55 protein-coding genes and 1 riboswitch (1 of these 56 running past the window's edge) are annotated in these 54,839 nt (G+C 73.5%); of the genes, 28 read left to right on the forward strand and 27 right to left on the reverse strand.

What is annotated here, in order from left to right:
* Window positions 1-175: 175 nt before the first annotated feature.
* From ACZ6J5_RS34080 to ACZ6J5_RS34125, 10 genes are all read left to right on the forward strand, one after another.
* Entirely contained in the window at window positions 176-784 is a 609-nt protein-coding gene (locus ACZ6J5_RS34080; protein ID WP_362483405.1) for a CDP-alcohol phosphatidyltransferase family protein, read from the forward strand.
* 116 nt (window positions 785-900) lie between these two features.
* Window positions 901-3,396, forward strand: coding sequence for a sugar phosphate nucleotidyltransferase (locus tag ACZ6J5_RS34085; protein ID WP_469397813.1), 2,496 nt, complete (start codon window positions 901-903; stop codon window positions 3,394-3,396).
* 103 nt (window positions 3,397-3,499) lie between these two features.
* Window positions 3,500-4,441 carry a DUF881 domain-containing protein gene (locus ACZ6J5_RS34090; protein WP_469397883.1) on the forward strand — a complete coding sequence of 314 codons (942 nt, stop codon included), beginning with the start codon at window positions 3,500-3,502 and terminating at the stop codon, window positions 4,439-4,441.
* Window positions 4,438-4,770: a small basic family protein gene (locus ACZ6J5_RS34095; protein ID WP_015032176.1), complete on the forward strand. Its 333-nt coding sequence runs from the start codon at window positions 4,438-4,440 to the stop codon at window positions 4,768-4,770. Before ACZ6J5_RS34090 ends, ACZ6J5_RS34095 begins: the two co-directional genes overlap by 4 nt.
* Before the next feature lie 5 nt (window positions 4,771-4,775).
* A complete protein-coding gene (locus ACZ6J5_RS34100) occupies window positions 4,776-5,666 on the forward strand; it encodes a DUF881 domain-containing protein (protein ID WP_469397814.1) in 891 nt (296 codons plus the stop codon).
* Between the two features lie 60 nt (window positions 5,667-5,726).
* On the forward strand, window positions 5,727-6,671 hold the full coding sequence (locus ACZ6J5_RS34105; protein ID WP_469397815.1) for an FHA domain-containing protein: 945 nt from the start codon (window positions 5,727-5,729) through the stop codon (window positions 6,669-6,671).
* Between the two features lie 28 nt (window positions 6,672-6,699).
* Window positions 6,700-7,440, forward strand: coding sequence for a transcriptional regulator FtsR (gene ftsR / locus ACZ6J5_RS34110; protein WP_469397816.1), 741 nt, complete (start codon window positions 6,700-6,702; stop codon window positions 7,438-7,440).
* Window positions 7,441-7,493: 53 nt separating this feature from the next.
* Entirely contained in the window at window positions 7,494-7,967 is a 474-nt protein-coding gene (locus tag ACZ6J5_RS34115) for a bifunctional nuclease family protein (protein ID WP_362483415.1), read from the forward strand.
* A 182-nt stretch (window positions 7,968-8,149) separates the two neighbouring features.
* Complete coding sequence (locus ACZ6J5_RS34120; RefSeq protein WP_469397817.1) at window positions 8,150-8,761, forward strand: MerR family transcriptional regulator; 612 nt, start codon at window positions 8,150-8,152, stop codon at window positions 8,759-8,761.
* Window positions 8,762-8,825: 64 nt separating this feature from the next.
* The gene (locus ACZ6J5_RS34125) at window positions 8,826-10,220 is read left to right on the forward strand and encodes a DNA polymerase IV (protein ID WP_469397818.1); all 1,395 of its coding nucleotides are present in this window, start codon (window positions 8,826-8,828) and stop codon (window positions 10,218-10,220) included.
* 83 nt (window positions 10,221-10,303) lie between these two features.
* Here the strand turns inward: ACZ6J5_RS34125 and ACZ6J5_RS34130 are convergent, their stop codons facing one another.
* Window positions 10,304-10,678 carry a PRC-barrel domain-containing protein gene (locus tag ACZ6J5_RS34130; RefSeq protein ID WP_469397819.1) on the reverse strand — a complete coding sequence of 125 codons (375 nt, stop codon included), beginning with the start codon at window positions 10,676-10,678 and terminating at the stop codon, window positions 10,304-10,306.
* 113 nt (window positions 10,679-10,791) lie between these two features.
* Window positions 10,792-10,890, forward strand: a riboswitch (glycine riboswitch).
* A gap of 180 nt (window positions 10,891-11,070) precedes the next feature.
* On the opposite strand from ACZ6J5_RS34130, the gene gcvP reads away from it, so the two are divergent.
* Window positions 11,071-13,956 (forward strand): aminomethyl-transferring glycine dehydrogenase, encoded by a 2,886-nt coding sequence (gene gcvP, locus ACZ6J5_RS34135; protein WP_469397820.1) that lies wholly within the window; start codon window positions 11,071-11,073, stop codon window positions 13,954-13,956.
* Window positions 13,957-14,032: 76 nt separating this feature from the next.
* Here gcvP and ACZ6J5_RS34140 read toward each other — a convergent pair whose 3' ends face one another.
* Together ACZ6J5_RS34140 and ACZ6J5_RS34145 are read right to left on the reverse strand one after the other, a co-directional pair.
* A complete protein-coding gene (locus tag ACZ6J5_RS34140) occupies window positions 14,033-14,239 on the reverse strand; it encodes a DUF5999 family protein (RefSeq protein ID WP_362483423.1) in 207 nt (68 codons plus the stop codon).
* A gap of 306 nt (window positions 14,240-14,545) precedes the next feature.
* Window positions 14,546-15,145, reverse strand: a complete 600-nt coding sequence (locus tag ACZ6J5_RS34145; RefSeq protein WP_469397821.1) for a hypothetical protein — start codon at window positions 15,143-15,145, stop codon at window positions 14,546-14,548.
* 484 nt (window positions 15,146-15,629) lie between these two features.
* On the opposite strand from ACZ6J5_RS34145, the gene ACZ6J5_RS34150 reads away from it, so the two are divergent.
* Both ACZ6J5_RS34150 and ACZ6J5_RS34155 read left to right on the forward strand, forming a co-directional pair.
* A complete protein-coding gene (locus tag ACZ6J5_RS34150; RefSeq protein WP_469397822.1) occupies window positions 15,630-17,138 on the forward strand; it encodes a glutamate-cysteine ligase family protein in 1,509 nt (502 codons plus the stop codon).
* A 60-nt stretch (window positions 17,139-17,198) separates the two neighbouring features.
* Window positions 17,199-18,005 (forward strand): CPBP family intramembrane glutamic endopeptidase, encoded by an 807-nt coding sequence (locus tag ACZ6J5_RS34155; RefSeq protein WP_469397823.1) that lies wholly within the window; start codon window positions 17,199-17,201, stop codon window positions 18,003-18,005.
* Window positions 18,006-18,080: 75 nt separating this feature from the next.
* Here the strand turns inward: ACZ6J5_RS34155 and ACZ6J5_RS34160 are convergent, their stop codons facing one another.
* Together ACZ6J5_RS34160 and ACZ6J5_RS34165 are read right to left on the reverse strand one after the other, a co-directional pair.
* A complete protein-coding gene (locus ACZ6J5_RS34160; protein WP_469397824.1) occupies window positions 18,081-18,890 on the reverse strand; it encodes a PhzF family phenazine biosynthesis protein in 810 nt (269 codons plus the stop codon).
* A gap of 113 nt (window positions 18,891-19,003) precedes the next feature.
* Window positions 19,004-19,717: a class I SAM-dependent methyltransferase gene (locus ACZ6J5_RS34165; protein WP_469397825.1), complete on the reverse strand. Its 714-nt coding sequence runs from the start codon at window positions 19,715-19,717 to the stop codon at window positions 19,004-19,006.
* Window positions 19,718-19,908: 191 nt separating this feature from the next.
* On the opposite strand from ACZ6J5_RS34165, the gene ACZ6J5_RS34170 reads away from it, so the two are divergent.
* Window positions 19,909-20,514, forward strand: a complete 606-nt coding sequence (locus tag ACZ6J5_RS34170) for a PadR family transcriptional regulator (RefSeq protein ID WP_469397826.1) — start codon at window positions 19,909-19,911, stop codon at window positions 20,512-20,514.
* 73 nt (window positions 20,515-20,587) lie between these two features.
* Here ACZ6J5_RS34170 and ACZ6J5_RS34175 read toward each other — a convergent pair whose 3' ends face one another.
* Window positions 20,588-21,016, reverse strand: coding sequence for a type II toxin-antitoxin system Rv0910 family toxin (locus ACZ6J5_RS34175; protein ID WP_469397827.1), 429 nt, complete (start codon window positions 21,014-21,016; stop codon window positions 20,588-20,590).
* 69 nt (window positions 21,017-21,085) lie between these two features.
* Window positions 21,086-21,298 (reverse strand): hypothetical protein, encoded by a 213-nt coding sequence (locus ACZ6J5_RS34180; RefSeq protein WP_469397828.1) that lies wholly within the window; start codon window positions 21,296-21,298, stop codon window positions 21,086-21,088.
* Between the two features lie 271 nt (window positions 21,299-21,569).
* Between ACZ6J5_RS34180 and ACZ6J5_RS34185 the strand changes: the two genes are divergently transcribed.
* The 3 genes from ACZ6J5_RS34185 to ACZ6J5_RS34195 all read left to right on the forward strand — a co-directional run bounded on the left by ACZ6J5_RS34185 (window position 21,570) and on the right by ACZ6J5_RS34195 (window position 24,446).
* Window positions 21,570-22,103, forward strand: coding sequence for a hypothetical protein (locus ACZ6J5_RS34185; protein ID WP_469397884.1), 534 nt, complete (start codon window positions 21,570-21,572; stop codon window positions 22,101-22,103).
* A gap of 41 nt (window positions 22,104-22,144) precedes the next feature.
* The gene (locus ACZ6J5_RS34190) at window positions 22,145-23,182 is read left to right on the forward strand and encodes an EamA family transporter (protein ID WP_469397829.1); all 1,038 of its coding nucleotides are present in this window, start codon (window positions 22,145-22,147) and stop codon (window positions 23,180-23,182) included.
* A gap of 208 nt (window positions 23,183-23,390) precedes the next feature.
* Entirely contained in the window at window positions 23,391-24,446 is a 1,056-nt protein-coding gene (locus ACZ6J5_RS34195; protein WP_469397830.1) for a DMT family transporter, read from the forward strand.
* On the opposite strand, the gene ACZ6J5_RS34200 is transcribed toward ACZ6J5_RS34195, so the two are convergent.
* A complete protein-coding gene (locus ACZ6J5_RS34200) occupies window positions 24,420-25,067 on the reverse strand; it encodes an FMN-binding negative transcriptional regulator (protein WP_469397831.1) in 648 nt (215 codons plus the stop codon). The genes ACZ6J5_RS34195 and ACZ6J5_RS34200 overlap by 27 nt on opposite strands.
* 10 nt (window positions 25,068-25,077) lie before the next feature.
* Window positions 25,078-25,767, reverse strand: a complete 690-nt coding sequence (locus ACZ6J5_RS34205) for a pyridoxamine 5'-phosphate oxidase family protein (RefSeq protein WP_469397832.1) — start codon at window positions 25,765-25,767, stop codon at window positions 25,078-25,080.
* A 35-nt stretch (window positions 25,768-25,802) separates the two neighbouring features.
* Between ACZ6J5_RS34205 and ACZ6J5_RS34210 the strand changes: the two genes are divergently transcribed.
* Entirely contained in the window at window positions 25,803-27,134 is a 1,332-nt protein-coding gene (locus ACZ6J5_RS34210) for an aminotransferase class I/II-fold pyridoxal phosphate-dependent enzyme (protein ID WP_469397833.1), read from the forward strand.
* A gap of 95 nt (window positions 27,135-27,229) precedes the next feature.
* Here the strand turns inward: ACZ6J5_RS34210 and ACZ6J5_RS34215 are convergent, their stop codons facing one another.
* On the reverse strand, window positions 27,230-28,300 hold the full coding sequence (locus ACZ6J5_RS34215) for a DMT family transporter (protein WP_469397834.1): 1,071 nt from the start codon (window positions 28,298-28,300) through the stop codon (window positions 27,230-27,232).
* 74 nt (window positions 28,301-28,374) lie between these two features.
* On the opposite strand from ACZ6J5_RS34215, the gene ACZ6J5_RS34220 reads away from it, so the two are divergent.
* Window positions 28,375-29,271: a LysR family transcriptional regulator gene (locus ACZ6J5_RS34220; protein ID WP_469397835.1), complete on the forward strand. Its 897-nt coding sequence runs from the start codon at window positions 28,375-28,377 to the stop codon at window positions 29,269-29,271.
* Window positions 29,272-29,329: 58 nt separating this feature from the next.
* Here ACZ6J5_RS34220 and ACZ6J5_RS34225 read toward each other — a convergent pair whose 3' ends face one another.
* A complete protein-coding gene (locus ACZ6J5_RS34225) occupies window positions 29,330-29,791 on the reverse strand; it encodes a pyridoxamine 5'-phosphate oxidase family protein (RefSeq protein ID WP_469397836.1) in 462 nt (153 codons plus the stop codon).
* Between the two features lie 115 nt (window positions 29,792-29,906).
* Between ACZ6J5_RS34225 and ACZ6J5_RS34230 the strand changes: the two genes are divergently transcribed.
* Window positions 29,907-30,587, forward strand: a complete 681-nt coding sequence (locus ACZ6J5_RS34230; protein ID WP_469397837.1) for a cysteine hydrolase family protein — start codon at window positions 29,907-29,909, stop codon at window positions 30,585-30,587.
* Here ACZ6J5_RS34230 and ACZ6J5_RS34235 read toward each other — a convergent pair.
* From ACZ6J5_RS34235 to ACZ6J5_RS34245, 3 genes are all read right to left on the reverse strand, one after another.
* Window positions 30,574-31,074, reverse strand: a complete 501-nt coding sequence (locus ACZ6J5_RS34235) for a Rieske (2Fe-2S) protein (protein ID WP_469397838.1) — start codon at window positions 31,072-31,074, stop codon at window positions 30,574-30,576. The two genes, ACZ6J5_RS34230 and ACZ6J5_RS34235, sit on opposite strands and share 14 nt — an antisense overlap.
* A gap of 146 nt (window positions 31,075-31,220) precedes the next feature.
* Entirely contained in the window at window positions 31,221-31,892 is a 672-nt protein-coding gene (locus ACZ6J5_RS34240; RefSeq protein ID WP_469397885.1) for an adenosylcobinamide amidohydrolase, read from the reverse strand.
* Window positions 31,893-31,906: 14 nt separating this feature from the next.
* Window positions 31,907-33,616, reverse strand: a complete 1,710-nt coding sequence (locus ACZ6J5_RS34245) for an FAD-dependent oxidoreductase (RefSeq protein WP_469397839.1) — start codon at window positions 33,614-33,616, stop codon at window positions 31,907-31,909.
* A gap of 156 nt (window positions 33,617-33,772) precedes the next feature.
* On the opposite strand from ACZ6J5_RS34245, the gene ACZ6J5_RS34250 reads away from it, so the two are divergent.
* Both ACZ6J5_RS34250 and ACZ6J5_RS34255 read left to right on the forward strand, forming a co-directional pair.
* Window positions 33,773-34,555, forward strand: a complete 783-nt coding sequence (locus ACZ6J5_RS34250; protein WP_469397840.1) for an SDR family NAD(P)-dependent oxidoreductase — start codon at window positions 33,773-33,775, stop codon at window positions 34,553-34,555.
* Window positions 34,552-35,484 (forward strand): alpha/beta hydrolase, encoded by a 933-nt coding sequence (locus tag ACZ6J5_RS34255; protein WP_469397841.1) that lies wholly within the window; start codon window positions 34,552-34,554, stop codon window positions 35,482-35,484. Before ACZ6J5_RS34250 ends, ACZ6J5_RS34255 begins: the two co-directional genes overlap by 4 nt.
* A 75-nt stretch (window positions 35,485-35,559) precedes the next feature.
* Here ACZ6J5_RS34255 and ACZ6J5_RS34260 read toward each other — a convergent pair whose 3' ends face one another.
* The 12 genes from ACZ6J5_RS34260 to ACZ6J5_RS34315 all read right to left on the reverse strand — a co-directional run bounded on the left by ACZ6J5_RS34260 (window position 35,560) and on the right by ACZ6J5_RS34315 (window position 48,287).
* Window positions 35,560-36,537 carry an LLM class flavin-dependent oxidoreductase gene (locus ACZ6J5_RS34260; RefSeq protein ID WP_469397842.1) on the reverse strand — a complete coding sequence of 326 codons (978 nt, stop codon included), beginning with the start codon at window positions 36,535-36,537 and terminating at the stop codon, window positions 35,560-35,562.
* Window positions 36,534-37,577, reverse strand: a complete 1,044-nt coding sequence (locus ACZ6J5_RS34265; RefSeq protein ID WP_469397843.1) for an LLM class flavin-dependent oxidoreductase — start codon at window positions 37,575-37,577, stop codon at window positions 36,534-36,536. Before ACZ6J5_RS34265 ends, ACZ6J5_RS34260 begins: the two co-directional genes overlap by 4 nt.
* Before the next feature lie 114 nt (window positions 37,578-37,691).
* Window positions 37,692-39,275 (reverse strand): MFS transporter, encoded by a 1,584-nt coding sequence (locus ACZ6J5_RS34270; protein ID WP_469397844.1) that lies wholly within the window; start codon window positions 39,273-39,275, stop codon window positions 37,692-37,694.
* Between the two features lie 166 nt (window positions 39,276-39,441).
* Window positions 39,442-40,080 (reverse strand): TetR/AcrR family transcriptional regulator, encoded by a 639-nt coding sequence (locus ACZ6J5_RS34275; protein ID WP_469397845.1) that lies wholly within the window; start codon window positions 40,078-40,080, stop codon window positions 39,442-39,444.
* A 252-nt stretch (window positions 40,081-40,332) separates the two neighbouring features.
* Window positions 40,333-41,718 carry an LLM class flavin-dependent oxidoreductase gene (locus ACZ6J5_RS34280; protein WP_469397846.1) on the reverse strand — a complete coding sequence of 462 codons (1,386 nt, stop codon included), beginning with the start codon at window positions 41,716-41,718 and terminating at the stop codon, window positions 40,333-40,335.
* 5 nt (window positions 41,719-41,723) lie between these two features.
* Window positions 41,724-42,857: an LLM class flavin-dependent oxidoreductase gene (locus tag ACZ6J5_RS34285; RefSeq protein WP_469397847.1), complete on the reverse strand. Its 1,134-nt coding sequence runs from the start codon at window positions 42,855-42,857 to the stop codon at window positions 41,724-41,726.
* Between the two features lie 73 nt (window positions 42,858-42,930).
* Window positions 42,931-43,416 carry a flavin reductase family protein gene (locus ACZ6J5_RS34290; RefSeq protein ID WP_469397848.1) on the reverse strand — a complete coding sequence of 162 codons (486 nt, stop codon included), beginning with the start codon at window positions 43,414-43,416 and terminating at the stop codon, window positions 42,931-42,933.
* A gap of 26 nt (window positions 43,417-43,442) precedes the next feature.
* Entirely contained in the window at window positions 43,443-44,615 is a 1,173-nt protein-coding gene (locus ACZ6J5_RS34295) for a Rieske 2Fe-2S domain-containing protein (protein WP_469397849.1), read from the reverse strand.
* A 64-nt stretch (window positions 44,616-44,679) separates the two neighbouring features.
* Window positions 44,680-45,723: an LLM class flavin-dependent oxidoreductase gene (locus ACZ6J5_RS34300; RefSeq protein WP_469397850.1), complete on the reverse strand. Its 1,044-nt coding sequence runs from the start codon at window positions 45,721-45,723 to the stop codon at window positions 44,680-44,682.
* Between the two features lie 115 nt (window positions 45,724-45,838).
* A complete protein-coding gene (locus tag ACZ6J5_RS34305) occupies window positions 45,839-46,927 on the reverse strand; it encodes a 2Fe-2S iron-sulfur cluster-binding protein (RefSeq protein ID WP_469397851.1) in 1,089 nt (362 codons plus the stop codon).
* Window positions 46,920-47,141: a hypothetical protein gene (locus ACZ6J5_RS34310; protein ID WP_469397852.1), complete on the reverse strand. Its 222-nt coding sequence runs from the start codon at window positions 47,139-47,141 to the stop codon at window positions 46,920-46,922. The genes ACZ6J5_RS34305 and ACZ6J5_RS34310 overlap by 8 nt, the downstream gene beginning before the upstream one ends.
* A gap of 3 nt (window positions 47,142-47,144) precedes the next feature.
* Window positions 47,145-48,287, reverse strand: coding sequence for a Rieske 2Fe-2S domain-containing protein (locus tag ACZ6J5_RS34315; protein ID WP_469397853.1), 1,143 nt, complete (start codon window positions 48,285-48,287; stop codon window positions 47,145-47,147).
* A 245-nt stretch (window positions 48,288-48,532) separates the two neighbouring features.
* Between ACZ6J5_RS34315 and ACZ6J5_RS34320 the strand changes: the two genes are divergently transcribed.
* Window positions 48,533-49,267 (forward strand): IclR family transcriptional regulator, encoded by a 735-nt coding sequence (locus ACZ6J5_RS34320; protein ID WP_469397854.1) that lies wholly within the window; start codon window positions 48,533-48,535, stop codon window positions 49,265-49,267.
* 60 nt (window positions 49,268-49,327) lie between these two features.
* Here ACZ6J5_RS34320 and ACZ6J5_RS34325 read toward each other — a convergent pair whose 3' ends face one another.
* Window positions 49,328-50,158, reverse strand: a complete 831-nt coding sequence (locus ACZ6J5_RS34325) for a glycoside hydrolase domain-containing protein (RefSeq protein WP_469397855.1) — start codon at window positions 50,156-50,158, stop codon at window positions 49,328-49,330.
* A 136-nt stretch (window positions 50,159-50,294) separates the two neighbouring features.
* Here ACZ6J5_RS34325 and ACZ6J5_RS34330 point away from each other — a divergent pair, with 136 nt between their 5' ends.
* The 5 genes from ACZ6J5_RS34330 to ACZ6J5_RS34350 all read left to right on the forward strand — a co-directional run.
* Entirely contained in the window at window positions 50,295-51,134 is an 840-nt protein-coding gene (locus tag ACZ6J5_RS34330) for a HipA family kinase (protein WP_469397886.1), read from the forward strand.
* Complete coding sequence (locus ACZ6J5_RS34335; RefSeq protein WP_469397856.1) at window positions 51,131-51,514, forward strand: DUF3037 domain-containing protein; 384 nt, start codon at window positions 51,131-51,133, stop codon at window positions 51,512-51,514. The genes ACZ6J5_RS34330 and ACZ6J5_RS34335 overlap by 4 nt, the downstream gene beginning before the upstream one ends.
* Window positions 51,515-51,689: 175 nt before the next feature.
* Complete coding sequence (gene fabG, locus ACZ6J5_RS34340; RefSeq protein WP_362471751.1) at window positions 51,690-52,451, forward strand: 3-oxoacyl-ACP reductase FabG; 762 nt, start codon at window positions 51,690-51,692, stop codon at window positions 52,449-52,451.
* A gap of 35 nt (window positions 52,452-52,486) precedes the next feature.
* Window positions 52,487-53,254 (forward strand): SDR family oxidoreductase, encoded by a 768-nt coding sequence (locus tag ACZ6J5_RS34345; protein WP_469397857.1) that lies wholly within the window; start codon window positions 52,487-52,489, stop codon window positions 53,252-53,254.
* Window positions 53,255-53,402: 148 nt separating this feature from the next.
* Window positions 53,403-54,839: the 5' portion of an ABC transporter substrate-binding protein gene (locus ACZ6J5_RS34350; protein ID WP_469397858.1), read on the forward strand. The gene runs 144 nt beyond the window's last position; 1,437 of the gene's 1,581 nt are visible here — the first part of the coding sequence; it begins with the start codon at window positions 53,403-53,405; its stop codon lies beyond the right edge, outside the window.

Raw genomic sequence — 54,839 nt, forward strand, 5'->3', positions numbered from 1 at the left:
GCAGGGGGGACCCTGTGGGAGAGTAGGACGCCGCCGAACAATCATTGTGGGAAAGCCCCGCACCTTATGGTGCGGGGCTTTTCTGCGTTCAGGGGTCCCCCTGTCATCCGTAGCTCGTGGCTGAGGGTAAGGTCATGGGGCACATCGTCAACTCGCTCGCACAGGAGGCCCCCGGGTGGAGGTCCAGGAGACTCGCGTTCAGACGGACCGAGTCCTCACCATCCCCAACATCCTCAGCATGGCTCGCCTGGTCGGCGTGCCACTTTTCCTGTGGTTGATCCTCCGGCCTGTGTTCGGCGGTCCCAACAGCGACGGCTGGGCCCTGCTCGTCCTGGCGCTGAGCGGCGTCAGCGACTATCTCGACGGGAAGCTCGCCCGGCGCTGGAATCAGATCAGCAACCTCGGCCGGCTGCTCGACCCGGCCGCCGACCGGCTGTACATCCTTTCCACGCTCGTCGGCCTCACCTGGCGCGAGATCCTGCCGCTGTGGCTGACCGCCGTCCTTTTGGCGCGCGAACTGATGCTGCTGGTCGCCGTGGCGGTTCTCCGCCGGCACGGGTATCCGCCGCCGCAGGTGAACTTCCTCGGGAAAGCTGCCACTTTCAACTTGATGTACGCGTTCCCGCTGCTGCTGCTCAGTGACGGAACGGGCTGGCTTTCGTCACTCGCTGAAGTTTTCGGGTGGGCCTTCGCCGGATGGGGTACAACTCTGTATTGGTGGGCAGGGATCCTCTACGTGGTCCAGGTCCGTCGACTCGTGAAGGCGGATACCGCGGCCGATTGAGCCCGTCCGTCCCGTGCCGTGCAGCGTCGCCGGCAGGATCGAGGACGCCCGAGGGCCCGACAACGGACGGGTGAGGTCGGCAGGACCGTCGTCTCTTCAAGGAGGACGCTTCCGACATGAAGGCCGTCGTGATGGCCGGTGGCGAGGGCACCCGCCTGCGCCCCATGACCTCGAGTATGCCCAAGCCTCTTCTGCCGGTCGCCAACCGGCCGATCATGGAGCATGTCCTGCGACTGCTCAAGAGGCACGGTCTCACCGAGACCGTCGTGACCGTGCAATTCCTCGCCTCCCTCGTACGGAATTACTTCGGGGACGGCGAAGAGCTCGGAATGGAGCTCACGTACGCGAACGAGGAGAAGCCGCTCGGTACCGCGGGGAGTGTGAAGAATGCCGAGGAGGCGTTGAAGGACGACGCCTTCGTCGTCATCTCGGGGGACGCGCTCACCGATTTCGACCTCAGTGATCTGATCGCCTTCCACAAGGAGAAGGGCGCCCTCGTCACGGTCTGCCTGACCAGGGTTCCCAATCCGCTGGAATTCGGCATCACGATCGTCGACGAGGAAGGAAAGGTCGAACGATTCCTGGAGAAGCCGACCTGGGGGCAGGTCTTCTCGGACACGGTGAACACGGGCATCTACGTCATGGAGCCCGAAGTCTTCGACTACGTCGAACCGGATGTTCCCGTCGACTGGTCGGGTGATGTCTTCCCGCAGTTGATGAAGGAGGGCAAACCCGTCTACGGGTATGTCGCCGAGGGCTACTGGGAGGACGTGGGCACCCACGAGAGCTATGTGAAGGCCCAGGCGGACGTCCTGGAGGGCAAGGTCCAGGTCGAGATCGACGGCTTCGAGATCTCCCCGGGCGTCTGGGTCGCCGAAGGGGCCGAGGTCCATCCCGACGCCGTGCTGCGGGGGCCGCTGTACATCGGCGACTACGCGAAGGTCGAGGCCGGCGCCGAGATCCGCGAGCACACCGTGATCGGCTCCAACGTGGTCGTGAAGAGCGGCGCCTTCCTGCACAAGGCCGTCATCCACGACAACGTCTACGTCGGGCCGCAGAGCAACCTGCGGGGCTGTGTCATCGGCAAGAACACCGACGTCATGCGGGCGGCCCGGATCGAGGACGGGGCCGTCATCGGGGACGAGTGCCTGATCGGCGAGGAGTCGATCGTGCAGGGCAACGTCCGGGTGTACCCGTTCAAGACCATCGAGGCCGGCGCCTTCGTCAACACCTCGGTCATCTGGGAGTCCCGCGGGCAGGCGCACCTGTTCGGCGCGCGCGGGGTCTCCGGCATCCTCAACGTGGAGATCACGCCCGAGCTGGCCGTGCGGCTGGCCGGCGCGTACGCCACCACGCTGAAGAAGGGCGCGACGGTCACCACCGCGCGCGACCACTCGCGCGGCGCGCGGGCGCTCAAGCGGGCGGTGATCTCCGCCCTGCAGGCCAGCGCCATCGACGTACGCGACCTGGAGAACGTACCGCTGCCCGTGGCGCGGCAGCAGACCGCGCGGGGCAGTGCCGGCGGGATCATGGTGCGGACCTCCCCGGGTGTGCCGGACTCGCTCGACATCATGTTCTTCGACGAGCGGGGCGCCGATCTGTCGCAGGCCGGGCAGCGGAAGCTGGACCGGGTCTTCGCGCGCCAGGAGTACCGGCGGGCGTTCCCTGGGGAGATCGGCGACCTGTCCTTCCCGGCCAGCGTCTTCGACTCGTACACCGGCTCGCTGCTGCGGAACGTGGACACGACCGGGATCGCCGAGGCGGGGCTGAAGGTCGTCGTGGACGCCTCCAACGGCAGTGCGGGGCTCGTGCTGCCGAGCCTGCTCGGGCGGCTCCAGGTCGACTCGCTGACGATCAACCCCGGTCTGGACGAGTCCCGGCCGACCGAGTCGGTGGAGAGCCGGCGGGCCGGGCTGGTGCGGCTCGGGGAGATCGTGGCGTCCGCGCGGGCGGCGTTCGGGGTGCGCTTCGACCCGGTGGGCGAGCGGCTCTCGCTGGTCGACGAGCGGGGCCGGATCATCGAGGACGACCGGGCGCTGCTGGTGCTGCTCGACCTCGTGGCCGCCGAGCGGCGGTCCGGGCGGGTCGCGCTGCCGGTGACGACGACGCGGATCGCCGAGCAGGTCGCCGCGTACCACGGCACGCAGGTGGAGTGGACGACGACCTCGCCGGACGACCTCACGAGGGTCGGGCGCGAGGAGTCGACGATCTTCGGCGGGGACGGCCGGGGCGGGTTCATCGTGCCCGAGTTCAGCTCCGTCTTCGACGGGGCGGCGGCCTTCGTCCGGCTGATCGGCCTGGTGGCGCGGACCCAGCTGACCCTGAGCCAGATCGACGCGCGGATCCCTCGGGCCCATGTGCTGAAGCGGGACCTGGCGACGCCGTGGGCGGTGAAGGGCCTGGTCATGCGCCGGGTGGTGGAGGCGGCCGGGGACCGGTCCGTGGACACCACCGACGGCGTGCGGGTGGTGGAGACCGACGGGCGCTGGGTGATGGTGCTGCCCGACCCGGCCGAGGCCGTCACCCATCTGTGGGCGGAGGGTCCCGACGACGCTTCCGCGCAGGCCCTGCTCGACGAGTGGTCGGCGGTCGTCGAGAGCGCAGGTCACTAGGGGGACGCGGGTCCCGTGCGGTCCGCGGGGCCGGGAGGCGGCTTCGGACGCCTCCCGGCCCCGCGGTGGGGCCATTCGGTGGTAGGCCGTGCGACGTGCGACGATGTGCGGCATGTCGCAGCAGCCCCCCGTTCGGAGCACAGGATCACCGCCTCCGCGCCCGGACGCGTCCATGTCGCTGCTGAACAACGTGATCGACCACGCGCTGGACGACGGGTACGCCGAGGCGTCGGCCCGCCGTGCCGCCGAGGGCGGCGGGGTGCCCCGTACGGTCCGGGCGAAGCTCGGCCTGGCGGCCGGGCTGGTGCTCGCGGCGGCCGTGGTGACGCTGGGCGCGGCCGAGGCGCGGGTGTCCGCGCCGGTCGTGGCCAAGGAGCGACAGGACCTGATCGACCGGATCGAGTCGGAGACCTCCGCCGCCGACAAGCTGGAGCAGGACGTCGAGCGGCTGCGCGGTGAGGTCGGGGAGCGGCAGCGGAAGGCGCTGGAGCAGCACGGCGGCGACCAGGGCGAGCTGGTGGCGCTGCTGTCGGGGGCGACCCCGGTGCACGGGCCCGGCGTGAAGCTGGTCGTGGACGACGCCAAGGGCGCCTCGGACGGGGGCGGTGGCGGGCCGCGGGAGAGCGCCGGGTTCTCGGACACCGGGCGGGTGCGCGACCGTGACATGCAGCGCATCGTGAACGGGTTGTGGGAGTCGGGCGCGGAGGCCGTGTCGATCAACGGGCAGAGGCTGACCGCGCTGTCGGCGATCCGGGCCGCGGGCGACGCCATACTGGTCGACAACAAGCCGCTGGTGCCGCCGTACACGGTCCTCGCCGTCGGGGACGGGCAGCGGCTGAGCACCGCGTTCCAGGACAGCGCCGACGGCCAGTACCTGCACGCGCTGCAGGAGAACTTCGGGATCCGGACGAGCATCACGGCCGAGGGCGACATCCGTCTGCCGGCCGCGCCGAGCCTGATCGTACGTACAGCAGAGCCGAGGGGAGCCGGGGCGGCCAAGGCCACCGGGCGGGCCGCGGCCGAGACAGGGAAGGGCACATCTTGATCGCCGTACTGGGCCTGATCGTGGGCGTCGTGGTCGGACTGTTGGTCCGGCCCGAGGTTCCCGCGGTGGTCGAGCCCTATCTTCCGATCGCCGTGGTCGCCGCCCTGGACGCGGTCTTCGGCGGCCTGCGGGCCATGCTCGACGGGATCTTCGTCGACAAGGTCTTCGTGGTGTCCTTCCTGTCGAACGTGGTCGTGGCGGCGCTGATCGTCTTCCTCGGCGACAAGCTGGGCGTGGGCGCGCAGCTGTCGACGGGTGTGGTCGTCGTCCTCGGCATCCGGATCTTCTCCAACGCGGCCGCCATCCGGCGGCACGTGTTCCGGGCGTGAGGCCGATGAACGAGCAGGACAGGCCGGACGGGCCGGACGGGCGGAGCGGGGCCGCCGAGGGCGGCGCCGCGCGCCCGCAGGACGCCTCGGTCCCGCCGCGCGCCTCGGTGCCGCTGCCGCCGGTGGCCCCGCCCCCGGCCGCCGAGCCGCCGCCGGCGGCGCCCGCGAAACCGGAGGTGTCGGGACGGCAGCGGCTCGCCGCGAGCCTGTGGCCGCCCCGGGTGACCCGGGCCCAACTGGTGGTGGCGCTGCTGCTGTTCGTGCTGGGTCTCGGGCTGGCCATCCAGGTGCGGTCCACCAGCGACAACAGCGCGCTGCGGGGGGCCCGCCAGGAGGACCTGGTGCGCATCCTCGACGAGCTCGACGACCGCACCCAGCGGCTGGAGGACGAGAAGACGCGTCTCGACCAGCAGCGCTCGGAGCTGGAGTCCAGCTCGGACCAGGCGGAGGAGGCCCGGAAGCAGACGCAGGAGAAGCAGCAGCAGCTGGGCATCCTGGCCGGTACGGTCGCCGCCGAGGGGCCGGGCATCACGCTGACGATCACGGACGCGAGCGGCGCGATCGAGTCGGACATGCTGCTCGACGCGATCCAGGAGCTGCGGGCGGCCGGCGCGGAGGCGATCCAGGTGGACGGTGTCCGGGTCGTCGCGGACAGCTACTTCTCGGGAAGCGGCAATGACATGCGGATCGATGGAACGAAGGTGACCGCTCCGTACGTCTTCAAGGTCATCGGCAAGCCGGAGGATCTGGAGCCCGCGCTCAACATCCCCGGCGGTGTCGTCCAGACACTGGAGAAGGAGCAGGCCACGGCCACGGTGCAGCGTTCCGGGAAGATCGTCGTCGACGCCTTGCGGCCTGCGAAGCGGCCTGACTACGCTCAGTCGTCCTCGCAGTGAGGCGGGGGCGATGAGGGTCACACGACAAGCGCATGATGTTGCGGGGGGTCGCCGCACCACATGGGTGGTGCGTGGTGGAAACTGTCGAGTGGTTACGGACGTTGTGAAGATGTCCGGGTCGGCAGGTGTGTTGAGTCAGGGTTCGTCCTGCCCCACGGGCGGGTCTGTTTCGGTCAAGGGGAATCGCCCGTGAAGTGGTTTTCGAAGTTGTTCGGCAAGAGCGCAAGCGAGGACGGCGGCAGCGCCAGGCACCGCGCCCCGCGCCACGCCCAGAGCGAGGAACAGGGCGGCGAGCGCCCGCTCTTCCGCGATGAGGTCGGCGGTCAGGGCGCGTCGTCTGTTGACCCCGCAGGTGCCGCCCGCATAGGTTTCGGAGAACCATCAACCTCAGGTACGGGTGGAGGGTTTGTGCCCGACCCGTACGCGACACAGACCTCCGCGGGTCAGCCGCGGCAGGAGGGCGCGTCCATGCCGGTGTGCACGAGGTGCGGTCACCGCAACACGGCGGACAGCCGTTTCTGCTCCCACTGCGGTACGCCGCTGCGGGGCGGGGTGGCGCCGGAGCGTGCCTCCGAGACCACCTCGACGATCTCCATCTCGGGCCTGGAGGCCTACGACGCGGAGGTCACCGGGCAGACGCAGCTTCCGTCGCTGTCGGCCGAGGCGCTGGCGGCGGTCGAGGCCCTGCCGGGCGGTGCGGCGCTGCTGATCGTGCGCCGTGGTCCGAACTCGGGCAGCCGCTTCCTCCTGGACGGCGAGCTGACGACGGCCGGGCGGCACCCGCAGAGCGACATCTTCCTGGACGACGTGACCGTGTCGCGCCGTCACGTGGAGTTCCGCCGGCAGCCGGACGGCACCTTCACGGTGGCGGACGTCGGCAGCCTCAACGGCACCTATGTCAACCGGGAGCAGATCGACGCGAACTCGGTCGTTCTGGCCAACGGGGACGAGGTGCAGATCGGCAAGTACCGGCTCGTGTTCTTCGCGAGCCAGCGGGGCGTGTGACGCTCCGGAGAACCTTCAGGGAAGGTCCATGCTGCGAACACCGACGGGCGGTGCCGGACACGGCGCCGCCGCCGCGGGCGAGCTGGTCAGCATCGGTATGGTGCTGAACCGGCTGCGCGACGAGTTTCCGGAAGTGACCATCTCCAAGATCCGGTTCCTGGAGGCCGAGGGGCTGGTCGAGCCCCAGCGGACGGCCTCCGGGTACCGGAAGTTCAGTGCGCGGGACGTGGAGCGGCTCGCCCAGATCCTGCGGATGCAGCGGGACCACTACCTCCCGCTGAAGGTCATCCGCGAGCACCTGGACGCCCTGGAGCGGGGGGAGCAGGTCAAACTGCCCTCCCCGAGCCCGCAGCGGGACCTGCTGGACGGGGCCTGGGACGCGGACGCCGAGCGGCCCACCGCGGCCCGGATCGGGCGCGCGGAGCTGCTCGCGGCGGCCGAGGTCACCGAGGTCGAGCTGGCCGAGTGGGAGTCGTACGGGCTGATCGCCCCGGTCGACGGCGGCGGCTACGACGCCGAGACGGTGACGGTCGCCAAACTGGTGGCGGATCTGGGGAGATTCGGTCTGGAGCCGCGCCATCTGCGGGCCGTGAAGGCGGCGGCGGAGCGCGAGGCCGGGCTGATCGAACAGATGGTCGCACCGCTGCGGCGGCACCGTAATCCGCAGACCAGGGCCCATGCCGAGGCGACCGCGAAGGAGCTCGCCGGGCTCTCCGTACGGCTGCACGCGGCACTGGTCCAGACCGCCCTGGGGCTGCGGTCGACGTGATCGGCGGACGGCCCGACTACCCAAACCGGTCGGGCACGTCCTAGGGTTGCTGTGTGAACGAGCTCGACGTTGTGGGTGTCCGGGTGGAAATGCCCTCCAACCAGCCGATCGTGCTCCTGCGTGAAGTGGGAGGCGATCGGTACCTCCCCATCTGGATCGGACCGGGCGAGGCGACCGCGATCGCCTTCGCCCAGCAGGGCATGGCCCCCGCCAGGCCGCTGACGCACGACCTCTTCAAGGACGTGCTGGAGGCCGTGGGGCAGGAGCTCTCCGAGGTCCGCATCACGGATCTGCGCGACGGGGTCTTCTACGCCGAGCTGGTCTTCGCCAGCGGGGTGGAGGTGAGTGCCCGGCCCTCCGACGCGATAGCCCTGGCGCTGCGCACCGGGACGCCGATCTACGGCAGCGACGGGGTGCTCGACGACGCGGGGATCGCGATCCCGGACGAGCAGGAGGACGAGGTGGAGAAGTTCCGCGAGTTCCTCGACCAGATCTCGCCCGAGGACTTCGAGACCGGCAGCCAGTAGGCCCGGGCGGCCGTGGCCGCGGGCCGTTTTCGGCACATTCGAGTAGCCTTACCCCGGAGAGGGGCACGTGAAACCACTCTCAGGGTGATTATCACTCGGCGTGCCGAGTGTGGCGATCGTTGACGCACCCCGAGTGACTGCCTACCTTCGAGTGGGCAGGTCAAGGACGGAGGGTCGGCGTGATGAGCAGCGGCGACGGTACGGCAGGGGGCTTTCCGGGGCGTGCCCCCGGGGAGAAGGGCCCGTATCCGCTTCACGGCAGTGTGGGCGACTTCGGCGGGGACGTGAGCGCCGGCCCGGAGGAGATCGGTTACCGCGGCCCCACGGCCTGTGCGGCGGCCGGCATCACCTACCGGCAATTGGACTACTGGGCCCGTACGGGGCTGGTCGAGCCGAGCGTGCGGCCCGCCTACGGGTCCGGCACGCAGCGGCTGTACAGCTTCCGGGACGTCGTCGTCCTCAAGATCGTCAAGCGCTTCCTGGACACCGGGGTCGCGCTCCAGAACATCCGGGCGGCCGTGCAGCACCTGCGTCGGCGGGGCTTTCGCGACCTGGAGCGGATGACGCTCATGAGCGACGGCGCCACGGTGTACGAGTGCTCCTCGCCGGACGAGGTCGTGGACCTGCTCCAGGGCGGTCAGGGCGTCTTCGGCATCGCCGTCGGCGTGGTGTGGCGGGACGTCGAGTCGGCGCTGTCGCAGCTGCACGGCGAGCGGATCGACACGGGCGAGACGCTGATCGGGCACAACCCCACGGACGAGCTGGCGCGCCGCCGGCGGGACCGCGCGGTCTGACGCCCGGCGGGCCCGCGGCCTCGCCGCCGCCCCGTTGTCAGTGCCGTAGGGCAGCATCGGAGGCGTGAGAGCCGCGCCCACCATCCTGCATCTCGACATGGACGCCTTCTTCGCCGCGGCGGAGCAGGCCTCCAAGCCGAGCCTGCGCGGGAAACCGGTGGTCGTGGGGGGTCTGGGGCCGCGCGGGGTGGTGGCGACGGCCTCGTACGAGGCGCGGCGCTTCGGGGTGCACTCGGCGATGCCCATGGCGCAGGCGCGACGGCTCGCGCCGAACGCGGCGTATCTGGTGCCCCGCTTCGCCTTCTACCGCGCGATCAGCGGACAGGTCATGGAGCTGCTCGGGCGGCTGTCGCCGCTGGTCGAGCCGCTCAGCCTGGACGAGGCCTTTGTGGACCTGGAGGCCGGCGGGGTCGCCGACGACAGCGCGGGCGCGCGGGCGGCGGGGGAGCGGCTGCGGCGGGACATCCTCGCGACGACGGGGCTGACCGGTTCGGTCGGGCTGGCCGGGTCGAAGATGCTGGCGAAGATCGCCTCGGAGGAGGCCAAGCCGGACGGGATGGTGCTGATCGAGCCGGGGACCGAGCGGGAGCTGCTGGGGCCTCGGTCGGTGCGGATCATCCCGGGCGTCGGGCCGGCCACCGGGGAGCACCTGCGGCGGGCCGGGATCACGACGGTCGCCGAGGTGGTCGAGGCGGGCGAGGACGAGCTCGTACGGCTGCTGGGCCGGGCGCACGGCGGCTCGCTGTACCTGATGGCCCTCGGGCACGACGACCGGCCGGTGGTGGCCGAGCGGGACGCCAAGTCGGTCTCCGTCGAGGACACCTTCGCCGTGGACCTGCACGACCGGCTGCGGATCCGGCTGGAGGTGGAGCGGCTGGCCGAGCGGTGCGTGGCGCGGCTGCGGGCCTCGGGGCACTCGGGGCGGACGATCGTGCTCAAGGTGCGGCGCTACGACTTCTCGACGCTGACCCGGTCGGAGACGCTGCGGGGGCCGACGGACGCCCCGGTGGTGGTCCGGGAGGCGGCGGCGCGGCTGCTCGACCTGGTGGACACCACGGGCGGGGTGCGGCTGCTCGGGGTCGGGGTCAGCGGGCTGGCCGACTACACGCAGGAGGACCTGTTCGCGCAGGCCGAGGTGGAGGCGGCGGCCGAGGCGGAGGCCCGCGCGGAGGTGGCGGGGGCCGCTGTGGCGGAGGCCCCGGAGGGTGCGGGGGGCGCGGGGCCGGCCGGGCCCGCGCCGGTGACCGCCGGGGCGGCCGACGGCGCCGAGCGGGAGTGGGCGCCGGGGCGGGACGTGCGGCACGCGGAGTACGGGGCCGGGTGGGTGCAGGGCAGCGGCCTGGGGCGGGTCACCGTGCGCTTCGAGGAGCCGTGGGCGGCGGTGCCGGGGCGGGTGCGGACGTTCTCGGTGGACGACCCGGCGCTGGAGCCCTCGGAGCCGCTGCCGCTGGTGCCGTAGGACGGGCCCGCCCGGACCGGGTGGCGCGGGCGGGGCCCTTGAGGGGACGAGAGGGGAGGGGAGGGGGGTGCTGCGAGGGGGCTCTACGTGTCCTCCTGGCCCGCCAGGCGGCCGAAGTCCCGGGACGGGGTGTCCGGGGGCGGCGGGGGCAGGGCGAGGCTGTAGTGGCGGTAGAGCTGGAGTTCCTGTTCGGGGGAGAGGTGGCGGCCCACGCCGAAGTCGGGGGCGTCCTTGATCAGGGCCCGCTCATAGGGGATGCGGAGGCCGCCGCTCACCAGCTCGCTCGGCTCCAGGGGGACGAACGCGTCGCGGCTGAACAGGCCGGTGCGCACCGCGGCCCATTCGGGGACGCCCGTCGCGTCGTCCAGGTACACCTCGTCCACGGTCCCGATCTTGTGTCCGTTCCGGTCGAACGCCTTGCGGCCGATCAGGCTGCGCGGATCGATATCGGTCTGCACGGTCCCTCCAACTGGTCGCAACTGCTCTACACCCCTACGAAAGTGCACAACTGGGATGTCGGCCACTTGAGCGACTACGGGCTCAACCGCGCTGGTAGGCTGGCTGTGGCTGTCGACCCTGCGCGGGAGAGTCCACCGAAGAAACCTTTCGGGGGCGCCGAAGGAGCAAATCCTCCCCGGAATCTCTCAGGCCCCTGTACCGCGTGGACGAGGTCACTCTGGAAAGCAGGGCGGGCGTCGACGGCATCCGCTCTCACCGACGGTGAAAGCCGGTCCTGCCCTCGGGCATGGCCGGTGAAGCTCTCAGGTTGAGATGACAGAGGGGGAGGCCGTCCGGGCACCCGCGCCGTGGTGCCCCTCGCAGGTCGTGACGACCAGGAGGCCCCCGCAGCATGACCGCCAACCGCATTCCGCTCTCCGAGCTCGAGCAGGGCATTCCCTTCGAGCAGCGGCACATCGGGCCCGACACCGAGGCGCGGGCGAAGATGCTCGCCCAGGTCGGGTACGGCTCCCTCGACGAGCTGACGGCCGCGGCCGTGCCGGACGTCATCAAGAACGCCGAGGCGCTCGGCCTGCCCGCCGCCCGCACCGAGGCCGAGGTCCTCGCCGAGCTGCGCGAGCTCGCCGACCGCAACCAGGTCCTGGCGCCGATGATCGGCCTCGGCTACTACGGCACCTTCACCCCGCCGGTCATCCTGCGCAACGTCATGGAGAACCCGGCCTGGTACACGGCCTACACGCCGTACCAGCCGGAGATCTCGCAGGGCCGCCTGGAGGCCCTGCTGAACTTCCAGACCATGGTCGCCGACCTCACCGGTCTGCCCACCTCCGGCGCCTCGCTGCTCGACGAGGGCACCGCCGCCGCCGAGGCCATGGCGCTGTCCCGGCGCGTCGGCAAGGTGAAGAACGGCGTCTTCCTCGTCGACGCCGACGCCCTGCCGCAGACCATCGCCGTCATCGAGACCCGCGCCGAGCCCACCGGCGTCGAGGTCGTCGTCGCCGACCTGTCGGCCGGCGTCCCCGCCGAGATCGCCGAGCGCGGCGTCTTCGGCGTGCTGCTCCAGTACCCGGGCGCCTCCGGTGCCGTCCGCGACATCAAGCCGGTCATCGACCAGGCCCACGAGCTCGGCGCGATCGTCACCGTCGCCGCCGACCTGCTCGCGCTGACCCTGCTCGCCTCGCCCGGCTCGCTCGGCGCCGACATCGCCGTCGGCACCACCCAGCGCTTCGGCGTCCCGATGGGCTTCGGCGGTCCGCACGCCGGCTACATGGCCGTCCAGGACAAGCACGCCCGCTCGCTCCCCGGCCGCCTGGTCGGCGTCTCCGTCGACGCCGACGGCAACAAGGCGTACCGCCTGGCCCTGCAGACCCGCGAGCAGCACATCCGCCGCGAGAAGGCCACCAGCAACATCTGCACCGCGCAGGTGCTCCTCGCCGTCATGGCCGGCATGTACGCCGTCTACCACGGTCCCGAGGGCCTGAAGGGGATCGCGCGCCGCACCCACCGGTACGCCGCCGTCCTCGCCGCCGGGCTGCGCGCCGGGGGCGTCGAGCTCACCCAGGGCGCCTTCTTCGACACCCTGACCGCCCGCGTGCCGGGCCGCGCCGACACTGTCGTCGCCGCCGCCCGCGAGGCCGGGGTCAACCTCTACCGCGTCGACGCCGACCACGTGTCGATGTCCTGCGACGAGACCACCACCCGCGGCACGCTCGCCGCCGTCTGGGGCGCCTTCGGCGTCACCGGCGACGTCGAGGCCCTGGACACCGCCACCGAGGACGCGCTGCCCGTCGACGCGCTCCGCGCGGACGCGTTCCTGACCCACCCGGTCTTCCACGCGCACCGCTCCGAGACCTCGATGCTGCGCTACCTGCGCCGCCTCTCGGACCGCGACTACGCGCTGGACCGCGGCATGATCCCGCTCGGCTCCTGCACCATGAAGCTGAACGCGACCACCGAGATGGAGTCGGTGACCTGGCCCGAGTTCGGCCAGATGCACCCCTTCGCCCCGGTCGAGCAGGCCGGCGGCTACCTCACGCTCATCACCGAGCTGGAGGAGCGCCTCGCCGAGGTCACCGGCTACGACAAGGTCTCCATCCAGCCGAACGCCGGCTCCCAGGGCGAGCTCGCCGGTCTGCTGGCCGTGCGCGCCTACCACCGCGCCAACGGCGACCTGCGGCGCACCGTCTGTCTCATCCCCTCCTCCGCGCACGGCACCAACGCCGCCTCCGCGGTGATGGCCGGCATGAAGGTCGTCGTCGTCAAGACCGCCGACGACGGCGAGGTGGACGTCGCCGACCTGCGCGCCAAGATCGAGCAGTACCGCGACGAGCTGTCCGTGCTGATGATCACGTACCCCTCGACGCACGGCGTCTTCGAGGAGCACGTCGCCGACATCTGCGCCGAGGTGCACGAGGCCGGCGGCCAGGTGTACGTCGACGGCGCCAACCTCAACGCGCTGGTCGGCCTCGCCAAGCCGGGCAAGTTCGGCGGCGACGTCTCGCACCTGAACCTGCACAAGACCTTCTGCATCCCGCACGGCGGCGGCGGCCCCGGTGTCGGCCCGGTCGGCGTCCGCGCCCACCTCGCCCCGTACCTGCCGAACCACCCGCTCCAGCCCACCGCGGGCCCGGAGACCGGCGTCGGCCCGATCTCGGCCGCCCCGTGGGGCTCGGCCGGCATCCTGCCGATCTCCTGGTCGTACGTGCGCCTGATGGGCGGCGAGGGCCTCAAGCGCGCCACCCAGGTGGCCGTGCTCGCGGCGAACTACATCGCCAAGCGCCTGGAGCCGCACTTCCCGGTGCTCTACACCGGCCCGGCCGGCCTGGTCGCCCACGAGTGCATCGTGGACCTGCGCCCGCTGTCGAAGGCGACCGGCGTCAGCGTCGACGACATCGCCAAGCGCCTGATCGACTACGGCTTCCACGCGCCGACCATGTCCTTCCCGGTGGCCGGCACGCTGATGATCGAGCCCACCGAGTCCGAGGACCTGGCCGAGCTCGACCGCTTCTGCGACACGATGATCGCGATCCGCGGCGAGATCGAGAAGGTCGCCTCCGGCGAGTGGCCGGCCGAGGACAACCCGCTGCGCAACGCCCCGCACACCGCGGCGGCGCTGGGCGGCGAGTGGAACCACCCGTACACCCGTGACGAGGCCGTCTTCCCGGCCGGCGTCTCGGTCGCCGACAAGTACTGGCCGCCGGTGCGCCGCATCGACGGCGCCTTCGGCGACCGCAACCTGGTCTGCTCCTGCCCGCCGCTGGACGAGTACGACCACTGAGCGGCACCCCGCGCATGACGTGAGGGCCGGTCCGGATTCTTCTCCGGGCCGGCCCTCGCCGTGTTCTCAGGGTGGCTCAGGCCGCCGTCGTCACGCTGGCCGCCGTCAGCGGGCGGTGCGGGGCGATGATCTGGCCGTCGGGCAGCAGCTCACCGGTGTCCTCGAAGAGCAGGACGCCGTTGCACAGCAGGCTCCAGCCCTGTTCCGGGTGGTGGGCCATGAGGCGGGCCGCCTCCCGGTCGGCGGAGTGGGCGGTGGGACAGGCGGGCTGGTGCTGGCACATGGGTGGGTTCTTTCGCTGCGTCGTGGTGGATGTCCTGCGGCTCTTCGGATGCATCGCCGCCCCCGTAGGTCGGTTCGGTTCCGGTCCAGTCTTGCCCCATGGACGGCGTTCCGCAGGTATTTCACGGCAGCTCGTCCTCTCCTGGGAAGACGCATCACCCTCAGGGGCGGTTCAGGTCAACTGCACCGTCTCTTCGGGGGGTTCGGGGTGGTCCGAGCGGGCTAGTCCGAACGGGAGGGGGGCTCGGACAGCAGTGCGCCCCGGGGGGCCAGGGGCTCCCGGGGCGCGGGCCGCGTGCGGGGTGGATCAGGCGGGCGCCGCGGAGCCCAGCAGGGGCGGCGGCGCGAGGCGCAGGCTGAGCACGGGCAGGAGGTCGGCGACCCGGTAGGGGTGGTTGGCGGCGATTCCCGGGGGTGCGGGGGAGAGCGGCACCAGCAGGTCGGCCGGACCGGGGACGGCGGTGTGCCCGTCGGCGTCCGGGTCGGCGTGCAGCCACAGGGTCAGCATGTACAGCTCCGGTACGGAGAGCAGCCGCGGCTGGTACGGGGTGAGCAGCGCCTCGGCCTGGATCAGGGCCCGTTCGGTGGAGGAGACGTAGGGGCCCTCGAAGAAGTGGGAGAACGACCAGCCGTCTGGTGTGAGCATGGTGTCCGCCGCGGCGATGGCGCGCTCCCCGCTCCGGATCAGGAAGCGCCAGCCGGCCAGCCGGGTACGCGGCGGCGGGCCCGCCGGGCCGGTGGTGCCGGTGACGCCCAGCACGTGCACGGGCAGCGGCAGTTCGGGGCTCAGCGGTCCCTGCGCGGCTCGCAGTGCGGGGGTGCGGGCCTCACAGACGGCGGTCGGTGAACCGAGGGCCGTGAGGACACTGCGAAGAGCCGGCGCGGGGGCCGGGGAGGGTCGGAGCATGGTGGGTCGCCTCTCACTCAGGAGACACGGTGACGCGTGGGCAGATACGACGGCGCTGTCGGCGACGGGGCCAGAGGAGGGGGCCGTCGAGCTCATGGCCGGGCGCCAACACTCTGCCTCGTTCACGGAGTTTATACGACACGTGTTCACACAGTGTTTCCGCTAGACGGCGCCGATATTCCTGACAAGGAGTCATTCGGTCGTATTTCCAGGGTGATTCGGTGGAATGCTCGCGTCCGGCGGAACGCCTGCCTGCACTTTCCCGGAGGAAGGGGTCGGCCGAATCCCGATCCCCCCGTGCCGGACAATATGACTTTGGTATATGTCGATTGCCCGGTGCTCTCGGTCTCTGCCGATGGAGATCCCGTTCACATTATCCGTACACCGGTACGTACCGCAGGCGTTATGGATCAGTCGGCTGGGCATCATGGTCCGTGACGCTCACGGCCGTCGTCTCGGCCGCCACTCGGGGAGGGACCCTTCGATGGGGGAGAAGGTCGTGACGGACGGGTTCGGCCCGGCCGACCGACAGCGCTACCGCCGAAAGCTGCAGCAGTGTCTCGCGGGACTCGCGAGGCTCCTGGCGGAGAAACGGTTCGACAAGCCCCGCAATCTGATGGGTATGGAGATCGAACTCAATCTCGCGGGCGCGGACGGCCTGCCCAGGATGCTCAACGCGCCGGTGCTGGACCGTATCGCGAGTCCCGATTTCCAGACCGAACTCGGATTGTTCAATCTGGAAGTGAACATCGCTCCGCACCGGCTCGGCGACCATGTTTTCGACCGGCTCGCCGAGGAGCTCAGGACCGGGCTCGGATATGCCGACCGCAAGGCCGCGGAGGTCGGCGCCGGTGTCGTCATGATCGGTATCCTGCCGACCCTCGCGCACGGGGACGCGGTCCTGGAGAACCTCTCCGCCGCCGACCGCTACAAGCTGCTGAACGACCAGATCCTGGTCGCGCGCGGGGAGGACTTCACCCTCGACATCCACGGCGTGGAGCGGCTGCTCTGCACCTCCGCCTCCATCGTGCCGGAGGCCGCCTGCACCTCGGTGCAGCTGCACCTCCAGGTGACCCCGCCGCGCTTCGCGGCCGTGTGGAACGCGGCACAGGCCATCGCCGGGGTGCAGATAGCCGTCGGCGCCAACGCGCCCTTCCTCTTCGGCCGGGAGCTGTGGCGGGAGTCCCGGCCGCCGCTGTTCACGCAGGCCACCGACACGCGGACGCCCGAGCTCCAGGCGCAGGGGGTGCGCCCGCGCACCTGGTTCGGGGAGCGCTGGGTGGACTCGGCGTACGACCTCTTCGAGGAGAACCTGCGCTACTTCCCGGCGCTGCTGCCGCTGTGCGACGACGAGGACCCGCTGCGCGTGCTCGACGAGGGCGGGGTGCCGAAGCTCCAGGAGCTCGTGCTGCACAACGGCACGGTCTACCGCTGGAACCGGCCCGTGTACGGCTGGGTCGACGGCGTCCCGCACCTGAGGGTGGAGAACCGGGTGCTGCCGGCCGGCCCCACGGTCACCGACGTCGTCGCCAACGCCGCCTTCTACTACGGGCTGGTGCGGGCGCTCGCGGACGACTCGCGGCCGGTCTGGAAGCGGATGGCGTTCCAGGACGCCGAGCACAACTTCGACACCGCCTGCCGCCACGGCATCGAGGCCGAGCTGCGCTGGCCGCGCTCCGGGCGCTCGGGCGGGCTCGCGACCGTACCGGCGGTGAAGCTGGTCCTCGACGAGATGCTGCCGCTGGCCGCGTCGGGGCTCGACGCCTGGCACGTGGAGCCCCGGGACCGGGACTTCTACCTCGGCGTGATCGAGGAGCGCTGCCGGCGGCGCGTCAACGGGGCCTCGTGGCAGGCCGAGACCTTCCACCGGGCGCTGGACTCCGGGCTCGCGCGGGAGGCGGCGCTGGTGGCGACCACCCGCCGCTACCGGGAGCTGATGCTGACCGGGGAGCCCGTGCACAGCTGGCCGGTGGGGGTGGAGCGCGCCTCCTAGGCCACGCCCTGGGTAGGGTTCCCGTACCCGGGTCGCTGTGGGGAATGGGAGACAGGTGTGGTGTCGGAGCAACGAGTGGTGGACGCCTTCCCGCCCCCGGAGGGGCTCCCGCGCCGGGTGCTGCGCGACGAGACGCTGATCGTCCTCGCGCTGTCGCTCGGCGCGAGCGGGGTCTCCGCGCTCATCAGCTTCATCGGCTCGCTCACCAAACCGGGCGCGCTGAAGGACCAGGCCGCCACGCTCAACGGCTCCTACGCGCCGGGGCGGCCCTGGCTCGACCTGTCCTGGCAGCTGTTCGGCATCGCGACCGCACTGGTCCCGGTCGTCCTCGTCGCGCACCTGCTGCTGCGCGAGGGCGGCGCCACGCGCGGGCTGCGGGCGATCGGCTTCGACCGGACCCGGCCGTGGCCGGACCTGGGGCGCGGGACGCTCGTCGCGGCCGGGATCGGCAGCGCGGGGCTCGCCTTCTACATCGCGGCGCGGGCGTCCGGCTTCAACCTCACGGTGGTGCCCGAGTCGCTGCCGGACGTGTGGTGGAAGTACCCGGTGCTGGTGCTGTCGGCGATCCAGAACTCCGTACTGGAGGAGGTCATCGTCGTCGGCTATCTGCTGCGCCGGCTGGACCAGCTCGGCTGGTCGCCGCGCGCCTCGATGGCGGCGAGCGCGCTGCTGCGCGGCTCGTACCACCTGTACCAGGGGATCGGCGGCTTCATCGGCAACGCGGTGATGGGCGTGGTCTTCGTGTGGCTGTACCGGCGGTGGGGGCGGGTGGGGCCGCTGGTGGTCGCGCACGCGCTGCTCGACATCGTGGCCTTCGTCGGATACGGGCTGCTCGCCGGGAAGGTGGGCTGGCTGCCGACGCCGTGAGGCGGAGGGACGAAGAGGGGCGTACGGCACGGGCCGTGCGCCCCTCTTCGGCGTGTCGGGGCCCCGTTCAGTCGTTCAGCCGTGCAGTTCGCCGTCGATGACGGTGACCGCGTGGCCGGTGAGGAGGGTGCGCTCGCCGCGCAGCCGGGTGCGGACCAGACCGGTGCGGGCACCGCCCTGGAAGCCGGTCAGCTCCTCGCGGCCGAAGCGGGCGGACCAGTAGGGCGCGAGGGCGGTGTGGGCGCTGCCGGTGACCGGGTCCTCGTCGACGCCGACGGCGGGGAAGAAGCCGCGCGAGACGAACTGGTAGGCGCCCTCGGGCCGGTCGGCGATCGCGGTGGCGATGACGCCCCGCCGGGAGAGCCGGGCCAGCGCGGCGAAGTCCGGGGCGAGGCCCCGCACGGTCGCCTCGTCGCGGAACTCCACGAGCAGGTCGCCGATGTGGGCGGCGGTGTCGTGTACGGCGAGGGGTTCGGCGCCGAGCGCCTTCGCCAGCCCTTCGGGGGCGGTCGCCGGGGTGAGCGAGGAGGTCGGGAAGTCCATCGTGATGCTGCCGTCGGGCGCGGCGGTGGCGCCGAGGATCCCGCAGCGGGCCGCGAAGCGGACGGTGCCGGTGGCCGCGCCGGTGGTGTGCAGGACGTGCGCGGTGGCGAGGGTGGCGTGGCCGCACATGTCCACCTCGGTGGTGGGGGTGAACCAGCGCAGCGCCCAGTCGGCCTCGCCGCCCGGCGGCAGCGGATGGGCGAAGGCGGTCTCGGAGAGGTTGACCTCGGCGGCGACCTGCCGGAGCCAGGCGTCGTCGGGGAAGGAGTCGAGGAGCAGGACTCCGGCGGGGTTGCCCGAGAAGGGCCGGTCGGTGAAGGCGTCGACGATACGAATCCGCATGAGCCGGACCGTACCCGAGCGCCGGAAGACCGGGCCAAGGCCAATCCGGGAGCACTGGACCGGTCGGGTCGGCGGGGCCGGCCACCGGACCGGTCCGGTGGCCGGGAGGGGGCTCAGCGCAGCCGTCGCGCGCGCACCACCACGTCGTCGGCGTGGTGTGCGCCGGCGCCGCCTTCGGGGACCACGCGGGGCCGCTGCTCGTCCACCTCCACCGTCCAGTCGTCGGTGAGGAGGGCGGCGACCATCGCGGGCCAGACGTAGTCGGCCGGGTCGAAGCCGCCTTCGTCCGGGTCCCGGGTCTCCATCCCCGCGTGGTGGACGAGCAGCAGCACGCCGCCGGGCGCGACGGCCGACAGCAGCGCCCGCTCGGCCGAGGCGTCCGGGGTGCGCGGCAGGGCCGGGTACTGCGCGGAGACCAGGTCGAAGGAGCCCGGCGGGAGCGCCGCTTCGGCCAGCCCGGCGTGGATCCAGCGAACGGTGACGCCCGCGTCCCGCGCGTGCGTGGCCGCCCGGTCCAGGGCCAGGCCGGAGACCTCGAGCGCGGTCACGTCCCAGCCGCCGCGCGCGAGCCAGACGGCGTCGGCGCCCTCGCCGCAGCCGACGTCGAGCACCCGCCCGGGCGTGAGCCCGGCGACCTCGGCGACGAGCGCGCCGTTGGGCCGGCCGCTCCATAGCTGCTGCCGCTCGGCGTAGCGGCCGTCCCACTCCGCCCGCACCGCGGGGTCTCCGAGGTAGCCGTCACCGGACAGGAAGGTGCCGGACAGGAAGGTGCCGGCCGGGGAGGTGCCGGTCGCGGACGGTGCCGCGGTGATGTGGTCGTCGCTCATGGGGCCAACGTCCCCCCTCGCTGCCCGGTCGGGCCACTCCTGTTGCCGCTTCGGCAAACGGCGCGTCCGGGTGGCGCGTCGTCGCAGGCCGGAGCCCTTCTTCGGTCGGGTGTTGCTTAACGAACTGTTCCGATATATCGTTGAGGCATCGCGACAGTTCAACGATGAATCTCGACGGAAGGAGCGTTGCGATGCGTACCTATGGACATGAGCACGGACACGGTCACCGCGGACCCGGACCTCGTGGTGAATTCGAAGGGCGCCGCGCCGCCTTCGGGCCCTTCGGGCCCGGATTCGGCGGCGGACCCTGGGGCGGCGGCGGCTTCGGCGGGCGGGGGCGCGGCGGAGGCCGCGGCCGGGCCCGGCGGGGCGATGTGCGCGCCTCGATCCTGGCGCTGCTGAAGGACCGCCCGATGCACGGCTACGAGATGATCCAGGAGATCGTCGAGCGCAGTGGCGGGGCCTGGAAGCCCAGCCCCGGTTCGGTCTACCCGACCCTCCAGATGCTGGAGGACGAGGGGCTGATCGGCAGCGAGAGCGAGGGCGGCAAGAAGCTGTTCACGCTCACCGACGCCGGCCGGACCGAGGCCGAGTCGGGGCCCGAGGCCCCGTGGGAGGAGGCCGGGCGCGGCGTCGACTGGGAGGCCGTGAACGAGATCCGGCAGGCCGGCTTCGGCCTGATGGAGGCCTTCGGGCAGGTCTGGAAGACCGGCACGCCCGACCAGCGGCAGAAGGCCGTGGAGGTCATCAACGAGGCCCGTAAGAAGCTGTACCTGATCCTCGCCGACGAGCGCTGAGGCGCCGCCCGGGAGGGACGAAGGGCCCCGCGGCCGTGTGCCGCGGGGCCCTTCGGGCGTAGGGAGCGTCCGGTCAGGCGACCAGGCCGGCCAGCTTGCGCAGCGACTCCGTGAGCGCCGCCGTGGCCGAGTCCTTGAGCTTGCCCGCCATCAGGGAGACGGCCGCACCCGTGAACTCCCCGTCGATCCGTACCGTGGTGGCCCCGGCGTCGGCGGCCAGGGCGTAGCGGGTGCCGACCGTCACGCCCATCGGGCCCTTGCCGCGGATCGCGAGCACCCGGCCCTCCTCCAGTTCCTCCACCGTCCAGGTCACCTCGGCGGGGAAGCCCATGAGCTTCATGTTCTCGGCGAAGGTTGCGCCCGCCTCCAGGGTGGCCGGACCGCCGTTCGGGAAGTTCGTGTGGGTGGCGTTCCACTTCCCGTACGAGTCGAAGTCGGTGAGCTGCGCCCACACCTTCTCGGCCGGAGCCTCGATCCGTGCCTCCGCGCTGACCTCGGCCATGCGACCACCCCTTCACGCGTACCTGTCGGCTTTCGGTGTCGCGGAACGTAGCCCCGGCGGCGCCAACATTCAATACTGATGAACCGTCAGTTCTGCGGTCTCGTCGCCGATCCACCAGATCCGCGCGGAGTCGAAGAGGTCGGAGACGCGCGGGCCGCCGCTCTCGTCGTGGCAGTGGAAGGCGGCCCAGAAGAGGTCGGCCGGCAGCGCCGCCCGCGGTGCGTACACGCGGTAGACGTACTGCCGCCCGTCGAGCGCGAGGAGAGCCACCATCCAGAACATGCCTGAAGGACGATACGGGACGCCCCCGTGGTTGCGTCCGGGGCGGATGGCAAGGCGGCGCGCGCCCCGGATGCGGAACTCGCCGGATCTCATCCGTAAGGAGGAGGGCTCGGTCGTTCGTGCCCGACTCCGGTGGGACGCGCAGATGCTTCTCGCCGGGGATGCCCCGGCTTGTCGGGGCTGATGAGGTGGGAGGGTGCGAACTCCCGTCCCTCCCGACCCCGCGCCCGGCGCGTCCCGGGCCCGGCGCGCCCCCGGGCCCCGCGCCCCGCTGCCCGCGCCCGTGCCGCCCCGGCTGCCCGCGAGCCGCCGGGCTGAGCTGGAGGACGCCCTGACCGTCGAGCTGGTGACCGCCGTCACCGGCGCCCGGCGCCGCGCGCTGCGGGACGGCGACCGGCAGGTCGACACCGCCCATCTGCTGCACTCCCTCCTGGAGGCGGACCCCGAGACCGCCACCGCCTTCGAGGGCGCCGGCCAGCGGGCCAGGGTCCTCGGCTACCTGGTCCAGCGCTCCATCGGCTACGGGCTGCGCTGGCAGGGCTCCGTCGAGGACACCGGCGCGGCCCTGCCCGTCCCGCGCGGCGACCAGGCGGCCGCGGCGGGCTGGTCGCCCGCGGCGGCCGCCGCCCTCGCCGGGGCCTTCGAGCGCGCCGCCGTCCGAGGCGAGCACCGCGTGCGCGGCCTCGACCTGCTCGCCGCGCTCGCCGCCGATCCCGCCAACCGGGCCGGCGAGGTGCTGCGCCGCGCCGGTGTCGAACCGCGTGAACTGGCCCTCCGGATCGGCCTGCCGTCTCAACAGGTGTAACAGGGGTTACGCGCCTGACCGCGTCCTGTCATGATGGCCCGATGCACGCGTCTCAGGAGAAAAGCGCTGGCCTGGGACTCGCCCTGGTCTCCGCCTTCGCTTTCGGTGGTTCGGGAGTGGCGGCCAAGCCGCTCATCGAAGCGGGCCTCGACCCGCTCCACGTGGTGTGGCTCCGGGTCGCCGGCGCCGCCCTCGTCATGCTCCCGGTGGCCTGGCGCCACCGCGATCTGGTCCGCCGCAAGCCCGCCCTGCTGGCCGGGTTCGGACTCCTCGCCGTCGCCGGTGTCCAGGGCTTCTACTTCGCCTCCCTCTCGCGCATCCCCGTCGGGGTCGCGCTGCTCATCGAGTACCTGGCCCCGGCGCTGGTCCTCGGCTGGGTCCGGTTCGTCCAGAAGCGGCCGGTCACCCGGCGGGCGGCCGTGGGTGTCGTGCTCGCCGTCGGCGGGCTCGCCTGCGTCGTCCAGGTCTGGTCCGGGCTCAGCTTCGACCTCCTCGGCCTCCTCCTCGCGCTGGCCGCCGCCTGCTGCCAGGTCGGCTACTTCGTCCTGTCCGACCAGGGCCGCGACGAGGCCGAACCGGTCGACCCGATCGGCGTCATCGCGTACGGGCTCCTCGTCGGCGCCGTCGTCCTCACCGTCCTCGCCCGCCCCTGGCGGATGGACTGGGCCGTCCTCGGCGGCACCGCCGACCTGAACGGCACGGCGGCCCCCGCCTGGCTGCTGCTCGGCTGGATCGTCCTGATCGCCACCGTCCTCGCGTACGCCACCGGCGTCGTGTCGGTGCGCAAGCTCTCCCCGCAGGTCGCCGGAGTGGTCGCCTGCCTGGAGGCGGTCATCGCGACCGTCCTCGCCTGGGTGCTGCTCGCCGAACACCTCGGCCCCGCGCAGATCGCGGGCGGCGCCGTCGTCCTCGTGGGCGCCTTCATCGCCCAGTCCGCCACGCCCAAGGCGGCGGCCGAGGCGCCGGTCGCCCAGGGCGGGACGGCGGGCACCGTGCCGGGCGGCGGTCCGGAAGGCGCGGCGGGGCACGAGCGGGCCGACGGGGAAAGCCCGTTGTCCGTCGAGCGGTCCGCGTCCTAGGGTGCCGCCCATGCACGCGACCGTCCTGCCGCCTCCCGCCGCCTAGCGCGGGCGGCGCGCACTCCTGACGAAGACCGGGCCCGGGGCCGCCGGCACAGGCCCCCGGGCGGCTCGTCGACGCCCCTCCGCGGACCTCGGTGATCCCCCTTCCGTCCGTCATCCGACGTCTTCTGACGTCCTCTGACGTCTTCCTCACGGAGTACGCCACGTGTCGCACCACCCTGGCACCGGCCGGAGCCTCTGCTATCTGATCGTCGCCGGAATCGCCTGGGGCACGGCGGGCGCCGCCGCCTCGCTGCTGTTCCGGGTCAGCGCGACCGGCCCCCTCGCCCTCTCCTTCTGGCGCTGCGTCGGCGGGCTCGTCCTGCTGCTCGGAGCGCTCGCGCTGCGCCGGCGGCCCCGGCGCGGCGCGCCCGAACCGCCTGCCCGGCGCCTGCTGCGCGTCCTCGGCACCGGACTCGGGCTCGCCGTCTTCCAGACCGCCTACTTCGCCGCCGTGGAGCTCACCGGGCTCGCCGTCGGCACCGCCGTCACGCTCGGCGCCGGACCCGTGCTCATCACCGTCGGCGCGCGGCTGCTCATGGGCGAGCGGATCGGCGCCGGCGGCGCCGCCGCCGTCGCCGGGGCGCTCGCCGGGCTCGGCGTCCTCGTGCTGGGGGCGGGCGGCGGCGAGGTCCGGCCGCTCGGCGTGCTGTGCGCCCTCGTCTCCGCCGCCGGATACGCGGCGATCACGCTGCTGACCCGGCTGCTCGGCCGCGACGGCGGCGGCGCCGACGCCCTGACGACCACCACGGGGGCCTTCGCCGTCGGCGCGGCGGTGCTGCTGCCGCTCGCCGCCGCCGAGGGGCTGGTGCCGCCCGCGCGGGACCCCGTGGCGGTGCTCCTGCTGCTGGCGTACATCGCCGCCGTGCCGACCGCGCTCGCCTACGCCCTGTACTTCGCGGGGGCGGCCTCGGTCCGCGCCGCGACCGTCTCCGTGATCATGCTCCTGGAGCCGGTCAGCGCCGCGCTCATCGCCGTCACGCTGCTCGGCGAACGCCTCACCGCCGCGACCGTCGCCGGGACGCTGCTGCTCCTCGTCGCCGTCACCGGACTCGCCCTCGCCGAGACCCGCTCGGGCGCGGCGGCGCGGCGGGAGGCCCCGGCCGGGGGGCCGGTGCCCGATCCGGCGCCCGGTCGGGGGCCCGACTCGGTGCCTGATCCGGGGCCCGTGGCGGGCGTCGCCGCGCCGCTGCGGTCAGGCTCCGGCGGGCCGGCGGCGTAGCTGGTGCGCCCGGGCGGCGGCGTCGCCCGGCCCCGCGCGCTCGGCGAGCCGGGCCGACACGCGGTCCTGGACCTCCGGCGGCTTGTTGCCCGCGTACTTGAACTTCGCCCGCACCTCGGTCACCTCCAGGCACAGCACCCGGATCCCCGGCAGCATCCGCCCGAACGGGGCCTCGCCCGGACACACCGGAGCCGTGCCGCCCTCGGGCTGGAAGTGCGCCACCTGGCGGTTGAGGAGCTCCGCCTTCTCGGCCGGGTCGTCGACGATCCGGGCGGCGCAGCGGAGCTGGACGGCCGCGTAGTACGAGGTGGGGGTGCCGTGCTCGGCCGGGGCGCCCTCGGGGGCGGTCCAGTGGCCGGGCACGAAGACGTAGTCGTCGACCACGCTCAGCAGCACGGCCGGGTTCCGCTCCAGGTCCCGCCAGAGCGGGTTGGGGCGGGCCAGGTGGGTGATGACCCGGCCGTGCGGGCCGGGCTCCGGCTCGTACCGGAAGTGTGCCGGCTGCACCCACGGCGGTTCGCCGGGGGCGCCGTTGACCGCGAGCTGGCCGAAGTCGCGGGCGGCGAGCCAGTCGCGCCATTCGCTCTCGTCGTGCGGGGAGTCCCAGGGATGGATCAGCACCGGACGCTCCTCACAGGGCCGCGAGGTAGTCCGGCAGGGCGATCGCCGGGTCCAGGTCCGCCGCCGGGACGGGCGTGCCGTAGTGGCGCCGCACGGGGACGACCCCCGCCCAGTGGGGGAGCGCGGCGTCCTCGGGGTCGTCGTTCGGCCCGCCGGTGCGGACCTTCGCCGAGACCTCGTCCAGGTCCAGGCGCAGCACGGCGGTGGCGGCGAGCTCCTTGGCGTTGCCGGGGCGGGAGTCGTACGAGCGGCCGGGGACGACGTGGTCCACGAGCGCGTCGAGCGCGGTGCGCAGTTCCTCGGGGTCGGTGACCTGGCGGGCGGTGCCGTGCACGACGACGGAGCGGTAGTTCATCGAGTGGTGGAACGCGGACTTGGCGAGGACCAGGCCGTCCACGTGGGTCACCGTGAGGCAGACCGGCAGGCCCGGGGCCTCCTCGCCGCGCCCGGCGGCGCGCAGCGGGCGGGAGCCGGTGGAGCCGTGCACGTACAGCCGCTCGCCTATCCGGCCGTACAGCGTCGGCAGCACGACGGGGGCGCCGTCGCGGACGAAGCCGAGGTGGCAGACGTAGGTCTCGTCGAGGATCGAGTGCACCAGGGTGCGGTCGTACGAGGCGCGCTGGGCGGAGCGGGTGGGGACCGTGCGCTCGGTGGGGGTGTAGGCGTCCGTCCGGTCCGGCCTGGGGTCCGTCTCCGACATTGCGGTCTCCATTGCACTAGTGCATACTGTGATTTGTGCTAGGAGAGTATCGGATCGAAGGCCGTCGCGCATCGGAGATCGCCGCCAGCGTCGAGCGCGGGGTGGGTGACGGCGCACTCGCCCCCGGACAACTGCTGCCGTCCATGCGGGAGTTGGCGGGAGAGCTGGGCGTGAATCCCAATACCGTCGCCGCCGCCTACCGGACCCTGCGCGAGCGCGGGGTGATCGAGACGGACGGGCGGCGCGGGAGCCGGGTGCGGTCCGCGCCCGCGACGACGGCCCGGGGCTCGCTCCGGGTGGACGCCCCCGAGGGGGTCCGGGACGTCGGCGAGGGCAACCCGGACCCGGCGCTGCTCCCGGATCTGACGGAGGCCCTCGCCGCCGTCGCGCGCGGGTACGCCGAGCGCCCGCCGCTGTACGGGGAGGACCCCGTGGACGAGGGCTTCGCGCGGCTCGCGCGGGCCGCGTTCGACGCGGACGGGGTGCCGCCCGGGCCGGTCGGCGTCGCCTCCGGCTCGCTCGACGCGATCGAGCGGGTGCTCGTCGCGCACCTGCGGCCCGGCGACGCCGTCGCCGTCGAGGACCCGGGCTGGGGCAGCCTCCTCGACCTCGTGCCCGCGCTCGGGCTGCGGCCCGTACCGGTCGCCGTCGACGACGAGGGGCCGCTGGCGGACGCCGTGGCCCGGGCGCTGCGGGGCGGTGCGCGGGCGCTCGTCGTCACCGACCGGGCGCAGAACCCGACCGGCGCCTGCGTGAGCCGGGCCCGCGCGGAGGAGCTGCGGGCGGTGCTCGCCGGTCACCCGGACGTGCTGCTGATCGAGGACGACCACGGGCACGGCATCGTCGCGGAGCCGCCGCACCCGCTCGCCACCGGCGCCGGGCGGTGGGCCTTCGTGCGCTCGGTCGCCAAGGCGTACGGGCCCGATCTGCGGATCGCCGCCTTCACCGGCGACGCGGAGACCGTCGACCGGGTGCTCGGACGGCAGCGGCTCGGCCCCGGCTGGGTCAGCCGGCTGCTCCAGCGCGCGGTCGCGCACCTGTGGACCACCGGGGCGGTCGATCCGGTGGCCGTCTCGGCGGCGTACGGGGAGCGGCGCGACGGGCTCGTGCGCGCGCTCGCCCGGCGCGGGGTGGCGGCGCACGGGCGCGGCGGCATGAACGTCTGGGTGCCGGTCGCCGACGAGACCGGGGCCGTCGCCCGGATGCTGGGCGCGGGCTGGGCGGTCGCCCCCGGCGCCCGCTTCCGGATGGAGAGCGGCCCGGCGGTCCGCGTCACGGTCTCCCGGCTCGCCCCCGCCGACCTCGAACCGCTCGCCGACGCCCTGGCCCACGCGGCGGGCCCGGCGCCCGCGCGCAGTTACGGGTGACGGGCGGCCGGGCTCGGTGCCGGGGCCGGGGGCGGGGGCGGTCGGTGTGGCTGAGCCGACTGACTCGGCTCAGCCGACCGAGCCGTCCGGGCTCGCTACCCGGTCGGCGTGGCCGACGTGGTCGGTGTGGCCGGCGTGCCCGGTGCGGTCGGTATGGCCTGCGCGGGGTGCCCGGGCGCGGGCGCCGGGACCGCGACGGGCGGAGGCGTCTGGGCCGTCCGCGGGGGCGCCGCCTCCGGGGGCGGTGTGCGGCGGCGGGACGTGCGGGTCTGGGTCAGGGCCGCGCCCGCCAGGACGATGACGGCGCCGACCGGGGTGTTCCAGGCCAGGTGCTCGCCGAGGACCGCGACACCCGCCGCCGTCGCGATGACCGGGATGAAGTACGTGACCATCGACGCCGTCGTCGGGCCCACCTCGGCGACCACGCCGTACTGGAGCAGCATCGCGTAGCCCGTGCCGAGGGCGCCGAGGGCGACGACCGAGAGCAGCGGCAGGACCTCGACGTGCGTCGGCAGGCTCGTGAACAGCGGGGTGACCACCGCGAGCTGGAGCGTCGCCACGCCGACCTGGGAGCCCGCGAGGGCCAGGTTCGACGCGCCGGTGCCGGACAGGGTGCGGCGGACGTAGATCCAGCCCACCGCGTAGCTGAACGAGGCCAGCAGGGCCAGCGCCGTGCCGGTCACGTCCAGGCCCGAGAAGCCCTGCCACGCGCCGAGCACCGTCAGGACGCCGATGAAGCCGATGCCCAGGCCCGCCGCCCGCACCCGGGTCGGACGGTCCTCCGAGAGGGCGACCAGGGACAGCACCATGCCCCACAGAGGGGTCGTGGCGTTGCAGATGCCCGCCAGGGTGGAGGGGATCGTCAGCTCGGCGTACGAGAAGAGGGAGAACGGCAGCGCGTTCAGCAGGAACGCCGCCACCGTCAGGTGCCCCCAGGTGCGGGCCCCGCGCGGGAGGCGGTCGCGCTTCACCACGAGGGCGACCGCGAGGACCGCCGTGCCGAACAGGAGCCGGCCGAAGGTCACCTGGAAGGGGGCGAAGCCCTCGGTGCCGACTTTGATGAAGAGGAAGCTGAAACCCCAGATCAGGGCCAGCACGCCGAAGCGGACGCGCCAGTCCAGGGCGGGCCGGCGGCGGGAGGGGGACGGGAGGGCGGGGCTGCTCATGCCGTTCAGCGTGACCGAGCCCATCTCTTAGTACAAGCGAGAATTCCTGGACCCATTGTCTTAGCATCGCTTACATGTTGAATCTGGAGCGCCTGCGCACCCTGGACGCCGTCGCCCGGCACGGCTCCGTCAGCGGCGCCGCCGAAGGGCTGCACGTCACGACCTCGGCCGTCTCCCAGCAGTTGTCGAAACTGGAGCGCGAGGTCGGGCAGCAGCTCCTCGCCAAGAGCGGGCGGGGCGTGCGGCTCACCGACGCCGGGCTCCTGCTCGCCGAGCACGCCTCCCGGATCCTCTCCCAGGTGCAGCTCGCCCAGGCGGACATCGAGGCGCAGCGCGGCCAGGTGGTCGGCGAGGTGCGGATCGCCGCCTTTCCGACGGCCATGCGCGGCCTCTTCCCGACCGCGATCCGCGCGCTGCGGGCCGCCCACCCCGAGCTGCGCGTCCACACCGCCGAGCTGGAGCCGGACCTGGGGGTGCGGGAGGTGCTGCGCGGGGACAGCGACCTGGCCGTGGTCCTGGACTGGAACAACAAGCGGGCGCCCGTCCCGGCGGGGCTCGAACGGGTGCGGCTGCTCGACGACTCCGCCGACGTGGCGCTGCCCGCCGACCACCCGCTGGCCGGGCGGGCGGCGGTCGACCTGGAGGAGTTCGCCGAGGAGGACTGGGTCTCCTGGCCCGCCGGGGAGTTCTGCCACGACTGGCTGATGTTCACGCTCCGCTCCAAGGGCATGGAGCCGCGCGTCGCCCACGTCGCCGGGGACCACCACACCCAGCTGGCCCTCGTCGCCGCCGGGCTCGGCATCTGCGTGGCGCCCCGGCTCGGCCGGCCCGCCGCGATGGCGGGGGTCGCCTTCGTCCCCGTACGCCAGCCGGTCCGGCGGCACATCTACGCGACCTGGCGCACGGACGCCGGGCGCCGCCCGTCCATCCGCGCGGTGGTCGAGGCGCTGCGGGCGGCGGGGGCCGGGTGACGGGGCGGGGCGCCCCGCGCTGTCCTTCGGGCGGACGGCGCGACGTCGCGGACAGGCCCTAGCCCAGCTTGCGGAAGTCCCAGGACGCGACCGCCTCCGGGGTCAGGCGCAGCCAGGCGTGGCGGCCGTCGTGGGGCATGGTGTCCAGGCCGAAGTTCTTCGCCGCGAACAGGGGCTCCACGGCGTCCAGTTCGGGGCAGGGCACGCCCGTGCGCGGCGCCTCGCCGACGAACTCGACCGTGCCCGAGAGCTCGGCCCCGCGCAGCTCCCCGTACGTCTCGCCGTCGTCCACCACCACCGCGACGCGCGGCCGGGCGCGCAGCTCGGCCCAACGGCGGCTGCGGGTCAGGGAGTAGAGCCACAGCGAGCCCTCGTGCCACAGGAACCACAGGGCGCCGACGTGCGGCCGGCCGTCGGCCGACACCGTCGCCACCCGGCAGGTGCGCTGTTCGGCGAGGAAGCTGTCGAGCTCGTCCGGGGTCATCATGATCCGGCGTCCGCGGCGCTGTGCGACGGTCATCGTCCGCACCCTTCTGGATTTCTGATGGAGTGTCAGAAATCATGGGGGGTCGGCCGTCCCGTGGCAAGGAGCGCGCGGGGCGGACCGGGACCGAGTCCGAACCGAGGAGGAGCCCGTGGGGCACGCGGAACAACTCAGGGAACAGCTGGCCCCCGACGGCGCCGTGCTGCTCACCGTCGAATGCCAGCAGGGCGTCGTCGGCCGGGACAGCGCGCTGCCCGAACTCGCCGCCGTCGCGCGCTCGTCCGGCGCGCTGCACAACGTGGCCCGGCTCGTCGCCGCCGCGCACGAGGCCGACGTGCAGGTGCTGCACGCCGTCGCCGAGCGGCGCCCCGACGGGCGGGGCGCCAGCCACAACGCCCGGCTCTTCCGCGCCGCCGCCCGGCTCCCCGTCCAGCAGCACAGCGGGAGCACCGCCGTCCGGATCGCCGAGCCCATCGAGGTCGCCGAGGAGGACCTGGTCGTACGCCGGCTGCACGGGCTCTCGCCGATCGCGGGCACCGACGTCGACGCGCTGCTGCGCAACCTGGGCTGCCGGACCCTCGTCGTCACCGGCGTCTCCGCCAACGTGGCCATCCCCAACGCCGTCTTCGACGCGGTCAACCTCGGCTACACCGTCGTCGTGCCCGCCGACGCCATCGCGGGGGTGCCGGCCGACTACACCCCCGCGATGATCCGCAACACCCTCGCCCTCGTCGCCACCATCGCGAGCACCGACGAGGTCCTCGGCTGCTGGAAGGCCCCGCGCCGGGCACCCGCCCCGCGCACCGGGCCGGGCGGGCTCAGCCGAGCCTGATCGCGTCCCCCGTCACCTCGATCGGCGTCGGCTCCAGCGGGCTCGGCGCCGGTCCGCCCTTGACGCTGCCGTCCGAGGCGTCGAAGCGGCTCTGGTGGCAGGGGCAGACGATCACGCCGTCGGCGACCGACGCCACCGTGCAGCCCGCGTGGGTGCAGCGCGCGGAGAACGCCTTGAACTCGCCCGCCTTCGGCTGCGTGATCACCACGCCCCGGTCGGCCAGCACCTTCCCGCCGCCGACCGGGATGTCGCCGGTCTTCGCGAGCGGCGGGGTCTGCGAGACGCCTCCGGTCGCGTCCGGTCCCGCCGAGGCGTCCGCCCCGCCCGTGTCGCCCTTGCCCCCGGCGCCGCCCGCCCCGCCGCCGCCCGCCGCGCCGCCCGTTTCGCCGGGGCCCTCCGACGCCGTGCCGCCGCAGGCCGTGAGGACCGCGACCAGACCCGCGCCGCCCGCCGCCGAGACCACTGCCCTGCGTCCTACACCGCTCATGCTCACCCCTCGTCAACCGCCGCGACCCGGACTCCCGGACGACCGGCGCCATGTTTCCCGAAGGAGGCCGCCGGGCGCCATGGGGCGGCGGCCGGCCGGGACCGACCGGACCGGGCCGGACCCGGCCGACCGGGTCGTGCGCGGGCCTACAGCAGGCCCGCGCACGCCTCCCGGGTCGCCCGGTGCACCGCCCGCGCGAGCCGGGCGCCCCACCGGGAGCGGGGCCCCGCGAACGGCTCGGCCCCGCCGCCGGGCGGGGCGGCGGGGCAGGCGACGCAGACCGCGTCCGTCGGCGTGCCGGAGGCGTCGGCGCCCAGCTCCACCAGGGCCTGCACCTTCGCCTCGGTGGCCGTCGCCACCGCGTTGACCAGCGCCGCGTCCGTGAGCGGCACCGGCAGCGACACGATGATGTTGACGGTGCCGGGGCGCGGGGCGCCGATGCTCCCGGCACCCGGCGCGGCGGCCCAGCCCCGTACCCCGATGCCCGCCGTCACCAGCGCCTCGGCGCCCTCGTCGGCGGCGAACTGGCGGTCGGCGACCGACGCGGCCGTCATCAGCCCGACCCCGGGGCCCGGAAGCCCCGCCCCGGCGGCCAGCTCACCCAGATGGGCGACCGGGTCGAGGCGCGCGTACCCCGGCGGCACCTGCGCGTTGACCACCCAGTCGCGGGCGCCGAGGCCGCCGCCGAGCACCGCGCTCGACACCATCCGGGTGCCGGGACCGGGCGCCCACACCAGCAACGGCCAGGAGGCGCCGTCCTCTTCGTGCCGCAGCAGGACGGCGTCGGCGAGCGCGGGAGGGGCGGGGGCGGGTCTCAGGAGCACGCCGCACCCTAACGCGCGCCGACCGGGCCGGTGCCCGCCAGGTGGTCCGCCGCGGTCCAGCCGCCGGCCATCGCGGGGCCGATGGTGGCCCCGGGGCCCGGATAGGTCTCGCCCATCAGCGCGGCGGACACGTTGCCCGCCGCGTACAGGCCCGCGATCGGCGAGCCGTCCTCGCGCAGCACGCGCGCGTCGGCGTCGGTCAGCAGCCCGCCCTTGGTGCCGAGGTCGCCCGGGTGCACCGGCACCGCGTAGAACGGCGCGGCGCCCAGTTCCGCGAGGTTCGGGTGGGGCAGCGTCGGGTCGCCGTAGTAGCGGTCGTACGCGCTGGTGCCCCGGCCGAAGTCGCCGTCGTGCCCCGCGCGGGCGAAGCCGTTGAAGCGCTCCACCGTGGCCGCGAAACGCCCCGGGTCCACGCCCATCAGCCCCGCGAGCTCCTCGGGCGTAGCGGCCCTCCGCACCACCCCCGACTCCAGCAGCCGCCGGGGGAAGGGCTGCCCGGGCAGCAGCCCCATGAAGACGTACCGGCGCCGCGCGCGGGCGTCCAGGACCAGCCAGGCGGGCACCGTCTCCGCCCCGGTCTTCTCCCGGTGCGCGTACATCGCGTCCACGAACTCGTGGTACGGCGCGGCCTCGTTGACGAACCGCTCGCCGTTCCCGTCCACGATGATCATGCCCGGGATGCCGCGCTCCGCGACCAGGAAGAACGGCGCCGAGCCGTCGGGCGGCACCACCGACGGCGCGCCCCACACCTTGTCCAGCAGGTCCGTCGCCGCGCCCAGCCGCAGCCCCTCCCGCAGCCCGTCGCCCTCCTGGCCCTCCGGCGGCGTCGAACTCCACGCCGGGTCCGTCGGCGCCGGCAGATGGCGGGCGCGCAGCCCCGCGTCGCGCGAGAAGCCGCCGGACGCCAGCACCACGCCCCGGCGGGCGCGCACCGTCACCTCGCGCCCGGCGCACACGGTACGCACCCCGGTCACCCGGCCGTCCGTGTCCGTGAGCAGCCGCCGCGCCGGGGCGCCCAGCCACAGCTCGCCGCCGAGCCGGGCCAGCGAGAGCCGCAGCCGGCCGATCAGCGCCTCGCCGAGCGCGACCGGACGCCGCCCCGCCGCCAGGTCCCGCACGGCCCGCAGCCCCACCTTCGCCGCCGTCCGCCTGCCCGCCGGGGTCCGGGTCACCATGTTGAGGTGACGGAAGTCGTACGAGGTGATGGTGAGCCCGTACGTGGGCAGGTGCGCCCGGCGCATCAGGGCGCGCTCGCGCCTCGGGAGCCGGCGCAGGTCGAAGACCTCGGGCTCGATCGACCGCCCGCGCGCGAAGCCGCCGGGACGCTCGGGGTAGTAGTCGCTGTAGCCGTCCGTGTAGACGAAGCGCACGTCGGTGCGGTCATGGAACTCCCGCACCATGCGCGGCGCCCGGGCCAGATACGCCTCCTTGCGCGCGGCGGACACCCGCTCGCCCACGGTGGCGTCCAGATAGGCGCGGGCCAGGTCGTGGCTGTCGGGGAGCCCCGCCGCGCGCAGATGCTGGTTGTCGGGCACCCAGATGGCGCCGCCGGAGAGCGCGGTGGTGCCGCCGTATAGGCCGGTCTTCTCCAGGACCACCACGCTCAGCCCGCGCAGCCGCGCGGTCACGGCGGCGGCGAAGCCGGCGGCCCCGGACCCGACGACCACGACGTCGTACTCGGTGTCGTACGTGTGGTTGCTGCTGGTCGGTTCGGTCACGACGGCCGCCTTTCGTTCGGAATGCGCGAGAGGCTAGGCGGCCCCCGGGCCCCGGGACAGGGGGGTTCCCGGTGGCCGGGAAAAGAGCCGCGCGGCGGTGCCCCGGTCCGCTAGGAAGGCGCGGACAGCGTTCCCCGACCGCCGTGAGGTGCCGACATGACCGAACCGCTCGCCCGATCCGCCGACCTCACCGGGCGCGTGGCCCTGGTCACCGGCGCCGCCCGGGGCCAGGGCGCGGGCCACGCCCGGACGCTGGCCGCCGCCGGGGCGTCCGTGGTGCTGACCGACCTCGACGAGGGCGGCGCGGAGGCGGTCGCCGCCTCGGTCCGCGAGGCCACCGGACGCCCGGACGCCGCGCTCGCGCTGCGCCACGACGTGGCCGACGCCGCCGACTGGGAGCGGGTCGTCGCCCGCGCCGTCGAGCGGTACGGGCGGCTCGACGTGCTCGTCAACAACGCGGCGCTGTGGCGCACCGCGCCCGTGGGGGAGCAGGACGAGGAGGAGTTCAGGACCCTGCTGTCGGTCAACCTCGTCGGCCCCTTCCTCGGCATCCGCGCCGTGCTGCCCGCCCTGCGCGCGGCGGGCGGCGGCTCGATCGTCAACATCTCGTCCACCGCCGGGCTCAAGGGCATACCCGGGCACAGCGCCTACGGGGCGTCCAAGTTCGGGCTGCGCGGACTGACCCGCTCGGCCGCCCTCGACGTCGCCGCCGAGGGCATCCGGATCAACACCGTGCACCCCGGCATGATTGACACCCCGATGATCGGCGCGGTCACCGGCGGCGGCGACGCCACCGCGCGCGACTGGCCGCACATCCCCGCGCGCCGGATCGGCACGCCCGAGGACGTCAGCGGACTCGTCCTCTTCCTCGCCTCCGACGCCTCCGCGTACGTGACGGGCGCGGAGTTCGCGGTCGACGGCGGACTGGGCGCCCAGTGACCGGCGCGCGTCTGACCCCCGCCGCGCGCGGGCTCGTCGCGCTGCTGTCCGGCTCCTTCCCCGCGCTCGGCCCCGGCACGGACGTGCCCGCCGTGCGCGCGGCCCTGGACCGCCCGCCCACCGGGCTGCCCGCGCTCGCGTCGGTCAGGGACCGGACGGTCCCCGGCCCCGAGGGCGCGCCGGACGTGCCCGTGCGGATCTACCACCCCGGGCCCCCGGACACCCCGGGCCCGCTCCCGGTCGTCGTGTTCCTGCACGGCGGCGGCTTCGTGCTGTGCGGCCTCGACAGCCACGACGGGCTCTGCCGCGAACTGGCCGCCGGTGCGCGGGCGCTGGTCGTCTCCGTCGGCTACCGGCTGGCCCCCGAGCACCCGGCGCCCGCCGCCCTCGACGACGCCCGCGCCGCGCTGGACTGGGTCGCCGCGCACGCGGCCGGGCTCGGCGGCGACCCGGAGCGGCTGGCCGTCGCCGGGGACAGCGCCGGCGGCACCCTCGCGACCGGCCTGTGCCTGCTGGCCCGGGAGCGGGGCGGCCCGATGCCCGCCGCGCAGGTGCTGCTCTACCCGGCGCTCGACCCGGCGGCGGACAACGGCTCGACGCGCGCGTTCGGCGAGGGCCACTTCCTGACCGCCGCGCACATGCGGTGGTACTGGGAGCAGTACCTGGCGGGCGCCGAGCCGACCCCGTTCACCGCGCCCGCGACCGCGCGGGACCTGTCGGGGCTGCCCCCGGCGCTGCTCGTGGAGGCGGAGTGCGATCCGCTGCGCGACGAGGGGCGCGCCTACGCGGCCCGGCTGCCCGAGGCCGAAGTCCACACGGCGCACGGGATGTTCCACGGCTTCGCCGACTTCACGGACCAGCTCCCCGAGGCGGCCGAGGCCCTGCGCCGGGTGACGGACTGGCTGCGGGAGCGCCTCGGGACGGCCTGATCCGGCGGTCCCGACCGGGTACCCCGTGGCCCCGCACCCGGCGGGGCCACGGGGTACCCGCACGTACGGGCGCGCTCAGCCGTTCAGTGCGGCGGCGACGAGCTCGTACGAGCGCAGGCGGGCCGCCTGGTCGTGCACGCAGGTGTTGACCATCAGCTCGTCCGCGCCGGTCTCCGCCAGCAGCGCCCGGAGTTCCTCGCCGACCGTGTCGGGGCCGCCCACGACGGCGCTCGCGCCGAACGGCGTCGCCATGCCCGCCAGCCGGCGCACGGCCTGGTCGGCGGGGAGCAGCGCGTCCGGCAGCGAGCGGGAGATCATCAGCTGCACGAGCTCCTGGCTCGCCGCCTGCCGTCGGGCCTCTGTGTCGGTGTCGGCCGCCACCACCGTGACGGTGATCAGGGTGTACGGGCGGTCCCGCTCGGCGGAGGGGCGGAAGTTCTCGCGGTAGAGCCGGAACGCCTCGGCCGCGTTCCCGCCGCCGAAGTGGTGGGCGAACGCGAACGGCAGCCCCGCCGCCGCGGCCAGGGAGGCCCCGTACGCGCTCGACCCGAGGATCCACAGCGGCGGGGCCGGCACGCCGTCCGGCGCGACCCGGACGTCGCGGTACGGGTGGGTGTCCGGCCAGGCGCGGGTGCCGAGGAAGCACTGGAGCTCCCCGACCTGCGCGGCGAACGCCGAGGCGTCCCCGCGCTGGAGGGCGCGGGCGGCGGCGGGGTCGGTGCCGGGTCCCCGGCCGACGCCGAGGTCGATCCGCCCGGGGTGGACGGCGTGCAGCAGCGCGAACTGCTCGGCGACGGTGAGCGCCGGGTGGTTGGGCAGCATCACGCCGCCCGAGCCGATCCGGATCCGCTCGGTGGCCGCGGCGAGGTGCCCGATGAGCAGCGCGGGGGTGCCGGCGGTCAGATCGGGGTGGTTGTGGTGCTCGGTCACCCACAGGCGGCCGTAGCCGAGGCGTTCGGCGTGCCGGGCCAGCGCCACGCTCGCGGCGACGGACTGCGCGGCGGTCATGCCGTGGGGGACGATCGTGGGGTCCAGGACGGACAGGGCGGTCATGCGGCGAGCGCTCCGTTCGGGGCGAGAGGGGCGGGCCGCAGGCCGTAGGCCTCGGCGAGCAGCGCGTAGGACCGCAGGCGCGCCCGCTGGTCGTGGACCGTCGTGTTGACCATGATCTCGTCGGCGCCGGTGACCCGGGCCAGCCGGTCGAGCTCGTCCTTGACGTGCGCGGCGGTGCCGCTGAGCACGGTGGCCGGGTAGTCGCCGCGCGTCCGGGCGAGGCGCTCGGCCGCCGCCTCGGGCGGGAGCAGGGTGTCGGCGCGGTGCTCGTGGTAGCTCTGGAAGGTCAGGATCTGGGAGGCCGCCTGCCGCCGGGCCTCGGCCTCGGTGTCGGCCGCCACGACGTTGGCGGTGACCAGGGCGTACGGGCGGCTCAGCGCGGCGGACGGCCGGAAGCGCTCCCGGTACAGGCGCGGCACGGTCGTGGTGCCCGGCCCGCCGAAGTGGTGGGCGAAGGCGTACGGCAGCCCCCGCTCGGCCGCCAGGAGCGCGCTGTACGGGCTGGAGCCCAGGATCCACAGCTCGGGCGGCGGGGCGCCGACGGGCACCGCCCGCACCCCGGTCCGGGCTCCCTGCCTGGTTACGGCGCCGGTTCCGCAGGCGGCCCCCGGCAGCCCCAGCAGCTCGGCCAGGTCGTCGAGGCGCCGCTCGTGGGCGAAGGGGGTGCCCCGGCTGAGGGCGTGCGCGGTGGTGGGGTCGGCGCCGGGAGCGCGGCCCACGCCGAGGTCGACACGGCCCGGGTGCAGGGCGCCGAGCAGCGCCGCCTCCTCGGCGACGGCCAGGGGCGCGTGGTTGGGCAGCATCACGCCGCCCGCGCCGACCCGGATGCGGTGGGTGCGGGCGGCCAGGTACAGCGTGTAGAGCAGGGGGGTGCCCTTGGCGAGGGCGGGGTGGTTGTGGTGCTCGGTCACCCACAGGCGGGTGTAGCCGAGCTCCTCGGCGTGGCGGGCCAGCTCGACGCTGGCGGTGACGGTCCCGGCGACGGTGAGGCCGCTGGGGACGATGGTGGGGTCCAGGACGGACAGCAGGGGCAGGGGCACGGGGGTTCCCGACGGTGTGAAGGGGTGGGTGGGCCCGGAGGGCCGGTGCCGGGGGAGTGTCGTTCCCCCGGCACCGGCATCAGCACCGGACCCCGGCCGCGTACGGGCCGGGTTTCAGGCTCCGGAGACGGGAGCCGGGCGCGACGCGCCGCCCGGGGCGCCGACGGAGCCCTCGGCGTCGGCACCGGCACCGGCTCCGGCGTCGGCCCCGGCCCCGGCGCCTTCCCCGTCACCGGGGCCCTCGGCCGCCGGGGGGCCGCCCAGCGGGCCCGCCGTCACGCAGACGGCGACGAGCAGGGCGGCGACCAGCACGATCCCGGCCGACCACCAGAAGGCCGTGGTGAACCCGGAGACCATCCCCTCCAGTTGCACCCGCCCCGCGTCCGCCGCACCGGTCGCGTGGGAGGCGACGTACGCACCCGTGACGCTCGCCGCGATCGTGTTGAGCAGGGCCGTGCCGATGGCGCCGCCGATCTGCTGCGAGGTGTTGACCATCGCGGACGCCACGCCCGCGTCGCCCGGCCGCACGCCGACCGTGGCCAGCGAGATCGCCGGGATCATGGTGGCGCCGAGCCCGAGGCCGAAGAGCAGCTGCCCGGGCAGGACCAGGGCGGCGTACGAGCTGTCCACGTCGATCTGGGTGAGCAGCAGCAGGCCCACCGCGGCGGCGAGCAGGCCCGGCACCATCAGGGTGCGGGGCGCGACGCGGGGCAGCAGCCGGGCGCCGATCTGGGTGGAGCCCGCGATCAGGCCGACGCTCAGCGGCAGGAAGGCGAGACCGGTCGTGACCGGGGAGTACGCCTTGACGACCTGGAGGTAGTAGGTGAGGAAGAGGAAGATGCCGAACAACGCGATGATCGCGAGGCCGAGCGCCAGGAACGCCCCGCCCCGGTTGCGGTCGGTGAGCACCCGCAGAGGCAGCAGCGGGTTGCGGACCTTCGACTCCAGGACCACGAAGGCGACCAGCAGGACCAGCGCCCCGGCGAGCAGGCCGAGCGTGCGGGCGTCGCCCCAGCCGCTCTCCTCGGCGTGTGCGAAGCCGTAGACGAGGGCCACCAGGCCGACCGTGGAGAGGATGGTGCCGGGCACGTCGAGCGGGGAGCGGTTGCGGCCCTCGGCGGGCTCGCGGATGGTCAGCACGGCGCCGGCCGCGGCGACCAGGGCGAACGGGATCAGGACGTACAGGCTCCAGCGCCAGTTCAGGTAGTCGGTGAGCGCCCCGCCGAGCAGCAGGCCGATGGCCGCGCCGCTGCCGGAGACGGCCGCGTAGATGCCGAAGGCCTTGCCGCGCTCGGCGGCGTCGGTGAAGAGCACCGCGAGCAGCGAGAGCGCCGCCGGGGCCAAGAGCGCGGCGAAGGTGCCCTGGAGGGCGCGGGCGCTGTACAGCATCCACTGCTCGGTGGCGGCGCCGCCCAGCACCGAGGCCGCGGCGAAGCCGACGAGCCCGGTGACGAAGGTGCGGCGGCGGCCCCACAGGTCGGCGATGCGCCCGCCGAACAGCAGCAGTCCGCCGAAGGCGAGGGCGTAGGCGGTGATGGCCCACTGGCGGTTGCCGTCGGAGATGCCGAGCTCGGTCTGGGCCGAGGGCAGGGCGATGTTGATGATGGTGTGGTCGAGGTTGACCAGGAGCTGCGCCATGGCGATGAAGACCAGGGCCTGCCAGCGCCTGGGATCGAGCGCCGGTGCGGTCGGGGACATGGACGTGCCTGCTTTCGGGTCGGGGTCGGGGGTCGGGGTCGGTGTCGGGGAGGAGAAGCGGATCTTCGGGGGCGTACGGGGGTGTACGGGTCGGGGACGGGGGTGCACGGGGTGCGCTTGTGGCCCTGGCCCTGGCCCTGGCCTTGGCCCTGGCTCCGGCCCTGGCTCAGTGCCGGATGTCGCCCAAGCTGACCGCCCGGCCCGGGAGTTCGCCGCCCGCCGTGCTCTCCATGCCGGCGAGCAGCAGTCGGCAGTGGCGCTCCAGGAGCAGCTCGGCGCGCCCGCCGTGGACGTGGCCGGGCAGCGGACGGGTGAGCTGGCCGAGGGCCACCATCAGGTCGCCGGGACCGACGTCGGCCCGCATCCGCCCGGCCCGCTGGGCGCGTTGGACGGCCTGGAGCGCCACGTCGTCCACGCTCTGCCGGGCCGCCAGCAGCTCGCCGTCGGCGAGCCACGCCTGCTCGGGGACCATCAGGCACAGCAGCCCGATGCCCTCCCGGGCGGCGCCGACCGCGAAGCGGCGTACCGCCTCGAAGGGGTCGGCCTCCTCGGCGAGCGCGCTGCGGCCGTGGGCGGCGATGCGTTCGGCGGCGGCCAGGCAGACGCCCCGTACCAGCGCGTCCCGGTCGGGGAAGTGCCGGTAGAGGGTGGCGTTGCCGACGCCGGCCGCGCGGGCGATGGGGTCCAGCGGCGCCGCCGTGCCGTGCGCGCAGAACGCGCTGCGGGCGGCGTGCAGGATCTTGGCCCGGTTGCGGACCCGGTCCGCGCGCGGTGCGGGCCGGCCGGGTGCGTTCACGGCCGTCATGGCTGACCTCCCGAGGTCGTGGGTCGTGGTCGTAGGTCGTCGGCCGTCCTGTCGGACGGGTGGCGGAACGGCCCGCCGAAACGGGGAGTCGCTCTCCGCCCGGCGAAGCCGCGCCCCCAACGGGCCCCGCCCCGGCGCTATTTCCGGCATCCGTGTGACCTGTGCCACAAAATCGGCCGGAAACGCGGGCGGAGGCACGCCCGGACCGGGTGTGCCTCCGCGAGACGGTGCCGCTGGGGGTGTTCCGGGGCCTCAGCGCGCGCCGGCGACCGCGGAACGGCGGTACGCGGCGGCCGGATGACGCTCCGGCAAACGGGGACCCGAGCCCGGCAGGAGCTTCTCCCGGAGCGTTCCGGGGGAGTACTCCCGCCGCATCAGACCGCGCTCCTGGAGCACGGGCACGACGTGGTCGATGAAGTCCTCGAAGGTGCCGGGCGTCGTCACGTACGTCACGTTGAAGCCGTCCACCCCGGCCTCGCCCCACCGCTCCAGCTCGTCGGCGATCTGCTCGGGCGTGCCCACCGCCCGCGTGGTGACCATGAGCCGGGCCAGGTCGGCGAAGGTCATCGTCTTGTCCGGGGCGCTCTCGATCAGCCCCCGCACCGCGCCGTGCGCGACCTCGGTCCGCAGCTCGTGCAGCGGCTTCTCCAGGTCCACGGCGCTCAGGTCGACGCCGATGTTGCCGCTCATGTGCGTGAGCAGCCCCTCGACGCTCAGCATCTCGTCGATCTCGGCGTTCTTCCGCCGGGCCTCCTCCTCCGTGCTGCCCACGACGAACGACAGGCCCTGGAAGAAGGAGATGTCCTCGGGCCCGCGCCCCGAGGCCGCCGCACGGGCCCGCACGTCGTCGATGTTGGTGCGCGCGGCGAGCGGGTTGGGGGCGAGGATGAACGTCCCCTCGGCGTGCCGCGCCGCGAAGGCCCGGCCCGCCTCCGAGGAGCCCGCCTGGAACAGCACCGGCGTCCGCAGCGGGGACGGTTCGCACATGTGCGGGCCCGCCACCCGGTACCGGTCGCCGGCGTGGTCGATGCGGTGGACCTTCGCCGGGTCGGCGTACACGCCGGCCGCGCGGTCGCCGAGCACCGCGTCGTCCTCCCAACTGCCCTCCCACAGCTTGTAGACCACGTCCATGTACTCGTCGGCCCACACGTACCGCTCGTCGTGCGGGACCTGCGCGTCGAAGCCGAAGTTGCGCCCGGCGGAGGACTGGAAGGAGGTCACGATGTTCCAGGCGACCCGCCCCTTGGTGAGGTGGTCGAGCGTCGACACCTTCCGGGCGAAGGCGAAGGGGTGCTCCTGGAGGATCGAGCCGGTGAAGGCGAAGCCCAGGTGCTCGGTGGCGTGCGCCAGGGCCGGGATCAGCACCGCCGGGTCGTTGTTGGGGAACTGCGCCGCCTCGCGTACGGCCGTGTCCAGGCCGCCTCGGTAGACGTCGTAGGTGCCGATGACGTCGGCGAAGAAGAGGGTGTCGAAGCGGCCGCGCTCCAGCGTCCTGGCCAGCTCGATCCAGGTGTCCAGGTCGGCGTAGCGGGTCTGGAGGGTGTCGGGGTGCCGCCAGAGGCCGTGGTTGATGAAGGAGACGCAGTTCATGGTGAACGCGTTGAAGACCAGGGGCCTGGCCGGGTGCTGTGCCGCCATGTCCGTCACTTCCCTTCCGCCGCGTCGAGCGCCCGGAAGTGCGGGATGACCTTCTCGCCCCACTGCCGGATCGTCTCCAGGCACGCCTCCTGCGGCACGGTGCCCATCTGGATCAGGCACATCACCTCGTCCACCCCGATCTCGCGCAGCCGCTCCACGTACGCGATGGCGTCCTCGGCGCTCCCGTAGGCGTGGTCGGCGTTGTACGTGCCGGTGCTGTTCGGGGTGACCGGGATCTCCGCCTCGTGGAGCTTGGCCACCAGGTCGCGCCTCCCGGCCGCCAGGGCCGCGCGGTCGTCGCCCGCCTCGACGCGCTGGTCCGGGACCGGGCCGCCGCCGTACCAGTGGGCGATGGACTCGGCGAAGTAGCGCTGTCCGCGCAGCCCGACGCGGCGGGCCTCCTCCGGGTCGTCCAGGACGATGGTCGGACAGAGCGCGGAGAAGTGGTCGTTGACCTCGGTGGAGACCAGGCGCTCGCCGGTGCGGGCCGCGATGGCCTCGTCGTAGATCTTGCGCAGCCCGCGGATGTTGTCGGCGCCCGCGAAGCCGAGGACCAGGGCCCCGATGCCGTAGTCGGCGGCCAGCCGCAGGGTGTCCTCCTTGGAGCAGGCCATGAACAGCGGCGGGTGCGGGTCCTGCACGGGCCGGGGCAGCACCGCGCCGGGGCCGATGTCGAGCGAGCCGTGCCACTCGAAGGACTCCTCGCGCCAGGCGTTCGCGAAGATCCGCAGCGCCTCCTCCATCTGCGGGTAGGTGTCCTCGGGCCGCACCCCGTACATGGCCATCTCCTGCGCGGTGGCCCCTCGGCCCGCGCCGATGTCCACCCGGCCGCCGGACAGCACGTCGAGCATGGCGGCGCGCTCGGCGACCCGGACCGGGTGCTGGTAGTTGAAGGGCATGGTGACCACGCCGTGCCCGATGCGGATCCGCTCGGTGCGGGCGGCGACCCAGGTCAGGAAGATCTCGGACGCGCTCATGTGGGCGTAGTACTTCAGGGCGTGGTGCTCGACCGCCCAGATCCGGTCGAAGCCCATCTCCTCGGCGTACACGGCCTGTTCGACACAGTCGTGGAGGACCTGCCGCTCGTGCTCCGGGGTCGGGTCGGTCAACTGCGCTTCGAAGATCATCGAGAACTTCACGAGGGTGCTCCTGTACGGGGGCGGGGATACGGGCGGAGGTGAGGGCGGGGCCGGGGCCGGGGCGCGGGCGGGGTCACGCCGGGACGAGGCGGCGGTAGGCGCGCCGGAAGTAGAGGAGGGGCTCGGCGTCCCGCAGCGCCAGGGCGCGGGTGACGCGGCCGATGACGATCGTGTGGTCGCCGCCGGGCAGCTCGTCCTCCAGCTCGGCCTCGAAGCAGGCGAGCGCGCCGGCCAGGACGGGCGCCCCGTTCTCGCCGGGGATCCACTCGGTGCCGTCGAACTTGTCGCCGCCGCTGGTGGCGAACCGCCGCGACAGCGCGGCCTGGTCGTGCGCGAGGACGTTGACGGCGAAGCGGCCGGCGGCCCGGATCCGCGGCCAGCTCGTGGAGGTGCGGGCGGGCGAGAAGGTGACGTAGGGCGGGTCGAGGGAGAGCGAGGCGAAGGACTGCACGGCGAGCCCCGCCGGCCCCGAGGCCCCCTCGGCGGTGATGACCGCGACCCCGGTCCCGAAGGCGGCGGCGGCTTCGCGGAAGGTGTCGCTCGCGACGGTGCTGGACATGGTGGACCCCCTGGTCGTGTGGATGGCTACGGCTGTACGCGGGCGGCGGTGGCGGAGCGCGCCAGATTGGCGTCCATCTCCCGCTCCCAGTGCTCGTTGGCGGGCCGGGTGTCGATCTCGAACTCGAAGCGGCGCGTCATGTCGTCCGTGACCGCGTCCGCGTCGACGTAGAACTGCGCGTACCAGCGCCGCAGTTGGTAGACCGGTCCGTCGCCGTCGGAGAGCAGCGGATTGTCGATGTGCGTCTTGTGCCGCCAGATCTCGATGTCCTGCCGGAAGGCCACCCCGAGCCCGTCGGCGGTCCGCGCCGCCGCCTCCCGGGCCCCGTCGGCACTCATCCCGGGCAGCCGGCGGACCTTGACGCCCCACATCAGCCGGAAGGAGGTCGCGGAGACCGGGTAGTGACAGTTGATCAGCATCGACTCGGCCTCCGTCCCGTCGCCGAGCGGCTGCCACACGCGGTCGGTCATGTAGGACGGGCCGTAGTAGGCGGCGTCGGAGCGCAGGCTCAGATCGGCGCCGATCAGCTCGACGCCGGAGTCGCGGCGCGGGGTGCTCTCGATGTACATCGAGGCGACGTGGCCCTCGAAGACGTTGGTGAAGCGGGTGGGCACGGAGTGGTGCACGTAGAAGAAGTGCGCCATGTCGACGATGTTGTCGACGACCTCCCGGCAGTGCGCGCCCTCGATCAGCACGCTGTCCCAGGACCAGTCCGACCAGTCCTCGCCGAAGACGTCGTCGATACGGGGCACGGTGACGTGCGCCGGGGGCGGGGCGCCCTCGGGGTCGTGCCAGACGAAGAGCTGCCCGTCCTGCTCCAGTGTGGTCCAGGACCGGGTCCGTGCGCGGGGCGGTACCCGTCGGGCGTACGGGATGTCGGCGCAGTGGCCGTCGCCGTTCCACAGCCAGCCGTGGAAGGGGCAGGAGAGGGTGTCGCCCTTGACGGTGCCGTGGGCCAGGTTGCCGCCCATGTGCGGGCAGTACGCGTTGAGCACGTGGAGCTCGCCGCTGTCCTGGGCCTGGAAGACCACGAGTTTGGTGCCGAACGCGTCGATCTCGTGGGGGCTGCCGTCCTTGAAGGAGTCGGCGAGCCCCAGACAGTGCCAGCCCCGGGCGAACCGGGCCGGGGGTGTGGTGCCTTCGATGACGCGCACGTCCGGCGCGCCGGACGCGGGGACGGGGGCGGCGGGACTGGGCATACGGGTTCCTTGGGTGAGGGCGGGTACGTCGGGGCGGGGGAGCGGGGGAGCGCGGACCCCCGGCTCAGCCGATGGCGTCGGTAGTGTCGGTGTCGGTGTCGGTGTCGGTGCCGGTGCCGGCTGCGGTGGCGTCGAGGGCCTCGGCGATGAGCGCGTACGAGCGCAGCCGGGCGTCCTGGTCGTGCAGCGCGGTGACGATCATGAGCTCGTCCGCGCCGGTGGCCCCGGCGAGTGCGGTGAGTTCGGCCGCGACCGAGCGCGGGTCGCCGACGACGCCCCGGGCGCCGAAGGGGGTGGAGCGGCCGGCGAGCAGGGCGACGGCCTCGTCGGCGGGGAGCAGCGCGTCGGGCAGCCCCTGGGCGATCCGCAACTGCGCGAGCTCCTGCGCCGCCGCGTGCCGCCGGGCCTCGGCCGAGGTGTCGGCGGCCACGGCCGTGAGGCTGATCAGGGCGTAGGGCCGGTCAAGCACCTTCGAGGGCCGGAAGGTCTCCCGGTAGAGGCGGATCGCGCCCGCCGTGTCCCCGCCGAAGTGGTGCGCGAAGGCGAACGGCAGCCCGCGCGCGGCGGCGACCCGGGCGCCGTACGGGCTCGACCCGAGGATCCACAGCGGCGGCCCCGGCGTGTCCGCGGGCACGGTCCGCACGCTCCGGTACGGGCTGCCCGGCGCGTGGTCCCGGTGTCCGAGGAAGGCCTCCAGGTCCGTCACCTGGGCGGCGAACTCGCCCGGGTCGGCGCGGCGCAGGGCGTGCGAGGTGGCCGGGTCGGTGCCGGCGCCGCGACCCACGCCGAGGTCGACGCGGTCCGGGTGGATGGCGTGCAGCAGGGTGAACTGCTCGGCCACCGCGAGCGGCGCGTGGTGCGGCAGCAGCATCCCTCCGGAGCCGACCCGGATGCGCTCGGTGCGCGCGGCGAGATGGGCGAGCAGGACGGGCGGCGAGGCGGCGGCGAGGGCCGGGTGGTTGTGGTGTTCGGTCACCCACAGGCGGCGGTAGCCGAGCGCTTCGGCGTGCCGGGCGAGCCGCACGCTGTCGGCGACGGTCCGCCCGGAGGTGCTGCCGGTGGGGATGAAGGTGGTGTCCAGGACGGACAGCGCGGGTGCTGCGGGCATGGCGGGGCCCGACTCCCTTCGGGAGGATCGAACTTCGGGACGGCCGGACTTCGGCCGGATTTCGGGCGGGCTTCGGCCGGACTTCGGCCGGGCTTCGGCCGGACTGCGGGGCGGGTCAGTCGTAGGTGACGGCGACCGGCGCGCGGTCGCCGGGAGGCAGCGCCTGGCAGGCCAGGACGTATCCGTCGGCGAGGTCCTCGGGGGTGAGCACGCCGGGGGCGGGGGAGACCACCGTGCCCCGCTCGACCCGGCACACGCAGGCCCCGCAGAGCCCCTCGCGGCAGGAGAAGGGCGCGTCGACGCCGTGCGCGAGCATCGCCTGGAGCAGCGTGCTGCCGTCGCTCCAGCCGATGTCGTACCGCTCCCCGTCGAGCACGAGGGCGAGCGGACTGACGGCGGAGGCCGGCCCAGCCCCGGACCCAGGCCCAGGCCCAGCCCCGGACCCAGGCCCAGCCCCGGACCCAGGCCCAGCCCCTTGCCCCGACCTCTGCCCCGGCTCGGGCGCCGCGAACGCGCCGTCGAGCGACACGAAGACCTCGCGGTGGATCCGTCCGCGCGGGACCCCGTGGGCGCGCAGGGCTTCGGCGACCGCGTCCATGAACGGGGCGGGCCCGCACAGATAGGCGCTCCGGTCCCGGTAGGGGGCGAGGAGCTGGTGGAGCAGGGCCCGGTCCGGGCGGCCCTGCACCGAGTCCAGCAGGTGGTGGACGAGCAGCCGCTCCGGGTGGGCGGCCGCCAGGTCGCGCAGCTCGCGGCCGAAGACGACGGACGCCTCGTCGCGGTTGGCGTACACCAGGACGACCCGGGCGGTGCCCCGCTCCAGGGCCGCCGAGGCGATCGCGAGCACGGGGGTGATCCCGCTCCCGGCCGCCGCGAGCAGCAGGTCGCCGTCCCAGTCGGGCGGGGTGAAGGCACCGGCGGGCGGCAGCGCCTCCAGCCGCAGGCCGGGGGCGGCCCGGTCGCACAGCCAGGAGGAGACGGCCCCGCCGGGCACCCGTTTGACGGTGATGCGGGGCGCGGCGCCGGTCCGGGAGAAGGAGTAGCAGCGGGCCTGCCCCTCCGGCCCCCGGACGGTGAGGAACTGCCCGGGCCGAGGGTCGAGGGGCGAGCCGTCCACCGTCTCGACGACGAGGCTCACGACGTCCTCGGCCTCCCGGACCACCGAGCTGACGACGACCGGGAGCACCCGCGTACGCTCACTCATCCTCGCCGCCCACCGGGACGGCGCCCGCGCGCATGGCCCGCTCGATGGAGGCGCGCAGCCGGGTGCAGACGGCGACGGTGCCCTCGGGCCGCCCGGCGAGCTCGGGGCAGTGGGAGGTCGGGCGGAGCCACTGCGTACTGGTGTGGGCGAGGCTCCGCTTCTCGACGAGCACCTCGCTGGGGCACGCGTCGCAGGAGAGGCGCTGCTGGGCCATCGCTCAGCGCTCCCCGGCCGTCTGCCGGGCGAGGTTCGCGTCGACCTCCGCCTGCCACACCCGTACCGCCCGCTCGGTGTCGATCTCGAACTCGAAGCGGTCGGTCATCGCGGGCTCGACGTCGGCGACGTCGACGTAGAACTGCTCGTACCAGCGGCGCAGTTGGTAGACGGGGCCGTCCTGGTCGCAGAGCAGGGGGTTGTCGATGCGGGTCTTGTTCCGCCAGATCTCGATGTCCTGCTCGAAGCCGGCGGCCAGCCCCTGGGAGGCCTGGGCGGCGGCCTCGGCGGCCTCGGTGTCGGTCATGCCCGGGAGCTTCTTCACGATGGCCCCGTACATGAGGACGAAGGAGTCGGGACCGACCGGGTAATGGCAGTTGATCATGGCGGTCTCGACGGTGGTGCCTGCCTCGTCCACGTCCATGTCCAGGTAGACGATCATGTAGGAGGGGCCGTGGTAGGAGGCGACCGAGCGGGTGTCCCCCTGGGCGGAGACGGTCTGGTCCGCCGTCATGTCGCCGCGCGGGGCGGTGGCCTGGTACTGGGTGGCGACGTGCCCCTCGAAGACGTTCTTGAAGTACGTCGGGAACGAGTTGTGCACGTAGAAGAAGTGCGCCATGTCCACGACGTTGTCGACGATCTCGCGGCAGTGCGAGCCCTCGACGCGCAGGGTGTGCCAGGTCCAGTCGCTCCACTGCCCGTCGAAGACGCCCTCGATCCGGGGGATCGTCACGCCCTCGGGCGGCGGGGCGCCCTCGGGGTCGTGCCAGACGAAGAGCTGCTTGTTCTCCTCCAGTGTGGTCCAGGACCGGGTCCGTGCGCGGGGCGGTACCCGTCGGGCGTACGGGATGTCGGCGCAGTGGCCGTCGCCGTTCCACAGCCAGCCGTGGAAGGGGCAGGAGAGGGTGTCGCCCTTGACGGTGCCGTGGGCCAGGTTGCCGCCCATGTGCGGGCAGTACGCGTTGAGCACGTGGAGCTCGCCGCTGTCCTGGGCCTGGAAGACCACGAGTTTGGTGCCGAACGCGTCGATCTCGTGGGGGCTGCCGTCCTTGAAGGAGTCGGCGAGCCCCAGACAGTGCCAGCCCCGGGCGAACCGGGCCGGCGGCGCCCCCTTCTCGATGTCCCTGACCTCGTGTTCCGTGCTCACCGGAACGCTCATCGATCATCCCTCCGCGGTCTCTTCGTGCCAACGGACGCCGAGTCTGCGGGGGCCCCGGAGACCGGGCCAAGGGTGTTCCCGCAGAGCGGGAGAACGGTGGGGAGACGGGTCTCGGCCTGGTCGGATGACTGGTGTACGTTCCAACGAAGAGCCGGGCGCGACGGCCCGCCCGGCGGAAGCGGAGGGGGAGAGCCATGCACGGGGGCACGGGGGACGCGGCGAGGTTAAGGGCGGTGGAGACGGCGGGGGACCCGGCCGGTCCCACGGCGCCGGTGTCGATGATCGACCGGATCTCCGGCATCCTCGACGTCTTCGAGGAGGCCGACGGGCTGACGATGACCGAGGTGATCCGGCGCACCGGACTGCCCCGCTCCTCGGTCCACCGCATCCTGGAACACCTGACGAGCGTGCGCCTGCTGCGCCGCGACGACAAGGTCTACCGGCTGGGGATGCGCTTCATGGAGCTCGGCTCCCTGATGTACCACCGCGACCAGGTGCGGACCGCGGCCATGCCGTACCTCCAGCAGCTCCACTGGTCCACCGGGCTGACCTCACAACTGGCCGTGCTGGACGAGGACAAGGTGGTGTACCTGCTCCAGGTCGGCGCCCCGGTCGGGATCCCGTCCCGCCAGTTCGTCGGGGGCCGCTTCCACGCGTCGAGCCACGTGGTGGGCAAGGCGCTGCTGGCCTACACCCCGTGCCCGCCCGGGGTCGACCACCCGCCGGTCTCCCGGAGCCTGCGCGCCGAACTGGCCGACATCCGCACCCGGGGCATCGCCTTCGGCCCCGACGCGGTGGCGGGCATCGGCTGCGTGGCGACCCCGGTGATCGGCGCGGGCGACCGCGCGGCCCTGGCGGCCATCTCGATCAGCGGCCCGGCCGAGAACCTGGAGGTCCCGCGCCTGGCCGCGATCCTCCGGCACACGGCGGCGACCCTGCGCAAGGGCGCCCCGACCCTGGCGGGGTGACGCGGCCGGGTGGACGGCCGCGGCGCGAGCCCCGGGGCCGTCCGTCCGGCCGGCCGAGGCTCAGCCCACGATGGCGACGGGCGCGTCCCACGCGTTGCGGTCGACGGTGATCGTGTAGCCGCCGCGGGTCTCCTTGCTGTTGGCCTTGTACTGGTGGCCCCGGCTGTGGCCGGTGTACAGCTTGGGGTCCCAGGGCCAGTCCCTGGTGGTGGTCTCCTGGCCGTTCCACAGGGCGTACCAGAGGTTGCCCGGCAGGTCGGTGCGGTCCTTGGCGGTGGCGATCGCCTTCGCGCTGGAGGTGCTGAAGCCGTAGAGACCGGCGCGGTAGGTCTTGGCGCGCAGGGTCTTGGTGAAGGACCGCACATAGGCGAGGGTGGCGTCGTTGCACGCCTTGTCGGCGATGTCGTACGACTCCATGTTCAGGTAGATCGGGCTGCCCGGCCTCATGCCGAGCGCCGCGGCCTTCGCGACGGCGTCGTTCGCGTTGCTCGCGCCGACCGAGGCGGCCGTGGCGGCGGTGAAGCGCTCCTTGTTGAGGCTCTTCTGGCAGGGCGGCTGGGCCCCGACGTACAGCGGGATGACGCGCCAGCCGAGCGTGTCGACCGACTTCGTCCACGCCTTGGTGAGGTTGGGCTGGGCGCAGCCGCGGTTCTTCCCGCCGATGTAGACCGCGACGCCGCCGTAGTAGGCGTCCTTCTTCCAGGCCTTCATCGCGGCGAGGGAGGGCGCCGTGCAGGCGTCGAAGGCCCGGCCCGTGTACGTCTTCTGGGCCGGCCACGCCGGTGCCGCCATCGAGGTCTGCGCCGCGATCCCGGCGCCGGCGACGGTGACGACGCCCGTCACCCCGAGGGCTATGTGCCGGCCTCTCCTGGACCGCCGATGCTGCGGCATTTCCCCACCCCTGTCTCCGTACGCTCCCGGACCCCCGGGAGCGCGCCCACTCTATCCACCGGACACCCCTCCCCGATGGTCACCCTCAGTTACTATGCTCGGATCGCACATACGGAAGAGATGGGTGGCCTGGGAAGTGCTGAAAGAGGTCGTAGCGACCCGCTATGTCACGCCCCTGCGTGAGGGCGGCTCGCTCCCCGGGATCGTCGAGGCCGACGACCTCGGGACGTACGTCATGAAGTTCACCGGCGCCGGGCAGGGCCGCAAGACGCTCGTCGCCGAGGTGATCTGCGGGGAGCTCGGGCGGCGGCTCGGGCTGCGGGTGCCGGAGCTGGTGACCATCCAGCTCGACCCGGTGATCGGTCTTTCGGAGCCCGACCAGGAGGTGCAGGAGCTGCTGAAGGCGAGCGGCGGCCTCAACCTCGGCATGGACTTCCTGCCCGGCTCGCTCGGCTTCGACCCGCTCGCGTACGAGGTGGACCCGGTGGAGGCCGGGAAGGTCGTCTGGTTCGACGCGGTGATCAACAACGTCGACCGGTCCTGGCGCAACCCGAACATGCTGGTCTGGCACGGCGACCTGTGGCTCATCGACCACGGCGCCACCATGATCTGGCACCACAACTGGCCCGGCGCCGAGGCCTCCGCCGCCCGCCCGTACGACGCCTCGGACCACGCTCTGGCCCCGTTCGCCCCGGACGTCGCCGCCGCCGCCGAGGCGCTGGCGCCGCTGGTGACCCGCGAGCTCCTGGAGGAGGTCGCCGCCGACGTCCCCGACGCCTGGCTGGCCGACGAGCCCGGCTTCGCGACCACCGACGAGCTGCGCGCCGCGTACGTGGCGGCCCTGCTGCCGCGCGCCGCGACCATCCACGAGCGGATCACCCTCGGCCCCCGCACCGAACGGCGCCCCCAGCAGCCCCCGGGCTGGCTCGCCGACCGCCTCGCCCCGCGTTCCGCCCAGAAGGACAGCACCACGTGACCGATCGCGATGTCTTCGAGTACGCCCTGCTGCGCGTCGTGCCCCGGGTGGAGCGCGGCGAGTGCTTCAACGCCGGCGTGGTCGTCTACTGCCGGGCCAGGTCCTTCGTGGCCGCCCGCACCCATCTGGACGAGGCCAAGCTGGGAGTCCTCGACCCGGCCGCCGACGTCGCCGGGGTGCGGGCCGCGCTCCGCGCGGTCGAGGGCGTCTGCCTCGGCGGCGCCGACGCCGGGCAGGCGGCCGGCGACGACGCCGGGCGCCGCTTCCGCTGGCTGATCGCCCCCCGCTCGACGGTGGTCCAGCCGGGCCCGGTGCACACCGGACTGACGGCCGACCCCGAGGCCGAGGTGGCACGCCTGCTCGAACTGCTGGTGCGTTAGGGCACCCTCGCGCGCGGGAGCCGCGCGGTGCGCCCGGTGGGCCGTTGACACCGGGTGCCAGGGCTTCTAGCGTCTCGTCTGCGGACGATACTAAGCGGTCGCTCATGTGCGGGAGAGCGAGCGGACCGAGGTGTCGGCCACATCCACGGATGATCCAAGGGCGAGGAGAACCAGCATGTCCACCACCGAGCAGCGCGTAGCCGTCGTCACCGGTGCCGCTCGCGGCATCGGAGCCGCCACCGCGATCCGGCTCGCCGCCGAGGGCCGCGCCGTCGCCGTGCTCGACCTCGACGAGGCGGCCTGCAAGGACACCGTCGAGAAGATCACGGCCGCGGGCGGCACCGCCCTCGCCGTCGGCTGCGACGTGTCCGACGGCGCCCAGGTGGAGGCCGCCGTCGCGCGCGTCGCCGCCGAGCTCGGCGCGCCGACCATCCTCGTCAACAACGCGGGCGTGCTCCGCGACAACCTGCTCTTCAAGATGGACGAGGCCGACTGGGACCTGGTCATGAACGTGCACCTCAAGGGCGCGTTCCTGATGGCGAAGGCCTGCCAGAAGCACATGGTGGACGCGGGCTTCGGCCGGATCGTCTCCCTCTCCTCCTCCTCGGCGCTCGGCAACCGGGGCCAGGCCAACTACTCCGCCGTCAAGGCCGGTCTCCAGGGCTTCACCAAGACCCTCGCCAAGGAGCTCGGCAAGTTCGGCGTCACCGCCAACGCCGTCGCCCCCGGCTTCATCGTCACCGAGATGACCGCCCAGACCGCCGAGCGCGTCGGCATGGGCTTCGAGGACTTCCAGGCCGCCGCCGCCTCGATGATCCCGGTCCAGCGGGTCGGCCGCCCCGAGGACGTCGCCCACGCCATCGCCTTCTTCACGGGCGACGACGCAGGCTTCGTCTCCGGCCAGGTCATGTACGTGGCCGGCGGCCCGCTCAACTGACGTACGGGTCCGGAGAGGGAGAGGAGCAGGACGCGATGAGCGCACAGGAACCGCCCGAGCTCTCGGGCAAGGTCGCCCTGGTCACCGGCGCCAGCCGGGGCATCGGTTACGGGGTCGCCGAGGCCCTGGTCGCCCGAGGCGACCGGGTCGTCATCACCGGGCGGGGCGAGGAGGCCCTCAAGGAGGCCGTGGAGCGGCTCGGCGCCGACCGGGTGATCGCGGTGCCCGGAAAGGCGCACGACGAGGCCCACCAGGCCGCCGCGGTCGCCGCCGCCATGGACGTCTTCGGCCGGGTCGACTTCCTGGTCAACAATGCCGGGACCAACCCGGTGTTCGGGCCGATCGCCGAGCTTGACCTGAACGTGGCCCGCAAGGTCTTCGAGACCAATGTCGTCTCGGCCCTCGGCTTCGCCCAGCAGACCTACCGGGCGTGGCAGAAGGAGCACGGCGGGGCGATCGTGAACATCGCCTCGATCGCCGGACTCGCCCCCTCGCCCTTCATCGGCGCGTACGGGATGAGCAAAGCGGCGATGATCAATCTGACCCTCCAGCTGGCGCACGAATTCGCCCCGTCGGTCCGGGTCAACGCCATCGCCCCGGCGGTCGTGAAGACGAAGTTCGCCGCGGCGCTGTACGAGGGTCGGGAGGCCGAGGCGGCCGCCCCTTATCTGCTCGGCCGGCTCGGCGAACCGCAGGACATCGGCGGTGCGGCGGCCTTCCTGACCTCCGCGCAGTCGGACTGGATCACCGGCCAGACGCTCGTCGTCGACGGGGGTCTTTTCCTGAACGCCGGTGTCGGGTGACCGGTATCCGGACACTTTCTTGAATTCGTGACCGGTTTGGCCCCGGTTGTGCGCGGAATGCCCTCAAGTGCCCCGCCAGGGCCGAGCATTGACCTGGCGGGGGGCTGCGGTATCGTTCGCCGACCCAGGCTGAACGAGGAGCGTGCACGTGTTCAACCGGACCAGTCTGCAGGCCGCTGCAGCCCTTGCGTCCATATCCCTCCTGTCCGCATGCAGTGTGTTTTCGGACGGTGAATCCGCAGGGGATCAGAGAATCGTCATCGGTACGACGAGTTCTCCTTCCACGCTTGATCCGGCTGCCGCCTGGGACAATTCCTGGGAGCTTTTCCGGAATGTCTTCCAGACGCTTGTGGCCTTTCCCACGGGAACCACGAGCCCGAAGCCGGACGCGGCGGACTGCAAGTTCAAGGAGGGCAGTTCGAGCCGGGTCTTCGAATGCGTCCTCCATGACGGGCTGACCTTCTCCAACGGCCACAAGCTCGACGCCAAGGCCGTCCAGTACTCGATCGAGCGCATCCGCAAGATCGACGTCGACGGCGGCCCGAACGGCATGCTGGGCTCGCTCGACAAGGTCGAGGCCATCGACGACCGCACGGTGGTCTTCCGGCTGAACAAGTCGGACGCGACCTTCCCGTTCATCCTCGCCACTCCGGCCATGTCGATCGTCGACCCGGCCGAGTACCCGGCGGACCAGCTCCGCAAGGACGGCAAGCTGGTCGGCTCCGGACCGTACGTCCTCGACTCGTACACCGAGGGCCAGAAGGCCGAGCTGACCCGCAATCCCAGCTACAAGGGCTTCGCCGACCGCAAGAACGGCGGCGTGACCATCCGGTACTTCAAGGAGTCCGAGCCGATGGTGGCCGCGCTCCGCAAGAAGGAGATCGACGCCACCTACCGGGGTCTGACCGCCGAGGAGGTCGTCGCCCTCCAGGCGGACACGCCGGAGAACAAGGGCCTCCAGCTCGTCGAGTCCACCGGCGCGGACATCCGCTACCTGGTCTTCAACACCCGCGACGAGTCCGTCGCCCGGCTGCCCGTCCGCAAGGCCATCGCGCAGCTCGTCGACCGCGACGAGCTGGTGAACAAGGCCTACCAGGGCACGGCCGAGCCGCTGTACTCCATGGTCCCCAAGGGCATCTCGGGCCACACCACCAAGTTCTACGACCGCTTCGGCTCGCCCGACGCCGCCAAGGCCAAGGCGATCCTGCGCGACGCCGGCATCACCGAGCCGGTCAAGCTCGACTTCTGGTACACCACCGACCGCTACGGCTCCGCGACCGCCGCCGAGTTCAAGGAGCTCAAGCGGCAGCTGGAGAGCAGCGGCCTCTTCCAGGTCACCCTGCACGGCAAGCCCTGGAAGGACTTCCAGGCGGGCTACCAGAAGGGCCAGTACCCGGTCTTCGGGCGCGGCTGGTTCCCCGACTTCCCGGACCCGGACAACTTCGTGGCCCCCTTCGTCGGCGAGGAGAACGTCCTCGGCACCCCGTACGTCAGCCCGAAGATCACCAAGGAGCTGATTCCCAAGTCCCGGCGCGAGAGCGACCGGGGGGCCGTCACGGACGAGTTCGTGCAGGCGCAGGAGATC

Source organism: Streptomyces sp. NPDC042100 (assembly GCF_055582325.1).

Excerpts from the sequence above, each read along its gene's own strand:
- ACZ6J5_RS34170 (WP_469397826.1), top strand. The coding sequence starts at position 19,909 with ATGCGTACCTATGGACATGAGCACGGACACGGTCACCGCGGACCCGGA.
- ACZ6J5_RS34160 (WP_469397824.1), bottom strand. The coding sequence starts at position 18,890 with ATGCGGATTCGTATCGTCGACGCCTTCACCGACCGGCCCTTCTCGGGC.
- ACZ6J5_RS34250 (WP_469397840.1), top strand. The coding sequence starts at position 33,773 with ATGACCGAACCGCTCGCCCGATCCGCCGACCTCACCGGGCGCGTGGCC.
- ACZ6J5_RS34345 (WP_469397857.1), top strand. The coding sequence starts at position 52,487 with ATGAGCGCACAGGAACCGCCCGAGCTCTCGGGCAAGGTCGCCCTGGTC.
- fabG (WP_362471751.1), top strand. The coding sequence starts at position 51,690 with ATGTCCACCACCGAGCAGCGCGTAGCCGTCGTCACCGGTGCCGCTCGC.
- ACZ6J5_RS34235 (WP_469397838.1), bottom strand. The coding sequence starts at position 31,074 with ATGAGCGGTGTAGGACGCAGGGCAGTGGTCTCGGCGGCGGGCGGCGCG.
- ACZ6J5_RS34295 (WP_469397849.1), bottom strand. The coding sequence starts at position 44,615 with ATGCCCAGTCCCGCCGCCCCCGTCCCCGCGTCCGGCGCGCCGGACGTG.
- ACZ6J5_RS34190 (WP_469397829.1), top strand. The coding sequence starts at position 22,145 with ATGCACGCGTCTCAGGAGAAAAGCGCTGGCCTGGGACTCGCCCTGGTC.
- ACZ6J5_RS34090 (WP_469397883.1), top strand. The coding sequence starts at position 3,500 with ATGTGCGGCATGTCGCAGCAGCCCCCCGTTCGGAGCACAGGATCACCG.
- ACZ6J5_RS34275 (WP_469397845.1), bottom strand. The coding sequence starts at position 40,080 with ATGACGGCCGTGAACGCACCCGGCCGGCCCGCACCGCGCGCGGACCGG.
- ACZ6J5_RS34225 (WP_469397836.1), bottom strand. The coding sequence starts at position 29,791 with ATGACCGTCGCACAGCGCCGCGGACGCCGGATCATGATGACCCCGGAC.
- ACZ6J5_RS34310 (WP_469397852.1), bottom strand. The coding sequence starts at position 47,141 with ATGGCCCAGCAGCGCCTCTCCTGCGACGCGTGCCCCAGCGAGGTGCTC.
- ACZ6J5_RS34140 (WP_362483423.1), bottom strand. The coding sequence starts at position 14,239 with ATGTGCCAGCACCAGCCCGCCTGTCCCACCGCCCACTCCGCCGACCGG.
- ftsR (WP_469397816.1), top strand. The coding sequence starts at position 6,700 with ATGCTGCGAACACCGACGGGCGGTGCCGGACACGGCGCCGCCGCCGCG.
- ACZ6J5_RS34085 (WP_469397813.1), top strand. The coding sequence starts at position 901 with ATGAAGGCCGTCGTGATGGCCGGTGGCGAGGGCACCCGCCTGCGCCCC.
- ACZ6J5_RS34105 (WP_469397815.1), top strand. The coding sequence starts at position 5,727 with ATGGGTGGTGCGTGGTGGAAACTGTCGAGTGGTTACGGACGTTGTGAA.
- ACZ6J5_RS34175 (WP_469397827.1), bottom strand. The coding sequence starts at position 21,016 with ATGGCCGAGGTCAGCGCGGAGGCACGGATCGAGGCTCCGGCCGAGAAG.
- ACZ6J5_RS34165 (WP_469397825.1), bottom strand. The coding sequence starts at position 19,717 with ATGAGCGACGACCACATCACCGCGGCACCGTCCGCGACCGGCACCTCC.
- ACZ6J5_RS34300 (WP_469397850.1), bottom strand. The coding sequence starts at position 45,723 with ATGCCCGCAGCACCCGCGCTGTCCGTCCTGGACACCACCTTCATCCCC.
- ACZ6J5_RS34325 (WP_469397855.1), bottom strand. The coding sequence starts at position 50,158 with ATGCCGCAGCATCGGCGGTCCAGGAGAGGCCGGCACATAGCCCTCGGG.
- ACZ6J5_RS34270 (WP_469397844.1), bottom strand. The coding sequence starts at position 39,275 with ATGTCCCCGACCGCACCGGCGCTCGATCCCAGGCGCTGGCAGGCCCTG.
- ACZ6J5_RS34215 (WP_469397834.1), bottom strand. The coding sequence starts at position 28,300 with ATGAGCAGCCCCGCCCTCCCGTCCCCCTCCCGCCGCCGGCCCGCCCTG.
- gcvP (WP_469397820.1), top strand. The coding sequence starts at position 11,071 with ATGACCGCCAACCGCATTCCGCTCTCCGAGCTCGAGCAGGGCATTCCC.
- ACZ6J5_RS34120 (WP_469397817.1), top strand. The coding sequence starts at position 8,150 with ATGAGCAGCGGCGACGGTACGGCAGGGGGCTTTCCGGGGCGTGCCCCC.
- ACZ6J5_RS34150 (WP_469397822.1), top strand. The coding sequence starts at position 15,630 with ATGGGGGAGAAGGTCGTGACGGACGGGTTCGGCCCGGCCGACCGACAG.
- ACZ6J5_RS34260 (WP_469397842.1), bottom strand. The coding sequence starts at position 36,537 with ATGACCGCCCTGTCCGTCCTGGACCCCACGATCGTCCCCCACGGCATG.
- ACZ6J5_RS34205 (WP_469397832.1), bottom strand. The coding sequence starts at position 25,767 with ATGTCGGAGACGGACCCCAGGCCGGACCGGACGGACGCCTACACCCCC.
- ACZ6J5_RS34280 (WP_469397846.1), bottom strand. The coding sequence starts at position 41,718 with ATGGCGGCACAGCACCCGGCCAGGCCCCTGGTCTTCAACGCGTTCACC.
- ACZ6J5_RS34305 (WP_469397851.1), bottom strand. The coding sequence starts at position 46,927 with ATGAGTGAGCGTACGCGGGTGCTCCCGGTCGTCGTCAGCTCGGTGGTC.
- ACZ6J5_RS34145 (WP_469397821.1), bottom strand. The coding sequence starts at position 15,145 with ATGCTCCGACCCTCCCCGGCCCCCGCGCCGGCTCTTCGCAGTGTCCTC.
- ACZ6J5_RS34290 (WP_469397848.1), bottom strand. The coding sequence starts at position 43,416 with ATGTCCAGCACCGTCGCGAGCGACACCTTCCGCGAAGCCGCCGCCGCC.
- ACZ6J5_RS34180 (WP_469397828.1), bottom strand. The coding sequence starts at position 21,298 with ATGTTCTGGATGGTGGCTCTCCTCGCGCTCGACGGGCGGCAGTACGTC.
- ACZ6J5_RS34220 (WP_469397835.1), top strand. The coding sequence starts at position 28,375 with ATGTTGAATCTGGAGCGCCTGCGCACCCTGGACGCCGTCGCCCGGCAC.
- ACZ6J5_RS34100 (WP_469397814.1), top strand. The coding sequence starts at position 4,776 with ATGAACGAGCAGGACAGGCCGGACGGGCCGGACGGGCGGAGCGGGGCC.